52 protein-coding genes, 1 tRNA gene and 5 pseudogenes (1 of these 58 running past the window's edge) are annotated in these 57,671 nt (G+C 58.7%); 43 read left to right on the top strand and 15 right to left on the bottom strand.

Annotated elements, in window-relative coordinates; translation table 11 throughout:
- Positions 1-242, top strand: partial view of a permease gene (locus RBB32_RS18005; protein ID WP_306154714.1) — the final stretch only. Its footprint begins 811 nt before the window's first position; 242 of the gene's 1,053 nt are visible here — the last part of the coding sequence; its start codon lies beyond the left edge, outside the window; the stop codon is at positions 240-242.
- A 278-nt stretch (positions 243-520) separates the two neighbouring features.
- Here RBB32_RS18005 and doeA read toward each other — a convergent pair whose 3' ends face one another.
- Positions 521-1,705, bottom strand: a complete 1,185-nt coding sequence (gene doeA, locus RBB32_RS18000; RefSeq protein ID WP_306154712.1) for an ectoine hydrolase DoeA — start codon at positions 1,703-1,705, stop codon at positions 521-523.
- Positions 1,706-1,867: 162 nt separating this feature from the next.
- Between doeA and eutB the strand changes: the two genes are divergently transcribed.
- From eutB to RBB32_RS17950, 10 genes are all read left to right on the top strand, one after another.
- A complete protein-coding gene (eutB, locus tag RBB32_RS17995) occupies positions 1,868-2,869 on the top strand; it encodes a hydroxyectoine utilization dehydratase EutB (protein ID WP_306154710.1) in 1,002 nt (333 codons plus the stop codon).
- Positions 2,859-3,851 (top strand): cyclodeaminase, encoded by a 993-nt coding sequence (locus RBB32_RS17990; RefSeq protein ID WP_306154709.1) that lies wholly within the window; start codon positions 2,859-2,861, stop codon positions 3,849-3,851. Before eutB ends, RBB32_RS17990 begins: the two co-directional genes overlap by 11 nt.
- Positions 3,848-4,612 (top strand): nitrilase-related carbon-nitrogen hydrolase, encoded by a 765-nt coding sequence (locus RBB32_RS17985; RefSeq protein WP_306154708.1) that lies wholly within the window; start codon positions 3,848-3,850, stop codon positions 4,610-4,612. The genes RBB32_RS17990 and RBB32_RS17985 overlap by 4 nt, the downstream gene beginning before the upstream one ends.
- A gap of 13 nt (positions 4,613-4,625) precedes the next feature.
- Complete coding sequence (locus RBB32_RS17980) at positions 4,626-5,099, top strand: Lrp/AsnC family transcriptional regulator (protein WP_306154742.1); 474 nt, start codon at positions 4,626-4,628, stop codon at positions 5,097-5,099.
- A 109-nt stretch (positions 5,100-5,208) separates the two neighbouring features.
- Complete coding sequence (locus RBB32_RS17975) at positions 5,209-6,684, top strand: NAD-dependent succinate-semialdehyde dehydrogenase (RefSeq protein WP_306154706.1); 1,476 nt, start codon at positions 5,209-5,211, stop codon at positions 6,682-6,684.
- Between the two features lie 79 nt (positions 6,685-6,763).
- Complete coding sequence (locus RBB32_RS17970) at positions 6,764-8,134, top strand: aspartate aminotransferase family protein (protein ID WP_306154704.1); 1,371 nt, start codon at positions 6,764-6,766, stop codon at positions 8,132-8,134.
- Positions 8,135-8,361: 227 nt separating this feature from the next.
- Positions 8,362-9,465, top strand: coding sequence for an ABC transporter ATP-binding protein (locus RBB32_RS17965; protein ID WP_306154703.1), 1,104 nt, complete (start codon positions 8,362-8,364; stop codon positions 9,463-9,465).
- A 111-nt stretch (positions 9,466-9,576) separates the two neighbouring features.
- On the top strand, positions 9,577-10,689 hold the full coding sequence (locus tag RBB32_RS17960) for an extracellular solute-binding protein (RefSeq protein ID WP_306154702.1): 1,113 nt from the start codon (positions 9,577-9,579) through the stop codon (positions 10,687-10,689).
- Between the two features lie 83 nt (positions 10,690-10,772).
- On the top strand, positions 10,773-12,440 hold the full coding sequence (locus RBB32_RS17955) for an ABC transporter permease (RefSeq protein ID WP_306154700.1): 1,668 nt from the start codon (positions 10,773-10,775) through the stop codon (positions 12,438-12,440).
- Positions 12,441-12,445: 5 nt separating this feature from the next.
- Positions 12,446-13,621, top strand: coding sequence for an ABC transporter permease (locus RBB32_RS17950; RefSeq protein ID WP_306154698.1), 1,176 nt, complete (start codon positions 12,446-12,448; stop codon positions 13,619-13,621).
- A gap of 48 nt (positions 13,622-13,669) precedes the next feature.
- Here the strand turns inward: RBB32_RS17950 and RBB32_RS17945 are convergent, their stop codons facing one another.
- Positions 13,670-15,124 (bottom strand): citrate lyase subunit alpha, encoded by a 1,455-nt coding sequence (locus RBB32_RS17945; protein ID WP_306154741.1) that lies wholly within the window; start codon positions 15,122-15,124, stop codon positions 13,670-13,672.
- Between the two features lie 48 nt (positions 15,125-15,172).
- Complete coding sequence (locus RBB32_RS17940) at positions 15,173-16,039, bottom strand: branched-chain amino acid aminotransferase (protein ID WP_306154696.1); 867 nt, start codon at positions 16,037-16,039, stop codon at positions 15,173-15,175.
- Positions 16,040-16,206: 167 nt separating this feature from the next.
- Between RBB32_RS17940 and RBB32_RS17935 the strand changes: the two genes are divergently transcribed.
- The 9 genes and pseudogenes from RBB32_RS17935 to RBB32_RS17895 all read left to right on the top strand — a co-directional run.
- Positions 16,207-16,704 carry a MarR family winged helix-turn-helix transcriptional regulator gene (locus RBB32_RS17935; RefSeq protein ID WP_306154694.1) on the top strand — a complete coding sequence of 166 codons (498 nt, stop codon included), beginning with the start codon at positions 16,207-16,209 and terminating at the stop codon, positions 16,702-16,704.
- Positions 16,701-17,402 (top strand): response regulator, encoded by a 702-nt coding sequence (locus tag RBB32_RS17930; protein WP_306154692.1) that lies wholly within the window; start codon positions 16,701-16,703, stop codon positions 17,400-17,402. The genes RBB32_RS17935 and RBB32_RS17930 overlap by 4 nt, the downstream gene beginning before the upstream one ends.
- 321 nt (positions 17,403-17,723) lie before the next feature.
- Complete coding sequence (leuC, locus tag RBB32_RS17925) at positions 17,724-19,127, top strand: 3-isopropylmalate dehydratase large subunit (RefSeq protein ID WP_306154690.1); 1,404 nt, start codon at positions 17,724-17,726, stop codon at positions 19,125-19,127.
- Positions 19,127-19,732 carry a 3-isopropylmalate dehydratase small subunit gene (gene leuD / locus RBB32_RS17920; RefSeq protein ID WP_306154688.1) on the top strand — a complete coding sequence of 202 codons (606 nt, stop codon included), beginning with the start codon at positions 19,127-19,129 and terminating at the stop codon, positions 19,730-19,732. The genes leuC and leuD overlap by 1 nt, the downstream gene beginning before the upstream one ends.
- A 419-nt stretch (positions 19,733-20,151) precedes the next feature.
- Complete coding sequence (locus RBB32_RS17915) at positions 20,152-20,940, top strand: hypothetical protein (RefSeq protein ID WP_306154739.1); 789 nt, start codon at positions 20,152-20,154, stop codon at positions 20,938-20,940.
- Between the two features lie 68 nt (positions 20,941-21,008).
- Positions 21,009-22,013: an endonuclease/exonuclease/phosphatase family protein gene (locus RBB32_RS17910; protein WP_306154687.1), complete on the top strand. Its 1,005-nt coding sequence runs from the start codon at positions 21,009-21,011 to the stop codon at positions 22,011-22,013.
- Between the two features lie 77 nt (positions 22,014-22,090).
- Positions 22,091-23,194, top strand: a complete 1,104-nt coding sequence (leuB, locus tag RBB32_RS17905; protein WP_306154685.1) for a 3-isopropylmalate dehydrogenase — start codon at positions 22,091-22,093, stop codon at positions 23,192-23,194.
- 100 nt (positions 23,195-23,294) lie between these two features.
- Positions 23,295-23,371, top strand: a tRNA-Pro gene (locus RBB32_RS17900).
- A 405-nt stretch (positions 23,372-23,776) separates the two neighbouring features.
- Positions 23,777-24,136 (top strand): annotated as a pseudogene (locus tag RBB32_RS17895) (DDE-type integrase/transposase/recombinase); the annotation flags it as partial.
- Between the two features lie 6 nt (positions 24,137-24,142).
- Here the strand turns inward: RBB32_RS17895 and RBB32_RS17890 are convergent.
- The 3 genes from RBB32_RS17890 to RBB32_RS17880 all read right to left on the bottom strand — a co-directional run bounded on the left by RBB32_RS17890 (position 24,143) and on the right by RBB32_RS17880 (position 26,163).
- Positions 24,143-24,961 carry an alpha/beta fold hydrolase gene (locus RBB32_RS17890; RefSeq protein ID WP_306154682.1) on the bottom strand — a complete coding sequence of 273 codons (819 nt, stop codon included), beginning with the start codon at positions 24,959-24,961 and terminating at the stop codon, positions 24,143-24,145.
- 86 nt (positions 24,962-25,047) lie between these two features.
- A complete protein-coding gene (locus tag RBB32_RS17885) occupies positions 25,048-25,707 on the bottom strand; it encodes a glutathione S-transferase family protein (RefSeq protein ID WP_306154680.1) in 660 nt (219 codons plus the stop codon).
- Positions 25,708-25,710: 3 nt separating this feature from the next.
- Positions 25,711-26,163, bottom strand: a complete 453-nt coding sequence (locus RBB32_RS17880) for a DUF1428 domain-containing protein (protein ID WP_371931083.1) — start codon at positions 26,161-26,163, stop codon at positions 25,711-25,713.
- Between the two features lie 66 nt (positions 26,164-26,229).
- On the opposite strand from RBB32_RS17880, the gene RBB32_RS17875 reads away from it, so the two are divergent.
- Positions 26,230-26,916: a helix-turn-helix domain-containing protein gene (locus tag RBB32_RS17875; RefSeq protein WP_306154678.1), complete on the top strand. Its 687-nt coding sequence runs from the start codon at positions 26,230-26,232 to the stop codon at positions 26,914-26,916.
- 72 nt (positions 26,917-26,988) lie between these two features.
- Here the strand turns inward: RBB32_RS17875 and RBB32_RS17870 are convergent, their stop codons facing one another.
- Entirely contained in the window at positions 26,989-27,423 is a 435-nt protein-coding gene (locus RBB32_RS17870) for a hypothetical protein (RefSeq protein ID WP_306154676.1), read from the bottom strand.
- 100 nt (positions 27,424-27,523) lie between these two features.
- On the opposite strand from RBB32_RS17870, the gene RBB32_RS17865 reads away from it, so the two are divergent.
- From RBB32_RS17865 to RBB32_RS17855, 3 genes are all read left to right on the top strand, one after another.
- On the top strand, positions 27,524-28,567 hold the full coding sequence (locus tag RBB32_RS17865; protein ID WP_306154674.1) for a 2-hydroxyacid dehydrogenase: 1,044 nt from the start codon (positions 27,524-27,526) through the stop codon (positions 28,565-28,567).
- A 67-nt stretch (positions 28,568-28,634) separates the two neighbouring features.
- Positions 28,635-30,206 carry an FGGY family carbohydrate kinase gene (locus RBB32_RS17860; protein WP_306154673.1) on the top strand — a complete coding sequence of 524 codons (1,572 nt, stop codon included), beginning with the start codon at positions 28,635-28,637 and terminating at the stop codon, positions 30,204-30,206.
- 4 nt (positions 30,207-30,210) lie between these two features.
- Positions 30,211-31,485 carry a class II aldolase/adducin family protein gene (locus tag RBB32_RS17855; RefSeq protein ID WP_306154670.1) on the top strand — a complete coding sequence of 425 codons (1,275 nt, stop codon included), beginning with the start codon at positions 30,211-30,213 and terminating at the stop codon, positions 31,483-31,485.
- A gap of 2 nt (positions 31,486-31,487) precedes the next feature.
- Here the strand turns inward: RBB32_RS17855 and RBB32_RS17850 are convergent, their stop codons facing one another.
- Complete coding sequence (locus tag RBB32_RS17850; RefSeq protein WP_306154668.1) at positions 31,488-32,444, bottom strand: sugar-binding transcriptional regulator; 957 nt, start codon at positions 32,442-32,444, stop codon at positions 31,488-31,490.
- A 465-nt stretch (positions 32,445-32,909) separates the two neighbouring features.
- Between RBB32_RS17850 and RBB32_RS17840 the strand changes: the two genes are divergently transcribed.
- From RBB32_RS17840 to RBB32_RS17820, 5 genes are all read left to right on the top strand, one after another.
- Positions 32,910-33,059 (top strand): hypothetical protein, encoded by a 150-nt coding sequence (locus tag RBB32_RS17840; RefSeq protein ID WP_306154666.1) that lies wholly within the window; start codon positions 32,910-32,912, stop codon positions 33,057-33,059.
- A gap of 319 nt (positions 33,060-33,378) precedes the next feature.
- Positions 33,379-34,347, top strand: coding sequence for a substrate-binding domain-containing protein (locus RBB32_RS17835; RefSeq protein ID WP_306154664.1), 969 nt, complete (start codon positions 33,379-33,381; stop codon positions 34,345-34,347).
- Between the two features lie 82 nt (positions 34,348-34,429).
- Positions 34,430-35,938, top strand: coding sequence for a sugar ABC transporter ATP-binding protein (locus tag RBB32_RS17830; RefSeq protein ID WP_306154662.1), 1,509 nt, complete (start codon positions 34,430-34,432; stop codon positions 35,936-35,938).
- A complete protein-coding gene (locus tag RBB32_RS17825; protein ID WP_306154661.1) occupies positions 35,931-36,911 on the top strand; it encodes an ABC transporter permease in 981 nt (326 codons plus the stop codon). Before RBB32_RS17830 ends, RBB32_RS17825 begins: the two co-directional genes overlap by 8 nt.
- A 40-nt stretch (positions 36,912-36,951) precedes the next feature.
- Positions 36,952-37,443, top strand: coding sequence for a VOC family protein (locus RBB32_RS17820; RefSeq protein ID WP_306154659.1), 492 nt, complete (start codon positions 36,952-36,954; stop codon positions 37,441-37,443).
- Between the two features lie 57 nt (positions 37,444-37,500).
- Here the strand turns inward: RBB32_RS17820 and RBB32_RS17815 are convergent.
- A pseudogene (locus RBB32_RS17815) lies at positions 37,501-37,722 on the bottom strand (IS6 family transposase); the annotation flags it as partial.
- 99 nt (positions 37,723-37,821) lie between these two features.
- Between RBB32_RS17815 and RBB32_RS21395 the strand changes: the two are divergent.
- A pseudogene (locus RBB32_RS21395) lies at positions 37,822-38,544 on the top strand (IS3 family transposase); the annotation flags it as partial.
- Positions 38,545-38,624: 80 nt separating this feature from the next.
- Here the strand turns inward: RBB32_RS21395 and RBB32_RS21390 are convergent.
- The 3 genes and pseudogenes from RBB32_RS21390 to hisI all read right to left on the bottom strand — a co-directional run.
- Positions 38,625-38,834 (bottom strand): annotated as a pseudogene (locus RBB32_RS21390) (transposase); the annotation flags it as partial.
- Between the two features lie 969 nt (positions 38,835-39,803).
- Positions 39,804-40,502 (bottom strand): bifunctional diaminohydroxyphosphoribosylaminopyrimidine deaminase/5-amino-6-(5-phosphoribosylamino)uracil reductase RibD, encoded by a 699-nt coding sequence (gene ribD, locus RBB32_RS17800; protein ID WP_306154657.1) that lies wholly within the window; start codon positions 40,500-40,502, stop codon positions 39,804-39,806.
- A 10-nt stretch (positions 40,503-40,512) separates the two neighbouring features.
- Positions 40,513-40,986, bottom strand: a complete 474-nt coding sequence (gene hisI / locus RBB32_RS17795) for a phosphoribosyl-AMP cyclohydrolase (RefSeq protein ID WP_306154655.1) — start codon at positions 40,984-40,986, stop codon at positions 40,513-40,515.
- Positions 40,987-41,077: 91 nt separating this feature from the next.
- Between hisI and RBB32_RS17790 the strand changes: the two genes are divergently transcribed.
- From RBB32_RS17790 to RBB32_RS17775, 4 genes are read left to right on the top strand one after another with little or no spacing between them, the layout of a single operon-like run.
- On the top strand, positions 41,078-42,226 hold the full coding sequence (locus RBB32_RS17790; protein ID WP_306154653.1) for a GTP-binding protein: 1,149 nt from the start codon (positions 41,078-41,080) through the stop codon (positions 42,224-42,226).
- Positions 42,227-42,258: 32 nt separating this feature from the next.
- Entirely contained in the window at positions 42,259-44,202 is a 1,944-nt protein-coding gene (gene thrS, locus RBB32_RS17785) for a threonine--tRNA ligase (RefSeq protein ID WP_306154651.1), read from the top strand.
- 20 nt (positions 44,203-44,222) lie between these two features.
- Entirely contained in the window at positions 44,223-44,696 is a 474-nt protein-coding gene (locus tag RBB32_RS17780; protein WP_306154649.1) for a phosphoribosyl-AMP cyclohydrolase, read from the top strand.
- A 28-nt stretch (positions 44,697-44,724) separates the two neighbouring features.
- Positions 44,725-45,372, top strand: coding sequence for a DUF1826 domain-containing protein (locus tag RBB32_RS17775; RefSeq protein ID WP_306154647.1), 648 nt, complete (start codon positions 44,725-44,727; stop codon positions 45,370-45,372).
- A 33-nt stretch (positions 45,373-45,405) separates the two neighbouring features.
- Here the strand turns inward: RBB32_RS17775 and RBB32_RS17770 are convergent, their stop codons facing one another.
- Complete coding sequence (locus tag RBB32_RS17770; protein WP_306154646.1) at positions 45,406-46,428, bottom strand: GlxA family transcriptional regulator; 1,023 nt, start codon at positions 46,426-46,428, stop codon at positions 45,406-45,408.
- 121 nt (positions 46,429-46,549) lie between these two features.
- Between RBB32_RS17770 and RBB32_RS17765 the strand changes: the two genes are divergently transcribed.
- Positions 46,550-47,713: an S-(hydroxymethyl)glutathione dehydrogenase/class III alcohol dehydrogenase gene (locus RBB32_RS17765; protein WP_306154644.1), complete on the top strand. Its 1,164-nt coding sequence runs from the start codon at positions 46,550-46,552 to the stop codon at positions 47,711-47,713.
- A 399-nt stretch (positions 47,714-48,112) separates the two neighbouring features.
- Here RBB32_RS17765 and RBB32_RS17760 read toward each other — a convergent pair whose 3' ends face one another.
- The gene (locus RBB32_RS17760) at positions 48,113-49,018 is read right to left on the bottom strand and encodes a LysR family transcriptional regulator (protein ID WP_306154642.1); all 906 of its coding nucleotides are present in this window, start codon (positions 49,016-49,018) and stop codon (positions 48,113-48,115) included.
- Between the two features lie 88 nt (positions 49,019-49,106).
- Between RBB32_RS17760 and RBB32_RS17755 the strand changes: the two genes are divergently transcribed.
- The 7 genes and pseudogenes from RBB32_RS17755 to RBB32_RS17725 form a co-directional block, all read left to right on the top strand.
- Positions 49,107-50,249, top strand: coding sequence for an ABC transporter ATP-binding protein (locus tag RBB32_RS17755; RefSeq protein WP_306154640.1), 1,143 nt, complete (start codon positions 49,107-49,109; stop codon positions 50,247-50,249).
- A complete protein-coding gene (locus RBB32_RS17750) occupies positions 50,242-51,210 on the top strand; it encodes a carbohydrate ABC transporter permease (RefSeq protein ID WP_306154637.1) in 969 nt (322 codons plus the stop codon). Before RBB32_RS17755 ends, RBB32_RS17750 begins: the two co-directional genes overlap by 8 nt.
- Entirely contained in the window at positions 51,207-52,100 is an 894-nt protein-coding gene (locus tag RBB32_RS17745; RefSeq protein ID WP_306154635.1) for a carbohydrate ABC transporter permease, read from the top strand. Before RBB32_RS17750 ends, RBB32_RS17745 begins: the two co-directional genes overlap by 4 nt.
- 32 nt (positions 52,101-52,132) lie before the next feature.
- Positions 52,133-53,374, top strand: a complete 1,242-nt coding sequence (locus RBB32_RS17740; protein WP_306154632.1) for an ABC transporter substrate-binding protein — start codon at positions 52,133-52,135, stop codon at positions 53,372-53,374.
- A 56-nt stretch (positions 53,375-53,430) separates the two neighbouring features.
- Positions 53,431-54,282, top strand: coding sequence for a phosphodiesterase (locus RBB32_RS17735; protein WP_306154630.1), 852 nt, complete (start codon positions 53,431-53,433; stop codon positions 54,280-54,282).
- A complete protein-coding gene (locus RBB32_RS17730; protein WP_306154628.1) occupies positions 54,282-55,016 on the top strand; it encodes an HAD-IIA family hydrolase in 735 nt (244 codons plus the stop codon). The genes RBB32_RS17735 and RBB32_RS17730 overlap by 1 nt, the downstream gene beginning before the upstream one ends.
- 381 nt (positions 55,017-55,397) lie before the next feature.
- Positions 55,398-55,544: pseudogene (locus tag RBB32_RS17725) on the top strand (hypothetical protein); the annotation flags it as partial.
- Between the two features lie 541 nt (positions 55,545-56,085).
- Here the strand turns inward: RBB32_RS17725 and RBB32_RS17720 are convergent.
- Positions 56,086-56,811, bottom strand: coding sequence for a LuxR family transcriptional regulator (locus tag RBB32_RS17720; RefSeq protein WP_306154626.1), 726 nt, complete (start codon positions 56,809-56,811; stop codon positions 56,086-56,088).
- Between the two features lie 248 nt (positions 56,812-57,059).
- Here RBB32_RS17720 and RBB32_RS17715 point away from each other — a divergent pair.
- A partial coding sequence (locus tag RBB32_RS17715; protein ID WP_306154624.1) for a BapA prefix-like domain-containing protein occupies positions 57,060-57,671 on the top strand: 612 nt, incomplete at its 3' end.

The raw sequence follows: 57,671 nt of genomic DNA, 5'->3' as shown, positions 1-57,671 counted from the left end.
TTGGCGTCCCGGCCTACCTTAACGGCTATGCCGCCCTGCCGTTGGTCGGCGGGCTGATCGAACAGGGCATGGCCCCCGGTGCGGGCTTGGCCTTCCTCGTGGCCGGTGGCGTCACCTCGATCCCGGCGGCCATGGCCGTCTGGGCGTTGGCCCGCCCTCCGGTCTTTGCGCTTTACATTGCGCTGTCGCTCTCGGGGGCCTTCGTGGCGGGTCTGTTGTTCCAGTTCTGGCAAATGGTCTGAACGGTCCTCCTTTGCGTGCTGTTTGCGCCAGTACGCCACGAAAAGCTTTCCAAACCCTTAAAACTGCGTTCCTGGGTGGCGTGTTTCGTACGACTCGTACGATCCTTGAAACCGACGCCCCGATTTTCGTACGAAACCCGCCCCCTTGTCGTACGACTCGTACGAAACGCGCCGCAACCTGTACAAAATGTACATAACCAAACGAAAACCCCCCGCGTTCTGTACAAAACGCGGGGGGAATCTGTACAAACTGTACAAAACGCGAAAGGTTAACGAAATCAGTCCTTCACGAACATTTTTCGCGGCCTGTCACAGAAAGTTTCCGCCGGGCCGTCTTGCTTGATCAGGATGGATTCGGTGATCTCAAGCCCCCAATCCGACATCCAAAGCCCTGGCATGAAATGGAAAGTCATCCCCGGCTCCAGCACGGTTTCATCCTCGGCCCGCAGGCTGATGGTCCGCTCGCCCCAGTCCGGCGGATAACTGAGGCCGATGGGATAACCACAGCGCGCGCCGCGCTCGATCCCGGCCTTTTCAAGGGGTTGCGCCAAGGCATCGGCGATGTCGCAGGCCCGGTTACCGGCCCGTGCGGCCTCTAAACCTGCCTCTAACCCTTCAACCAGCGCCTTTTCCGCATCCAGCAGGAATTGCGGTGGCTTGCCAAGAAAAAGCGTCCGGCAGAAGGGGGCATGATAGCGACGGTAACATCCTGAAATCTCGAAGAAAGTCGCCTCTCCATCGGCAAAATCGCGGCCATCCCACGTCAGGTGCGGGGCTGCCGCATCCGACCCCGAAGGCAACAGCGGCACGATCGCGGGGTAATCGCCCCACGCGCCATCGACCCCGCGAATGCAATCACGGAAAATCTCGGCCACCACCTCGTTCTTCGGAACGCCCACTTCAACCCGCTCCAAAAGGCCATCCACGATCTTCTCACTGATCGCCGCCGCCTTGCGAATGAAGCTCAGTTCTTCGTCTGACTTCACTGCGCGTTGCCAGTTCACGAGTGCTGTGGCATCAACGAATGTGGCATCGGGAAGCTCGGCTTGCAGAACGGCGTAAGCCTTTGCCGAGAAATAATAATTATCCATCTCCACGCCGATGCGCTTGGTGTCCACACCCATGCCGCGCAGGCGCTCGGCAAGGTCCTGCATCGGGTGGCGCTCGGTCGATTGAACATAGTTGTCGGCGTATCCTATGACCCGGTCATCGGTCATCCACACGGTGCGCACACCGCCGTTGGCATCCTGGTTGCGGCCCCACCAGATCGGGTCGGCATCGGGCAGCACGATCACCCCTTGGTGCACGTAGAACGACCAGCCGTCATAGCCCGTCAGCCAATTCTGATTCGATGGATCCGTGACGAACATAACATCCACGCCCTTGGCCTCCATGGCCTTGCGTGTCTTGTCCAACCGGCGATCAAACTCATCTTGCGAAAAGGGTAGGTCCTTATGGATCATCTTGCATCCTCACTGTCGGGTTTGCCCCATACTCTGCGCCATGTGATTGATTGCCCCAAGGAAAACGGCACTTGGTGTCGCTTTTGGGAAATTTCCTGTCGTGCGCTTGACGCTACCTTGGACCGGCGCAAAGCTGCAACAAACACGAACAGGGAGACCCCAATGCAACCAACACTGGCCGATATCTATGCCGCGGCCAAGGTCATTCGCGGTGTGGCCGATGCTACCCCCTTGGTACCGTCCCCCTTCATGTCCGACAAGGCGGGCGCCGAATTCCTGCTGAAGCTTGAGAACATGCAACCCATCGGCGCCTTCAAGCTACGCGGCGCCTACAACGCTGTTGCCGGGGTGCAGGATGCCAAGGGCGTCACATGCTGCTCCACCGGCAACCACGGGCGCGGCGTGGCATTTGCGGCGCGCGAACGTGGCATACGCGCGGTGATCTGCATGTCGGAACTGGTGCCACGGGCCAAGGTCGACGGGATCAGGGCATTGGGCGCCGAGGTGGCCATCAAAGGCCAAAGCCAGGATGACGCGCTTGCCGAGTCGCACCGCTTGATGGTCGAGGAAGGCCTTGTTGAAGTTTCGCCTTTTGACGATCCGCTGGTGATCTCGGGGCAGGGGACCATTGGATTGGAAATTCTTCAATCCCGCCCGGATGTTACAACCCTTCTGGTGCCGCTTTCGGGGGGTGGCTTGGCGGCCGGTGTCGCGCGTGCCGCCAAGTCGATCAATCCCGATATTCGCGTTGTTGGCATCACGATGGATCGCGGCGCGGCGATGTATGAAAGCATCAAGGCCGGCCATCCTGTCGAGGTGCCCGAAGTGGCCAGCCTCGCGGATTCCCTCGGTGGCGGCATCGGCATGCAAAACAGGCTCAGTTTCCCGATGTGCCGTGACTTGCTGGATGAGGTCGTCCTGGTCTCGGAGCAGGAAATTTACCACGCGATGCAGGTGCTGTACTACGAGGATCGCATCGTTGCCGAAGGGGCCTGTGTCGTCGGCCTGGCGGCGGTGCTGACCGGCAAGGTTGCGGTCGATGGCCCCACGGCCACGATCATCACGGGCCGCAATCTGGATATGCCCACCTTCACCCGCATCATGACCGGCCAGGACGTACAGCTTGGCGATACCATCGTGAAAGGAAAAGCCTATGCCGCATGACATCCGTATCGTGACCGAAGCCGAGTTGCGCGCCGCCGTCGGGCTGGATATTGACACCGTCGACGTGGTCGAAAAGGCCTTTACCGCCCTTGCCGGGGGCGAGGTCGTGATGCCGCCGATCCTGTCGATGGACCTGCCCGCCGCCAATGGTGAGGTCGACGTGAAAACCGCCTATATTCCGGGGTTTGAAGGCTTTGCGATCAAGGTCAGCCCCGGGTTTTTCGACAACCCCAAGCTGGGCTTGCCGTCGCTGAATGGCCTCATGATCCTGTTCTCGGCGCAGACGGGTCTGGTGCAGGCGCTGTTCCTCGACAACGGCTATCTCACTGACATTCGCACCGCCGCCGCCGGGGCCGTGGCCGCGCGTCACCTTGCCCTGCAAACGGTGGACACTGCCGGGGTTTTCGGCACCGGGGTGCAGGCGCGCCTGCAAATGCAGGCGGCGCATCTGGTGCGCCCCTTCAAGCGCGTGCTGGTCTGGGGGCGCGACACGGCCAAGGCACAAACCTGCGCCGAGGATATGGCCGCCCGACTGGGGATCGAGGTGCAGGCCGTATCCGACCCCGCCGAGGTGGTTGCGCAAAGCCAAATGGTCGTCACCACGACCCCGGCGCGCGAACCGGTTCTGAAGGCCGAATGGTTGCACCCCGGCCTGCATATCACCGCCATGGGATCCGATCAGGACGGCAAGAACGAGATCGACGCCAAGGCCCTGATCGAGGCCGACCTTTATGTCGCCGACCGCGTCAGCCAAACCGAAAAACTGGGCGAACTGCGCAGCGCGCAAGAGGCCGGGATTTGGGATCGCGGGGTTCCCGCCGAACTGGGGCAGGTCATCACCGGACAAGCCCCGGGCAGGCGAAGCGAAGAGGACATCACGATCGCCGACCTCACCGGCACCGGCGCGCAGGACACCGCCATTGCCAGCCACGTTTACCAGATACTCAAGGATAGCCCCGCCGGTACGGTGATTTCTGCATGAAACTGGGCGTTTACCAGTGCAGGGATGCAGGACTGAGCACGGCGGAGCGTTTGGCGAAGGTTGAAAAACATATCACCGGGCAGGCGCTTGATCTGGTCCTGTGCCCCGAGCTTTTTCCAACAGGTTATAACCCGACGCTGGATTATGGCGCCCTGTCCGAGCCTTCAGACGGCCCCTTTGCACAGGCCATGGCAAGGCTTGCCCGTAACCAAGGTACGGCCATTGCATATGGCTACCCTGAGCGGGCAGGGGATACCCTGTACAACTCGGCGGCCCTGATCGGTGCCACGGGCACGCTTTTGGCCAATCACCGCAAGCGCCTTCCCTCGCCGCAAAGCTTCGAGGCGGTGACATTTGCCAAAGGCCCCTCGGTCACTTTCGCAGACCTGTGTGGCCTGCGTGTGGCGATCATCATCTGCTACGAGGTGGAATTCCCCGAAAGCCTGCGCCAAGCCGCGCAAGGCGGCGCGCATCTGGTTCTGGTACCAACAGCCCTTGGCGCGGACTGGGGCGTTGTGGCCGAAAAGATGGTGCCGACCCGCGCCTTTGAAAACGGTGTTTGGCTGGCCTATGCCGATCACGCGGGCGAAGAGGGCGGATTGGCCTTCTTCGGCGGTTCGCGTATCGTGGCCCCCGACGGGCAGGACGTGGCGGTTGTTGGGCCGGGCCGAGAAGGCCTGATCACATCCGACGTGGACGTGACCGGCGTCGTAGCGGCGCAGGCGCGATTGCCTTACTTGAAGAATTGTTTGGAGCTTTGATGGACAGGGCATGCTGAAACTCGACGATCGTGACCTTGCCATCCTGAGGGTACTTTCCACCGATGGCCGCATCACCAAGGCGCAACTGGCCGAACGTGTGGGCCTGTCGGCCAGCCCCTGTTGGGAGCGCCTGCGTAAACTTGAGGATGCCGGGATTATCGAAGGCTACAACGCGCGGCTGAACCTCAAGAAACTCGGGCCCCATGTCACGGTGTTCGTGGCCGCCGAACTGGCCGATCATACACCCGCCAGCTTCCGCGCCTTCGAGGAAAGCGTGCAGCACTTTCAAGAGGTCACCGCCTGCTGGGCGCTGGGCGGTGGATTCGATTACCTGATGCAGATCGTGACCACGGATATCGATAGCTATCAGCGGCTTATCGACGAGATGCTGGAGGCGCGCATCGGGCTTGCCCGGTACTTCACCTATATCGTGACCAAGCCGGTGAAATCCCCATCGGTACCACCTATTGCAGAGCTTTTAGAATAATTTACCTGCGCGGGCGCCACTTTGCAGAAGAATCATCTGCGGGCGGGGTAAAGTTCAGCCCCAATCATTGCCAACATGCAGATATTTCTTCCTTAAAAGGAGGAACCCCATGTCTGATTCCGCAATCTGGACCCGCAACGGTGTGACTGACACCCGACTTGTCCGTAATTTCTCCTATGTGAATGGGAAATGGACGGCGGGGGACGACAACGCCACGATCACCGTGACCAACCCCGCCGATGGCGCAGTGCTTGGAGATGTGGCCAGCCTGTCCGCCACTCAGGCGCAAACTGCGGTCGATGCCGCGCAAGACGCCTTCTCTGATTGGTCGATGACCCTGCCGCAGGATCGCTCGGCGCTGCTGCGGCGGTGGTTCGACCTGATGCTGGAGCACAAAGAAGATCTGGCGCGGATCATGGTGTTGGAGCAGGGCAAACCCCTGTCCGAAGCGCGTGGCGAAATCGACTATGCCGCCAGCTTTGTCGAGTATTACGCCGAAGAGGCCAAGCGCCCGAACATCGAAGGGGTCACGAGCCACCTGCCCGACGCCGAAGTCGAGCTTTGGCTGGAACCGGTGGGCGTTGCCGCACTGATTACGCCTTGGAACTTCCCGGCCGCGATGCTGACTCGCAAGGCGGCGGCGGCCATGGCGGCGGGCTGTACCATCGTGGCGCATCCCTCGGGCGAAACGCCCTATTCGGCGCTGGCCTTGGCCGAACTGGCCGAACGCGCGGGCATCCCCGCCGGCGTGTTCAATGTTTTGACCGGCAAGGCCGCGACCATCGTGGAGCCATGGACACAGGATAAACGCGTGCGCGCTCTGTCGTTCACCGGCTCAACCGAGATCGGCCGCCTTTTGTATCGTCAATCCGCCGATACGGTGAAGCGTCTGGTCATGGAACTGGGCGGCCATGCGCCGGTGATCGTGTTCAAGGGCAGCGATATGGATATCGCGATCGAGGAGACAATGGGCGCGAAATGGGCGACGACCGGGCAAGACTGCCTTGGCGCCAACCGCATCTACGTGGAGCGCGCGATTTATGACGAGTTTTGCGAGCGGTTCACCAAGGCCACCAAGGCCCTGACACTTGGCAAGGGCATGGATGATCCCGACCTTGGCCCGCTGATGAATGAAAAGGCCGTGCTCAAGCAAGAAGAGCATGTGGCCGATGCCCTTTCGAAAGGTGCGAAACTGGCCTGTGGTGGCAAGCGCGACGACCTTGGGCCGCTGTTCTATCAGCCCACGGTTCTGACAGACGTGCCCGAAGACGCCGCTATCATGCACGAGGAAACCTTCGGCCCCGTCGCCGCGATCACGCCTTTTGATACCGAGGAAGAGGTGGTGCGCCGCGCCAATGACACCGAATACGGCCTTGTTGCCTACCTTCACAGCCACGACCCCCGCCGCATCTATCGTGTGACGCGCGCGTTGCAATTCGGCATGGTGGCCGTGAACCGCACCAAGGTCACCGGCGCGCCGATCCCCTTTGGCGGGGTCAAGCAATCGGGTCTTGGCCGGGAAGGTGCCCGCAAGGGCATGGAGGAATTCATGGAGATCAAATACGTCTGCCGCGATTGGGCGTGAGCGGACGAAATCTTGCAAAGATTTCGGTCCGGAATTTTCGGAAAATTCCGGCACCGGGACGACACGAAAGGACTAAGACATGCTGAAGAACGACCAACTGGACCAATGGGACCGCGATAACTTTTTCCACCCCTCAACGCATCTGGCGCAATTCGCGCGTGGTGAAGCACCGAACCGCGTGATCACCGGCGGCACCAATTGCCACATCGAAGACCGCGACGGTAACAAACTGCTGGATGCCTTCGCGGGTCTGTACTGTGTCAACGTCGGCTATGGACGTCAGGACATCGCCGATGCGATTGCCGAGCAGGCCAAGGAACTGGCCTATTACCACGCCTATGTGGGCCACGGCACCGAAGCAAGCATCACGCTGTCCAAGATGATCATGGACCGCGCGCCCAAGAACATGAGCAAGGTCTATTTCGGCCTGTCGGGGTCGGACGCGAACGAAACCAACGTCAAGCTGATCTGGTATTACAACAACATCCTTGGCCGCCCCGAGAAGAAAAAGATCATCTCGCGTTGGCGAGGGTATCATGGCTCGGGTTTGATGACCGGGTCGCTGACCGGGCTGGAGCTGTTCCACAAGAAATTCGATCTGCCGCTGGCGCAGGTGATCCACACCGAGGCCCCTTATTACTTCCGCCGTGACAATGTCGATCAGACCGAAGAGCAATTCGTGCAGCATTGCGTGGATGAGCTTGAGGCGCTGATCGAGCGGGAAGGCGCGGACACCATTGCCGCCTTCATCGGCGAGCCTGTCCTGGGTACCGGCGGGATCGTTCCGCCGCCTGCCGGGTATTGGGCGGCTATTCAGGAGGTGCTGAAAAAGCATGACATCCTTCTGGTCGCCGACGAGGTCGTCACCGGCTTTGGCCGTTTGGGCACCATGTTCGGTTCGGATCACTATGGGCTTGAGCCTGACCTGATCACCATCGCCAAGGGCCTGACATCGGCTTATGCGCCGCTATCGGGTTCGATCGTCGGTGAAAAGATGTGGAAGGTTCTTGAACAAGGCACCGACGAAAATGGCCCCATCGGCCACGGCTGGACCTATTCGGCGCACCCCATCGGGGCGGCGGCCGGGGTGGCCAACCTCAAGCTGCTGGACGAGCTGGACCTGATTGCCAACAACCGCACCGTCGGCGGCTATCTCAACCAGACCATGACCGAGGCCTTGGGTGATCACGTCAATGTCGGCGAAGTGCGGGGCGAAGGCATGCTCTGCGCGGTCGAATTCGTGAAGGACAAGGACAGCCGCACCTTCTTTGACGCCGCTGACAAGATCGGCCCGCAGATCGCGGCGGCACTCGCCGCTGAAGGGGTCATTGCCCGAGCTATGCCGCAGGGTGATATCCTTGGCTTTGCGCCGCCTTTCTGCCTGACGCAGTCGGAGGCCGACGAGGTCGTCGCGAAAACGGTCAAGGCCGTGGCTTCGGTGCTGGGATAGGCCGAAGCGCCAAGATTGCGAATCAGTAAATGCCAACTGAAAACGCTCTGCCATGTTAGGATGGCAGGGCGTTTTTACTGTTGTGCTTAAAAAAAGAAGCCAAACGTCCCGCAGCGGTGTGAAACTGTTAGTTTCCAATGAAATGCACTTGCAAGCGATGAAAATTGCCGTTTTAGTTTTTCGCAAACGTGAAAAAATCACGAGTAACAAACGACAGGGAGCCGCAAGTGGCCGATAGTGCGAACCGCGATGCATTCGTGGAATTTGAACGTGTGCAAAAAAGCTATGACGGTGAAACACTCGTCGTCAAAGACCTGAACCTTTCCATGCCCAAGGGCGAATTCCTGACAATGCTTGGGCCTTCCGGATCGGGGAAAACCACGTGTTTGATGATGTTGGCGGGGTTCGAAACCGCTACCCACGGCAAAATCATGTTGGACGGGGTGTCGATCAACAACATTCCACCACATAAACGTGGCATCGGCATGGTGTTCCAAAACTATGCCCTGTTCCCGCATATGACGGTGGCAGAGAACCTCAGCTTTCCGCTCGAGGTGCGCAAAATCGGTAAGTCCGATCGCGAGGCCAAGGTTAAACGTGCACTCGACATGGTGCAAATGGGCGATTTTGGCGGTCGCCGCCCGGCGCAGCTTTCAGGCGGGCAGCAGCAGCGGATCGCACTTGCGCGCGCCTTGGTGTTCGAGCCTGAACTGGTTTTGATGGATGAGCCGCTTGGCGCGCTCGACAAGCAGCTGCGCGAACACATGCAGTTCGAGATTACCAATCTCGCGCATGAATTGGGTATTACGACGGTCTACGTGACGCACGATCAAACAGAGGCATTGACCATGTCGGATCGCGTTGCCGTGTTCGACGACGGCCGCATCCAGCAGTTGGCGCCGCCAGATGAGTTGTACGAAAGCCCCGACAACAGCTTCGTGGCGCAGTTCATCGGTGAGAACAACACGCTTGAAGGGACGATCAAGGAAATCAAGGGCGAGACCTGTATCGTCGAGTTGGACGATGGCGAAATCATCGACGCCAAGCCCGTCAACATCAGCAAGGTGGGCGAGCGCACCACGATTTCCATCCGCCCCGAGCGCGTCGAGGTGAATACCGCCAAGCTTGGTGAGGATGCCCATACCCTCAAAGCGGAGGTGGCCGAGTTCATCTACATGGGCGATGTTTTCCGTACGCGCCTCAAGGTGGCGGGCAAGGATGACTTCATCATCAAGACCCGAAATTCCGCGGATCAGGAGCGCCTGAAACCAGGCCAGCAAGTCGAAATCGGCTGGTTGCCGCAAGATTGCCGCGCGCTCGACGCGGTCTGAGTCAAGAGCATTCGTAGCCTTCCATAGGCTGCGATGAGCCTGAGGCCATGCCGTTTTCACCCGCGACGCTTGGCCCGAAATGTAAAGCGGGATGATACTTGGGAGTATGATATGAAACTCACAAAGACCCTTATGGCCACGACCGCTCTGACGGTTACTGCCGTGGCGGCCCATGCTCAAGACATGGCTGACTCGATGACGCTCGTCTCGTGGGGCGGCGCGTACCAGAAAAGTCAGGTGAACGCCTACGCAATACCTTACCAAGAGATGCACGAAGGCCTTGAAGTGGTCTGGGATGAAAGCTCGAACGAGGCCGTGGCCAAACTCCGCGCCATGGACGAAGCGGGCAACGTGACTTGGGATGTGGTCGACGTGGTTGCCTCCGACGCGATGCGCCTGTGCGACGAGGGCCTCGCCATGGAGATCGACCCTGACGAGCATCTCGCCCCGGCGCCCGACGGCACCTCGGCGGAGGATGATTTCGGTGACCTTCTGGTCAGCGACTGCTTCATTCCCCAGATCGTGTATTCGACCACCTTTGGGTATCGCACCGACATGGTGCCTGAGGGCGTCGACGCTCCGGACGATATCTGCGACGTTTGGGATACCGAGACCTATCCCGGCAAGCGCAGCCTTGAAAAGCGCCCGATCAACAACATGGAATGGGCCTTGCTTTGCGACGGTGTTGCCAAGGATGAAGTTTATGACGTTCTTGCCACCGAAGAAGGCCAACAACAGGCTCTCGATAAACTGGATGAGATCAAGGATGATGTCATCTGGTGGTCCGCTGGTGCCGACACGCCGCAGCTTCTGGCCGATGGCGAAGTCTTCATGGGCTCGACCTACAACGGCCGTCTGTTCAGCGTGATCGAAGAACAGGATCAACCCGTTGCCATGATGTGGGATGCTCAGGTGTTCGACCTTGACGGCTGGATCATTCCCGAGGGCCTTCCCGATGACCGTCTGGCCCGTGCGCTTGACTTCATCTATTTCGCGACCGACACGCAGCGTCTTGCGGATCAGGCCAAGTACATCTCGTACGGTCCTGCCCGTGCCTCCTCGGCACCGCTGGTCGGCCAGCACGCGGAACTGGGTATCGAAATGGCGCCGCACATGCCGACCGACCCGGAAAACGCCAAGAACACCTTCCTCTACAACTATGAGTTCTGGGCTGACTACCGCGACGACATCGACGCGAAATTCCAAGCGTGGCTGGCCCAATAATCCGGCCTTTCGCTTGATATGACGTCGGGAGGGCCGGTTGCGGCCCTCCCATGCCACAAAAAGAATTCATCAACGGGGACAAGATGAGCGATACAACCGATACCGGCCCGGTTCTGGCCGCTGACGGCAGACCGCTGAAGCGAAGCCTGAATCGCGCGCTCAGACGGCAGAAACTGCGGGCCCTCGGGCTGATCGCGCCGCTGCTGATCTTTGTTCTTGTCACCTTTATCGCACCGATCGCGGATATGCTGTTCCGCTCGGTCGAAAACCAGATCGTTTCGAACACGCTGCCCGGCACCGTACAGCAACTTGAAACTTGGGATGCGACGTCGGGCGAGGCACCCGGAGAGGCCGTGTACGAGGCCCTTTATTATGACTTGTTTCTCGCCTCCGAAGCCAAGGAGCATACCCGCCTTGGGACGCGCCTCAATTATGAGGAAACCGGAATTTCGTCGCTTTTCCGGTCGTCTGGCCGCAAGGTGGATGACGTCGGTGAGGATTACATCGACGCCCTTGAGGACCTGAACGAAGCTTGGGAAGACGAAGCTTTCTGGTATTCGCTCATGTCCGGCGGCGAAGACGCGGCGAAAAACTCCGGCCTTCTGGACGAGGAACGTGAAAGACTGTCTGGCCTGACAGGCGATGATTATAGCGCGGATATTGGATTTGTTCCCGGGCAGGATATCTCGCAACTCTTGCCAAATACCGCGCGTGCCTATTCGTCTTTTGCCCTCTTCACGGTGATCGAGGATGAAGACGTCGTTGCCGAGGAAGAACCTTGGGAAGCGGTGAAAATCGCGCTTGTCCAGGATATCAAGCGCGGCGCCGACATGTCGGGCTATGAGGGCTTTGGCGCGGAAGAACTGCGTGCGGCACAAGACATGCTGCAAGGCCAGCCTGATATTGCCTTCAAGGAGGCGTTCCTTGATATCGACGAAGATTGGGGCGCGACCGATAATTGGCGGACCATGCAGGTATACAGCCCGCCGTTCACAGCGGGCTATTTCCTCAATGCAATCGACATGCAAAACGGCCTTGATGGGCCCGAAGCGCGCCCGGAAAACCAACAGATTTACATAATGCTGTTCAAGCGCACCCTGTTCATGTCGCTGGTCATCATGGGAAGCTGTATCCTTCTGGCTTATCCGGTGTCTTACCTGCTGTCGAACCTGCCGATGCGCTCGGCGAACCTGTTGATGATCCTCGTGTTGTTGCCCTTCTGGACATCGCTTCTTGTGCGGACTTCGGCATGGAAGGTGATGCTGCAACAACAGGGGGTGATCAACGATACACTGGTCTGGTTGGGCCTTGTCGATGATGCCAGCCGATTGGTCATGATCAACAACCAATTCGGCACGATCGTTGCCATGACGCACATCCTGCTGCCCTTCATGATCCTGCCGATGTATTCGGTGATGTCGACGATTCCGCCGTCCTATGTTCGCGCGGCGCGTAGCCTTGGGGCGACCAACTGGACATCGTTCTGGCGGGTTTATTTCCCGCAGTCGGTGCCGGGTATCGGCGCGGGGTCGATCCTCGTGTTCATCCTTGCCATCGGCTATTACATCACGCCGGAAATCGTGGGCGGGACAACCGGTACCTTCATCTCGAACCGGATCGCCTATCACATCTCGAGTTCGCTGAACTGGGGCTTGGCGGCGGCCTTGGGGTCGATCCTGCTGGCGGCGGTTCTGATCCTCTACTGGGCCTACGACAAGATCGTCGGCATCGACAACGTGAAGCTGGGATAACGGATATGACAATCACTGTGATCGAACCCAAACCCGTTTCATTCGTTGCACCTGTCGTTGCTGCAGCCGGGGCTTTTGCTGGCCTCTTCGTCGGCACGGCCCAAGGCAGTGCCCTTCTTGGTGTCATTGGCGGTGCGATCATCGGTGCTGCCCTGACCTTTCTTTTCCTGACGATCTTTCGTCAGGAACGGGCCGCACGCTGGATCACTACGCTTGGCATGGCCGCTGCCGGCTTCGCTTTTGGCGGGGCCATGGGCGGGGTGATTGGCCTTGCCTTTGGCTGGTTCTTCGGCTGGTTCATCTTTTGGCTGGGCGAAGGCCGCTACCGTGCCAAACTGCCGCCCTATACCACCTCTTTGCAGGTCTTCTATCACTTCCTGTTCCGGGTGATCTGCGGGATGATCTTCTTCTTCTTGATCACGCCTATCGTGGTGGTCATGCCGCTTTCCTTCAATGCCGAGAATTTCTTTACCTTCACGCCGGAAATGCTGCGGCTTGACCCCGATGGGTATTCGCTCAAGCACTATCGTGATTTCTTCACGAACGACGACTGGCAACAGGCGATGTGGAACTCCATTTCCATTGCCCCGATCGCGACGCTTTTGTCGGTCAGTTTCGGGACTCTTGCCGCCATCGGCCTTAGTTCCGAGCATGTGCCGTTCCGCCGCCCGATCATGGCAATCCTGATTTCGCCAATGATCGTTCCGCTGATCATCTCGGCGGCGGGGATGTACTTCTTCTATTCGCGGCTTGGCCTGCAGGGTACCTTCTGGGGCGTTGTTCTGGCACATGCGGCGCTTGGGATTCCCTTTGTGATCATCACGGTTACGGCGACACTGGTGGGCTTCGACCGTTCACTGACCCGTGCGGCGGCCAACATGGGCGCAGATCCGGTGACCACCTTCTTTCGGGTGCAGATGCCGTTGATCTTGCCGGGCGTGATCTCGGGGGGGCTGTTTGCCTTCATCACTTCGTTTGACGAGGTGGTTGTCGTGCTCTTCGTTGGCTCTGCCGGACAGAAAACATTGCCTTGGCAGATGTTCACCGGCCTGCGCGAGCAAATCTCGCCCACGATCCTTGCCGTGGCGACGATCCTTGTGGCGATCTCGATCTGCTTGCTGACAACCGTCGAATTGCTCCGCCGCCGATCCGAACGCCTGCGCGGGATGAGCCCGGGCTAGAACCGGACGGTAAGCGATAGAAAAGGCCGGGCCACGTGCCCGGCCTTCTTAGTTTGCCCGGATCACATCAATCACCCGACCGTCAGGATACTCACTGATCGCCACGATCCGGCCTTCAGGCCATTCGCGTGGCGCGGTGTTGCCGTGACTGCCAAAGAGATTGTGCCGTGAAAGCATCGGGATGCCTGCGGCTTGCAGGTCTTTTGCGGCATGCAGCCATCTTTGGCTGCAAAGGGTCACGCCCGCCTCGGTCACGACTGCATCAATCGACGCACCCGGTGTTGTCCGATGCAGCACGTCGCGAAGAATTTTCGGCCCGGATTTACTGTGCAAGGAGGTTGTTACAATCGTCATCCTTGCGCCTCCGGCCACATCGCTATGGCCCCCAGAGCCGCCGATGATGCGCCCGTCGCTCGTGGTGGTCACGTTGACGTTCAGGTTACGGTCCACTTCCGTAGCGCCAAGAACAACAGCACCCAATTGATGCGCCACGGCATCGGCGCGGGCGGGGCTGGCATAATCCGAGGCGGATATTCCCAAATGAGTAGGATCAGCGGCATAAGAGCGTACGGCCGCCTGATCGAAGGCCTGAACATCCCGCAGTTCGCGGAAAAGCCCCGCCTCGTGCATCTCGACCAAGGGCGCTGTGATCCCGCCACAGGCGAAGTCACCGACAATGCCCCGTTCAGCCATGAGCGGGCCAAGCGCTTTGGCCACGGCGATCGACGTCGCCCCGGCCCCGGTTTGGAAGGAGAATCCGGGCGCGCGCATCTCGGTCAGCCCGATCAGGGCCGATGTCATGGCGGCGATCTTTTCACCTTCGGGGCCGGGTGCGCGGGCGGTGGTGCCCGAGGCAATTCTTGCGGCATCACCCAGGCTATCCACCTTCACGATCTGATCAACCTGGCCGCGTGGAATGCAGGTGCGTGGCAGCACCTGATCCGCCATATCCGTGACCGCGATCACATGTTTTGCATGGCCCGCATCCACCTTGGCATAGCCCAAGGGGCCGCAGGCCGACCGCCCGATTGAACCGCTTAGATTGCCTTGCGCGTCGACCCCGGGCGCGGCGATCACTGCCACGTCTATCGCAAGGCGCCCGGATTCAATCGCCGCTGCGCGCCCGCCATGGGTTTGCAGTATCGCCGGCGTCGCCAGCTTGCCCGCGCGTACCGCATCGGCCACGGGGCCGTTCATATAGCTTGTCGTGATCCGGGTGATGATGCTCCGCTCTATCAACGGAACCAATCCGGCATGGCACGGAAAGATCGACGAGGGCGCGATATGCAAATCCCGCAACCCCATCTTGGCGCATAGCTCCAGAGCCCGAACCATAAGGGCATCGCCATCCCGTAGGTGGTGATGGAAAGACAGGGTCGCACCGTCCCGCACGTCGGCCGTTTCAAGCGCGGCTTTAAGTGTAACGGTGCGGACGGGACTGCGCCCTGATCTGGGAGGGCTCGGAGGGGCCGTTTCAAAAGCCGCCCCATCCCAAGGCGTCACCGGGCCATAGCCCTCGATGAACGCCGGAAGGGAAGGGCGCCCCGACACTTAGCTACGAACCAGTTTCTCGTAGCCTTCGGCGATTTCGCGGGTCAATGCGCCCACCTCGAAGGTGTAGTCGCCGATCTGGCCCACCGGGGTCACCTCGGCGGCTGACCCGGTCAACCAGCATTGTTCGAACCCTTCCAGTTCCTCGGGCATGATGTGGCGCACATGAACCTTGATTCCGCGTTCTTCCAGCATCTTGATGACGGTTTGCCGCGTCAGGCCATCGAGGATCGAATCCGGGTCAGGTGTGTGAACCTCGCCGTCCTTGACGAAAAACACATTCGCCCCCGTCGCCTCGGCCACGTAGCCGCGATAATCCATGAACAGGGCGTCCGAACATCCCTTGGCTTCGGCGGCGTGTTTGGACATCGTGCAGATCATGTAAAGACCGGCGGCCTTGGCGGCGGTGGGGATGGTTTCCGGGCTGGGCCGCTTCCACTTGGCGATATCCAGTTTGGCGCCCTTCATCTTGGCATCGCCATAGTAATTGCCCCATTCCCATGCGGCCACGGCCATGCGTACCGGATTGCGGGCCGAGGCAACGCCCATATCCTCACCCGCCCCGCGGAAGGCGACAGCGCGAACATAGGCATTCTCAAGGCCATTGGCCTCCAGAACGGCGCGCTTGGCGGACTCGATTTCATCCACCGTGTAAGGGATGGGCATGTCCAGCAGATCGCCAGACCTCAAAAGCCGCTCCGAGTGCTTGCGCGACAGGAAAATCTTGCCGTCATAGCAGCGTTCGCCCTCGAATACGGAGCTGGCATAATGCAGCGCATGCGTCAGGATGTGAACATTCGCCCCACGCCAGTCGATCAGTTGCCCATCCATCCAGATCTTGCCGTCACGATCATCATAGCCAGTCATCGTATTTCTCCGCTCAAAGCATATCTTTGCATTTGTTGCGCCAAAAATGTCCGAACCGGACATAAAGTTGCGCCAAAACTGCGATTCGCTACCAGTTCGCTCTTGGAATGTCAATAAAGCTGACATAATATGACGATCAGATTTGAACTCGGCCCGGAGGATACGACATGCCGGAACGCCAAGGTGGTGAGACCCTCCTGTTTTTGACAGATGAACAGCTACGCCAGGGAATCGAGGCAATGTTTTTTGCCTACCAGGGGTTTACCGCGGATCCGGATCGAATCTTGGCTACAATGGCTTATGGCCGGGCGCATCACAGGGCGCTTCACTTCATCTCGCGTTGTCCCGGCACGACGGTGAATAACCTGTTGGGCATTCTTGGCGTCACCAAGCAATCCTTGAACCGTGTTCTGCGCACCCTCATCGAAGACGGCCTGGTCGAAAGCAGGGTGGGAACCTCTGACAAACGGGAGCGCAACCTGCACCTGACAGATGCGGGCAAAAGCCTTGAGCGCAAGTTGTCAGATGCGCAACGCAATCGCATGCGCGCGGCTTATCGCGAAGCAGGCCCCGAAGCCGTGGCCGGTTTTCGGCAGGTGCTCAAGGCGATGATGGATCCCGAAATGCGCCGGAAATACCATGCCATCCGGGAGAAGGACACATGACCGCACCGGAACCTCACCTCCTGATTGTGGATGACGACGAGCGTATTCGCAGCCTTTTGAGGAAATTCCTTGCAAGGCATGGATTTCTCGTTTCGGTCGCGCGTGATGCCGAGCATGCAAGGCGTATCCTGTCCGGGTTGGAGTTCGATATGCTGGTGATGGATGTCATGATGCCCGGTGAAGACGGCGTGGCACTGACAAAATCCCTGCGCGAAACTATCGCAACCCCGATCCTTTTGCTGACGGCGAAGGGCGAAACCGAAGATCGCATCAATGGGCTTGAGGCGGGCGCGGATGACTACCTTGCCAAGCCTTTCGAGCCCAAGGAGTTGTTGCTTCGCATCAATGCGATCCTGCGCCGAATGCCCGAACCCGACACCCAAGCCGCCGCCCCCAAGGTTTTGCAGATGGGGGGCGTGCGTTTCGATATCGAACGCGCGGAACTGATGCGCGGTGAAGAGTTGATCCGCCTGACGGCAACCGAAGTGCAGCTCATGCGGATATTCTCGGAAAACCTGCGCGAACCGGTCAGCCGTGCGAAACTGGTCGAGGACCTTGGCCGCGACAGGGGGCAGGCACAGGAGCGTGCGGTCGATGTGCAAATCACCCGGTTGCGCCGAAAGATCGAAGCCGACCCCAAACAACCGCGTTACCTGCAAACGGTGCGGGGCGAAGGATATATGCTGGCCCCCGATTGACCGGGCTTGATCGAAATGAGCGCCTTCGGCGCACAGGTTCATTTGTGCCAGGGGGCGTTGCCCCCTCTTGGCCTTTGGCCAATTCACCCTCAGGATATTTCTGGCCAGAAGAACGGGACTATCGGGTTTGGGCGCGCAATTCCCTTGATAGACTCGAGCTTCGACTGTATCTGACAGGGTATGACACGGATTTTCGACATGGATGATCGCGCGCGCCTGCCTTGGCGGTTTTTTGGCGCAACCATGACGGTGCTTGCGCGCCTATAGGGGGCGCGCGCCCCTGTTCAGCCTATTCTTGATCGCCAAAACGGGAGAGGACCAATGTCCCCCAAGACACTCTATGATAAAATCTGGGATGCGCATCTTGTGCACGAGGCCGAAGATGGCACTTCCCTTCTCTATATTGATCGCCACCTTGTGCATGAGGTGACCAGCCCGCAGGCCTTTGAGGGTCTGCGTATGGCGGGCCGTCAGGTGCGCAAGCCCAAGAACACAATTGCGGTTCCCGATCACAACGTGCCCACCACGCCGGATCGTGTGAACGGCATCGACAACGAGGAAAGCCGGATCCAGGTCGAGGCGCTTGATAAGAACGCCAAGGACTTTGGGATCAACTATTACCCGGTGAACGACGTTCGCCAAGGCATCGTCCATATCGTCGGCCCAGAGCAGGGCTGGACCCTGCCGGGGATGACCGTGGTTTGCGGCGACAGCCACACCGCCACGCACGGGGCCTTTGGGGCGCTGGCGCATGGGATTGGCACCTCTGAAGTGGAACACGTACTGGCCACCCAGACGCTGATTCAGTCCAAGTCGAAAAACATGAAGGTCGAGATTACCGGTCAGCTGCGCCCCGGCGTGACCGCCAAGGACATTACCCTGTCGGTGATCGGGGAAACCGGGACCGCAGGCGGTACTGGCTACGTGATCGAATATTGTGGCGAGGCGATCCGTTCGCTTTCCATGGAAGGGCGGATGACCGTCTGCAACATGGCGATTGAAGGCGGCGCACGTGCCGGTTTGATCGCACCGGATGAAACCACCTTCGAATATGTCAAAGGTCGCGCTCACGCGCCGAAAGGCGCGCAATGGGAGGCCGCGATGGCCTGGTGGAAGACGCTTTATTCCGATGACGATGCGCATTGGGACAAGGTGATCACCATCAAGGGTGAAGATATCGCCCCCGTGGTCACCTGGGGCACCTCGCCCGAGGATGTTTTGCCGATCACCGATACCGTCCCCAACCCCGGCGATTTTGAAGGCGGCAAAGTGGATGCGGCCAAGCGTGCGTTGGAGTATATGGGCCTCGAGGCCGGTCAGAAACTGAGCGATATCGAAATCGACACTGTCTTTATCGGGTCTTGCACCAACGGCCGGATCGAAGATTTGCGTGCTGCGGCCGAGATCCTGAAAGGCAAGAAGGTCAAGGAAGGCCTGCGCGCCATGATCGTTCCCGGCTCGGGCCTTGTGCGGGCACAGGCCGAGGAAGAGGGCCTTGCCGATATCTTCAAGGACGCGGGTTTCGAATGGCGGCTTGCAGGCTGCTCCATGTGCCTTGCCATGAACCCCGACCAACTCAGCCCGGGTGAGCGTTGTGCGGCCACGTCGAACCGCAATTTCGAAGGCCGTCAGGGCCGCGGCGGGCGTACCCATTTGATGAGCCCCGCCATGGCCGCCGCCGCCGCGGTAACCGGGAAGCTGACCGATGTTCGGGAGATGATGTAATGGAAAAGTTCGAAAAACTGACCGGCGTTGCGGCGCCCATGCCGCTGATCAATGTCGACACCGACATGATCATTCCCAAGCAGTTTCTCAAAACGATCAAACGTTCGGGGTTGGGCAAGAACCTGTTCGACGAAATGCGGTTCGATGACGATGGCAATGAAATCCCTGATTTCGTGCTGAACAAGCCGCAATATCGCGAGGCCGAGATACTTGTGGCTGGCGACAACTTCGGATGTGGGTCAAGCCGTGAACATGCGCCGTGGGCGATCAAGGATTTCGGTATTCGTTGCGTCATCGCGCCCAGCTTTGCCGATATCTTCTACAACAATTGCTTCAAGAACGGGATTTTGCCCATTGCCTTGCCGCAAGAGCAGGTCGATGTTCTGATGAAGGACGCCGAGAAAGGCTCGAATGCGCGGATGATCGTTGATCTAGAGGCGCAAACTGTCACCACTTCGGACGGGGAAGAGATCGCCTTTGAAATCGACTCCTTCAAAAAGCACTGCTTGCTGGAAGGTCTGGATGATATCGCTTTGACGCTTGAGAAGGCTTCGGCCATCGACAGCTTCGAACAACAGGCAACTAACGCGCGCCCTTGGGTTTAAGCGAAAAGTCGCTGCAATATGTGACCGTCGCCGAGTTTACCGGCGGCGGCCATGATTTTTTCAAATATGTAAACGGTTTCTTAGCGAATAGCCTGTAGTCTCTAGTAGCGGCAAGTCGGAGAACCGCTAGATTTTGTGCCCGCACACAAGGCTGCCAAATTTTCGAGCCTAAATTGATGCATTCGCGCACCACTTGATCCATCAAATCGCCGAAAAATCAATGTCTTGTAAACCAATCACTTGAGCCGGACAGCGAAAGTAGGCAAAAATTGGGCAAGAATGAGGCAAACCGCGTCAATAAGCGGACTCAAGTTGGAACAACGGCGCGGCATCGTATCGCGGCGGACCAGTTTGAAGGGAAACGGGCAGTGCTTTCGCAGCTGACAAGCGCGCTTTCGCGTGCCGTCTTGGTCGGATTGATGGTGGCAACACCGTCACTTATTTTGCCGTCTACAGCGGCAGATACGGCTCAGATCGTGGTTGTTTTGGCGATACTCGCATCCTGCATGACTTTCATCGAATACTACGGTCGTTATCCCAGTTTCATCGAATTCCGGTTCGCCCCTCCGTTTAACCGCACGCGGTTTGTCGGTCTGTTCGTCACGATTGTCCTTTTGTCCCTGATTTGCCGAGGCCAAACAGACCCGACAGGATGGACGCAAGCCACGACCCGTATGGGCGCGTCCTTGGGGGAACTGATCGACTTTCCATTCTCGCCTGTTCGGCTTGTCGTTTTGATGATGCCCAAAGATGCGGACCCCGGACTTGTCGATCTGGTTCGAATCTCTGCTGGCATCTCTTACACCGTATCTGTCGTGATGATGGCCGTGTTTGTGCTTCTCGTGCGCGGCTTTGGTTGGCCAGTGCGCAACGGTGCCTTCAATGTATGGGTCAACCTTCCGTTGTTTGACCCCACGGGTGGCGGTGATGTGTTGCAACGGCTTCGCCGGGATTCCGGTCTTAACATTGTGTTAGGATGTTTGCTGCCATTCTTGATCCCGGCAGCAATTAAGGCGGCGTCGGATTTCGTTGATCCGGGATTCATGTCCAGCCCGCAAACTCTTGTATGGACAACCACGGCATGGGCTTTTCTTCCTGCAAGTATGCTGATGCGCGGCATCGCGATGGGGCGGGTCGCACAGATGATCGAAGACAAGCGCCGCCGCGCTTATGCACAGGCCGAAATGGAAAGCATGCAGCGCGCGTAATTGCGTGGCTTTTCACTCTTTTATTGGCCGCTGCGCCACTTCGCGCTGAAACGCTTCGTCTTGCGACGATGAACGCCGCATTGGAACGGGGCGGCCCCGGGCTATTGCTCCGTGATATTTTGCGCGAGGATCGACAAGTGATGGCATTTGCCAATGTCGTGGCTCAAGTGTCGCCGGATATCCTTGTGTTGCAAGGCGTAGATTATGATCACGGGCGTGTCGCGCTAAAGGCCTTGCGCGACGTCATCGCCAAGGCCGAAGGGCCGCATTACCCGCATATCTTCGCCGTGCGCCCGAACACGGGGATGGCCACCGGTTTGGACATGGATGGCGATGGTCGATTGGGTCGCTCGCGTGACAAGCAAGGATTTGGGCGTTTTGCCGGACAGGCAGGCATGGCGATCCTGTCACGTTGGCCGTTCAATCGTCGCGGGTTTCAGGATTACAGCGATCTGAGGTGGGTGGATCTGCCCTCGGCCATTCTTCCCAAGGCCCTAGGCGCGCCCTTTCCGTCAGCCAAGGCGCTCAAGGCACAGCGCCTTTCATCGGTCGGGCATTGGGTCTTGCCGGTGGAACTGCCTGACAGCAAATCGCTGACGCTCATGACCTTCCATGCCACCCCGCCCGTGTTTGACGGCCCCGAAGACAGGAATGGCCGCCGCAACCATGATGAAATTCTGTTTTGGCTGCGGTTCCTTGATGGTGAATTCGGTCCGGTCCCGAACCGTCGCTTTGTCCTTTTGGGGGATGCCAATCTTGATCCGGTGGATGGTGATGGTCGCAAATCCGCAATTGCGCGCCTATTGTCCGATCACCGTTTGCAAGATCCACGTCCCAAACGCCCCGGCCCCGCCCGGCAGGGCCGGGGCAATTCGGGCGATCCGGCACTCGATACGGTTGCATGGCCCAAGGATGGCCCCGGCCACCTGCGCGTGCAGTATATTCTGCCATCCGAGGATATACAGGTGGAAGAGGCGGGTATTCATTGGCCGCTTGCAGGCGCCGCCGGCTTTCACGATGCCGAATTGGCCGGACCGCATCGCATGGTCTGGACCGATATCACCCTGCCCTGAACGCCCCGCTTTTCTTGACCATCCCCGGCTCTCGGGCTAGGCGGTATTCAACCTGTTTCAACCGAAGGACACCCGCCATGAGCAACCCCTCGCTTCTTATTCTGCCCGGTGATGGCATCGGCCCCGAAGTCATGGCCGAGGTCGCCAAGATCATCGACTGGTTCGGTGCCAAACGCGATATGCCTTTTGACGTAAGCGAGGATCTGGTGGGCGGAGCCGCCTATGACAAACACGGCACACCCCTGCACGACAACACCATGGCTAAGGCGCAAGAGGTCGACGCCGTCCTTCTGGGTGCGGTCGGTGGCCCGAAATACGATACGCTGGACTTCAGCGTGAAACCCGAACGCGGCCTGCTGCGCCTGCGCAAGGAAATGGACCTTTTCGCCAACCTGCGCCCGGCGCAATGCTTTGACGCGCTGGCCGATTTTTCGTCTTTGAAAAAGGACGTGGTCGCGGGCCTCGACATCATGATCGTCCGCGAACTCACCTCGGGCGTCTACTTCGGCGAACCCCGCGGTATCTTCGAGGAAGGCAACGAACGCGTGGGCATCAACACCCAACGCTATACCGAATCCGAAGTTGACCGCGTCGCCCGCAACGCCTTTGAACTGGCCATGCGGCGGAATAAAAAACTCTGCTCAATGGAGAAAGCCAACGTCATGGAATCCGGCATTCTCTGGCGTGAGGTCGTAACCGAAGTGGCCAAGGATTACCCCGAGGTCGAGCTGTCTCATATGTACGCCGACGCTGGCGCGATGCAGCTTTGCCGCTGGCCCAAACAGTTTGATGTCATCGTGACCGACAACCTGTTTGGCGATATTCTGTCCGATGCGGCTGCCATGCTGACCGGGTCGCTGGGTATGCTACCCTCGGCCTCGCTTGGCGCGCCGATGGCGAATGGCCGCCCCAAAGCGTTGTATGAGCCGGTACACGGCTCCGCCCCTGATATCGCGGGGGAAGGGAAGGCCAACCCCATTGCCTGCATCCTAAGCTTTGCCATGGCCCTGCGCTATAGCTTCGACAAAGGTGATGAGGCCACGCGCCTTGAACAGGCGGTTGAGAAGGTGCTGGCCGATGGTAAACGCACCGCCGACCTTTTGGGCGAAGAGGGCGTGCAACCCGTCTCGACCAGCGAAATGGGCGATGCGGTTATCGGCGCCCTGGACGCCAGCCTCTAAAGCTTTTGCGGGCGGCCTCGCCGCCCGCATTTCCAAACCCCGGCAACCGATTCCGCCCTTGCATTTCCCAAGACGCGGGTTTAATCGCCTGTCTCACGGTCGGAGTGTAGCTCAGCCTGGTAGAGCACTGTCTTCGGGAGGCAGGGGTCGGAGGTTCGAATCCTCTCACTCCGACCAATAAAAATATTTGTCGATTGCAGAGGTATTCTGCCTTTCGCGCACATAAACTTCCTTTAATGCAGCGATATTGACCTATCTTAGGTGGCTGACGAAGAGATTCCTCTCAAGGCCTTGTCCTCACAATCTACCGAGCGTGACCATTTTTGTGAGTGTAATAATGGCTTCTCGCGGAACAAGCAGTACGCCGGGCATTGCCAACCTGTTTACCGGTCAGCTTTCGCATAGGCAACCGGGATGAAAAGACCTTGCACGATGCCTGGCCTGAAAGGCTACCGATTTCCTCGCTAAAGCGTTTCGCGAAAAACCTGGATCACAGATTTTCGCGAAACGCAGTGCTCCGCTCAATCGTTGCACACGTCCCGCCATTCGCCGATGTCTCAGCTTAAAGGCGGAATGCTTTAGATTGTCGCCTATGCGGTCTGGGCATATCACCGATTTGCACTCAGCACGGCGGATGTCGAGGATCTGCTTGCCGAACGCGGCGTTATGGTCAGCTGGGAATCCGTCCGGAACTGGGTGAACCGGTTTGGCGTGCCGCGGGTTGTGATTACCGACAAGCTGCGATGCTACGTTAGGCCGGTCTGCAACCTTGCGGCGAATGCTGATCATCGGGCGCACAAGGGCTTAAACAACCGGATAGAAGGATCGCACAGGCCAACCCGAAAGCGAGAGAAACTCATGGGGCGGTTCAAGTCACCCGGACAAGCCCAGAGGTTTCTGGCCGCGCATGACCAGATCAACACCATCTTCCGTCCTCGCCGCTCGGCATCAGTCTTGCGCCGTTTCGATCCGGTTCGTGATCATGGGGCCCAGCCAATCGGGACGGGACATGATCGACATATGCGTCGTGTTGGGCAATACCCCAAGCTGCGCACCGATCTTCCCGGCCATCTTTGCGGCGTGGTCGACAGGCGTGAAATCGGTGTCGCCCAACAACAACAGCGTGGGCACGTCGATCGCCTCCAGTTCACCATCAGACCAGCCCCAATCGCTGACGATAAGCGTGTGAAGCTGTTGCATCGTGCGCTCAAATTGCCCCGGGCCATCCGGATTGTCAGCATATGCCGCCTGCATCCCGGCAAAGTCCTCTTGGGTCGGCATAAGTTCCAGCGCCTCGGGGGATGGGGTCGCGTCGGGATTGAGGTTCATTTCAACGATGGCGGGGTGCATGCTGTCATGGTTCTGGCTGACCGAAATCGCGGTTAGTGTTTCAAGCCGCTTCGGCGCAGTCACGCCGAGTTCCATCGCCAGCATGCCGCCCATGGAAAAGCCGACCACATGCACGCGCTCGACCTCAAGCGCATCAAGCACGGCCAGCGTGTCGTCCCGCATAACTTTCAGCGTCACCTGCGCATCGCGTCCGCCGGTATGGCCGTGGCCCTGCTGTTCAATCCCGATGACGGGGCGTTGCTCGACCAGAACGGGCAGTAAAGCGCCGAAGTCGCTGCTGATCGTCCCCATGCCACCATGCAAGACAAGAAAGGGCGTCACGCCCGAGCCGAGGTCGCCGTGAACCTCGTAATAGATACCCAGATCACCGGACATGACCCGCCCGGTGGTGTGTTCAGCGGCGGCAGGCAGTGCCATTGCAGAACAAAGCGCTACGGTGGGCAGTAGGGGATTGAAGGGTTTGCTAATGGTTTGGGTGTTCATAACAGGTCTTTCAAAAGATTCTAAGTTTCACCAGCGCGGGCCGCATCTGCTGCGGCGAAATGGGCCATCTGGTCGGCGTGAGCCTTTTCAAAGGCGGGTCGCGCGCAGATCCGTGCCACATAGGCATCTGTTGCCGGATAGCGGCCAAGCTCGCGGATCCAAGGCAGGCGCAGAACATCCGCCATGATCAGATCGGCGGCGGTGAAATGCCCGGCGGCTAGCCAATCGCGCTTCGCAAACACGCCCTCCAGCACCTCAAGGCGGGAAGCCAGCCAGCCTTCAAGCGGGTTCTCGGGCGGATTCGACAATCCCACGAACCACCAGGGCAGACTGACCATCTCGACCGAGTTCAATGCCGCGATGATCCAAGACAGCGTATCCGCTTTCTCCGTTGCATCCTGCGGCATCAGGACCTCGCTCTTCTCGGCAAGGTGCAGCAGGCACGCACCGCTTTCAAAAACCCGCAAGTCGCCTTCCGTCAGAAACGGTACCTGCCCGAACGGCTGCTGGACTAGGTGATCCTCGCCGCGATCGTCAAACGGAACCGAGCGCACCTGATAGTTCAAGCCCGCCTCTTCGCAGGCCCACCTCAACCGCAGATCTCGCACATAACCGCGCGGGCCATCGGGTACCCAGTCAAAGGTCCAGATGGTGAGTTCGGATTGATTACCGGACTCCATGGTTTAAGCCTTTTCCTCAACAATGGGGGTGAATCCACCCCACATCATCCGCTTGCCATCAAAGGGCATATCCATGTCCTGCCAGCGCGGGTCGGTCTGCATACTGGCACCGCATTTGTCGTGGGTTTCCTTGTCCGGCCAGATGATCCAGGAAAAACAGACGGTTTCGTCATCCTTCAGCGCCACGGCACTTTTGAAATCGGTATGTTCGCCTTCGGGGATATAATCACCCCAGGCTTCCACCATCTGCAAGGCACCATAGTCCTTGAAAAGAGGCCAAGCCTTGCGGACGCTTGTAATATAGGCCTCTTTGTTTTCATTCGGGACGGGGGTCAGGATCCCGGCAATATAGGTCATGATGTGTCTCCTCTTTACGTTATGACATGAGTCAATCATTGAGTACGGAGCCGAAACGGTGCCGCCTGTGAGCACGGGAACGAGCATGATGCTTGACATGCCAATCCCCCTGAGCCGCACGGCCGATATGGACAGGCTAAACCAGAGGGGTTATAAAATACAACTATGAAGTTACAAAAAGATACCCACAAGGCAGAATCTCCCCATGGGCGTTGGTATGCAGATGCCTGCGGCACTGCTTTCGGCCTTGAGTTGCTGGGCGAACGGTGGTCCATGTTGATCGTGCGCGAGTTGATGTTCGGGCCGCGCCGTTTCATCGACATTCGCTCCAGCCTTCCGGGGTTAAGCGCCAAGGTTCTGACCGAACGACTCACCGGGCTTGAGGCGCATGGCGTGATTGCGCGTTCCACCGCGCCAGACCCCGTGCCAGCCCAGCTTTACGGCCTGACGGACTGGGGCTATGCCGCCGAACCAATCATAAGCGAACTCGGTCGCTGGGCTGCCGCCTCGCCCTTGCACAACCCGACATTGCCCCTGTCGCCAGTGTCATTCATGCTCTCGCTGAGAACGATGCTCAAAATTGACGCCACGCAGGGAATGACCGCTGTGGTACAGTTTAACATCGCCACTGCGCAATTTACGGCCTGCCTTGAAGACGGTGCGATGCCTGTGACACGCGGGAAAGCCAATGCCCCCGACCTGCATTTTACAGCCCCCGCCGCCCCATCTCTTGCGGCAGTGTTTTACGGCGACGTGGCCCCCGATACGGTTGACGTCGAAATCACCGGCGATGCGGAGTTGTGCCGCAGGTTCATCGACCTATTCGAACTACCTGCACAATCTACCACGTAGCGCATCTCAATAATCAAAGCCCTCCTTCATAGGAAGTTGCAGGATTTTGAACCGCCCCGGGTTTGCCGGAGGCTACAACTCCTGAGTAGGATGGAGTATCATGAGCAAGACCATGAACAAATACTCCCCTGAAGTCCGCGAACGTGCGTGCGTTTGATTTTCGAGAATCCTGGTTTCGAATGGAGAGTCTTTCGAGATGTACCAGTAGTTGAAGGCGGCGAAGCGTTTCGCGCCCGATTGCAGATTGAGGGTCAGCTGTTGCTGAATCTGGCCAAGCGGAACGGGCGTGATCTCGACGTCGGTTTCGTCGGTGAAGGCCACAGCCACGATTTCAGCGCCCCCGACCCGCGGCTGCGATGTCAGAACGGTGATCGTCTGACCGGTCAGACCATAGGCGCGAATGGAGAGCCTCGCGCTGCCGAGCGAGGCACTGAAAGCGACGCTTATTGATCTGGCCATCAGCTCGCGACGCGTCACCCCCACCTTAGGTGTTGTTTTTAATGTCATTTCACTACTCCCTATTAGCCAATCCATTTGGTTTGGTGGAAAGCAGGTTGACATGAAAAGAATATCAGGCAAGTTATTTGTAACAAATAAGGAGAGAGGCATGGAAAATTTGAAGGTCGCGGCTATCGGAGATCAATTTATCACGTCGTCGATTTTCGAGGCGGCAATCAAAGCGCATATCAACCGCCCCGTAGAGGTCAAGACGCGCGATTTGGATTGGCCTGAGGTGCCTTTTTTCTCTCACGACGGCCCAGCCGGCACTGAGATCAAGGAATACAGTGGCAACCCTGCCGACGTCGCCGAAATACTAGCGGATGCGGATGCCCTCGTGACGCATCTGGCGCCGGTGACCGAGACCCTTCTGGCGGGGGCGCCGAAGCTTAAATTCGTTGGCGTCCCGCGTGGTGGTCCAGTGAACGTGAACATCGAAGCGGCCAAAAAGTACGGCGTCACCGTGTGCAACTTGCCGGGGCGCAACGCTTCGGCAGTGGCGGAGTTCACCATCGGCATGATTCTTGCCAATGTGCGCCGGATCGGGGCCGGACATGCTGGGCTGAAGCAGGGCGTTTGGCGTGGAGATTTGTATCGCTATGACCGCACCGGCGATGAATTGTCGGACCTGACCGTGGGCCTGATCGGGTATAGCCACATTGGGCAGCGCGTGGTGCGGCTGCTGAAACCCTTCGGCGCCAAAATCCTGATTTGCGATCCTTATGTGCAAGTGACCGTGCAGGATGCCTTGGATGGAGTCGAACAGGTGGATCTTAACGAGCTTCTCGTACGCACCGATATCCTCAGCCTGCATGCACGGCTCACGCCGGAAACCAAGAACATGATCGGCAAAGAGCAGATCGCGAAACTGCGCGAAGGCGCGGTCATCATTAATTCTGCCCGTGGCGAGTTGATCGACCAGGGTGCGCTGGTCGATGCATTGTCCAGCGGACATCTGGGTGGTGCTGCGCTAGACACCTTCGAAAGCGAGCCGCCTGCGCAGGACGACGAAATTCTTGCCCTCAATAACGTCACGTTGACACCGCATATTGCGGGCGCGTCTCGTAGAGTCGCGAACTATGCGGCCGAACAGATCGTTCTGGATTACGGCCGTTTTCTAAGGGGTGAGACACCGCATAACGAGTTCAAATAACCGAACGTGATTGGGAGCGGCGCAGGAGGAGCGGCGCAAGGGAGGAAAAATGCCAGAACGCCATGTCATGGCGATCGATGCCGGAACCGGCAGCGGGCGCGCCATCATTTACGATCTGACCGGTACCGTGATCGGGACGGCGCAAAAAGAATGGACGCATTCCGTCGTGGAGGGTGTGCCAGGTGCGCTCGATTTCGCCACGCAGGCGAACGGCGAACTGATCGATAGGGTTATCGCGGGCGCCATTGCGGATGCCAAGCTGACCGCCGAAGATATTGCGGCAGTCTCAACCACCTCCATGCGTGAAGGTTTCGTTTTGTATGACGAGGCGGGCGAGGTGCTCTGGGCGTGTCCGAACATCGACGGACGCGCACGAGAGCAGGCCGAAAAATTGACTGCGGCGGGCGTTTCGGATGAAGTGTTTCGCATCGGGGGGGATTGGGTGTCGCTGACGGCCCCCGCCCGGCTGCTTTGGATCAAAGAGCATTTGCCTGAGCTCTTCGCCAAGGCATGTCACATGGGGATGCTGTCGGACTGGATGGCGACACGGCTGACCGGAACCTATTGTACGGAGCCTTCTGCCGGGTCCTCGAGCGCTTTGTTCAATCTGGAGGCGCGGGATTGGTGCGACACATTGTTCGAAGCGACCGGCTTGGATCGTGCCATCGAACCGCCTGTCGTCGAATCTGGTGAAATCGTCGGGCGAGTGACTGAGGTCGCAGCCAAGCGCAGTGGCCTTGCCGCGGGTACGCCCGTGGTCGCCGGGGGCGCGGACACGCAGCTCGCGCTGCTCGGACTGGGTCGCACGGCGGGACAAGCGACCCTTGTCGGCGGCAGTTTTTGGCAGATGACGGTGTTGACCGAACGCCCGTTGATCGACCCTGATCGCGCGCCGCGCACCCTTTGCCATGCCCGTCCGGAGGAGTGGATGACTGAGGGGATTGGGTTTCTCACGGGTTTTGCGCTGCGTTGGGTGCGCGACGCCTATTTCGAGCCGATCCTGAAGGCGACCGGCAGTGATCTGGACGCCTTCGATCTGATCGAAAAGCTCGCCTCGGAGCAGCCACCGGGCGCAGGCGGCGTGGTTGCGACGACCGCAGCCCCGATGCAGTCGGACAACTGGCACCAGCCGCCCCTCAGCTTTTTGGGGTTCGACCTGAACTCCCCGGACCCCGCGCTTGGTCAGGTCGCACGCGCGGTGATGGAGGCCGGCGCTTTCTTGTCGCACGCGCATCTGCGCCGCCTCGAAGCCTTGTCGGGCAAAACCTACGACACGCTTCAGTTTACCGGCGGGTCGGCGCAAGGCACTATCTGGCCACAGATTGTCGCGGACGTCACCGGCCGTATCATCGAGATACCGGTCGTGAAGGAAACCACCGCGCTGGGTTGCGCCATGTTGGCGGCCGTCGGCGCGGGGCTGTTCGCCTCAACCGACGAGGCCTTTGGCGCGATGGCCAGTCCGATCGAACGAACGATTACGCCGAACCCGGAAAACACCGCTCGCTATCGCGACATCGAAAACCGTTGGGCCGAGGCGACAATGGGCACCTCAGCTATGGCGGAGTGCGGGTTGTTCGAACCGATCTGGCGTCCTGCGGGTGCCCGATCAAACACGATGACACCAATCCAAAAGGTATGAAGACATGAAATCTCTTTGGAACGATGACGAGGCGCAATGCTGGATCGACAGTGCGAATGGCGATCCTGCCGAGGTCGATCTGGCCCTCAGGGTCTACACCTCTCGCCTGATCGGGCAAGAGGCTGACCTCGTGCTGCATGGCGGAGGTAACACCTCGGTCAAAACCGAGAGGGCCAAAGAGGACGGGACATTGGCGGAAACGATCCACGTCAAAGGGTCTGGGTGGGATCTGGTGACTATCGAGGGGCCGGGGCTTCCGGCGATGTGGCTCGAACCACTGCTGACCGCGCGGGATGTGCCGAATATGACTGACGAGGAAATGGTCGTTTTCCTGCGCAACGAAATGTTGGATCAAAGCGGACCGAACCCCTCGGTGGAGGCGCTGTTGCATGCGTTCCTTCCGGCGAAGTTCGTGGACCACACCCATTCCTGCGCAGCCCTCGCCATCGCGGATCAGCCGAACGCGGCCGAGCTTTCGCAGGAGATTTTCGGGGATGAGCTTTGCGTCATTCCCTATGTTATGCCCGGCTTCAAACTGAGCCACGCGGCGGATGCGATCTTTCAGGAGAAAGGCGAAGGGGCGAATGGGCTGTTTCTCGTGAACCATGGCCTGTTCTCGCACGGCGACGATGCACGCACCTCCTACGAGCGGATCATCCGCTATACCGATATGTGCGAACAGTATCTGGCCGAGCACGGTGCGGCGCTGATGCCGGAAGAAGACGGGACGAAGGTCGATGACCCTTATGCTCATGCGCCCATCGTCTCCTTGAAAGAGGCGCTGTCGTCTTGGGATTTCTTCGGCGAAGACGGCCCGTTTTTGGATCTGCGGGTATCGAAGGCGAATAAGAAATATCTGGGCACCCCGGATCTTGAGGAGGTGTCCTCGCGAGGGACCGCGACGCCGGATCACGTCATTCGGATCAAGCCGCGCCCGATGATCGGTGAGGCCGGTTTCGAGGCAGAGGACTGGGCCAAGGCGGTGCGCGACTATGCCGATTGGTATGAAGCCTATTTCGAGCGCAACGCCGCGAAATCTGACGAAACCAAAACCATGCTCGACCTGCTTCCGCGTGTAGCCCTGATCCGGGGCTTGGGCATCGTCGGGATCGGACGGAACGCGAAAGAAGCAGGCGTCGCGGCAGATCTTGCGGAGCAAAACGCCCGTATCATTATGTCCGCCGAGGGGATCGGGCGGTTCACCCCTCTGAATGAGGCCGACCTCTTCGAGTTGGAATACTGGTCGCTGGAGCAGGCCAAGTTGAAGAAAGCGGCCTGAGGTTAGTCCTCTTGGAGAACCCGCTGCGCTACACTGCGCGACGAAATGAACCCATCGAGGCAGCCCGTGAGCAAAGCAGCGCGGGCCGCTTTCGATTTTTCGAGGCCTGCGCAGATCGCGATCACTTCGCGGGTGCGTAGAAGTTCCAGCTCCATCCCGAGCATGCGAAGCGCGATACCGGTGTGAACGAAATTGCCCTGTGCATCGACAAGGTTACCCGCGAGGTCGGCGACGACCCCGGTACGCCCAAGCTCGGCCTGTTCGGTGTCATTGAGCAGATTGAAGGCCTTAAAGAACGACCCGGGCCCGATGTGCCCGATCCCAATCATGATGAAGGAGGCGTCGTGCAGGTGGTCGAAAGAGCGGTGCACGCTTTTCTGGCGCAAGAACAGGTCGCGATCTTCCGCGTCGTCGACGATCAGCGGCGCGGTGAAGGCAAAGCCCTTGCCCTCGGTCTTGTCGATGAGCGTATGGATCACCTCGAAGGGGTTGGCCGCGCTCAGCGCAGCAAATTCGCCGGTCGCCGAAATGAACTCGGCGCGACGTCGTTTGATCTTCGGCAGTGCTTTGACCACCTCGGACATCGTGCGCCCCGACCCGATTCCCACGACCATCGGCTCGGTGCTTTCGAGCCGACCATGCAAAAACCGCGCCCCGGCACTGGCAACCGCCGGCATGGTGCCATCCATGGTCTGCGGCATCTCGGTATCCGGCACGATGGTACAGCTGGTCAGGCCAAAGCGCTCGATGAGTTTGGTTTCCAGCGTGACGCAATCGGAGGGGACGTTGTTGACGAAAATCTTGACGATCCCCGCCTCATGCGCCGCCTGAACCAAGCGATGCACCTTCATCTTGCTCAATCCCCGCCGCGTCGCGATCTGCGCCTGCGTTAGCCCACCGACATAGTGCATCCACGCCACTTCGCGCATCTGGTCATTGGTGTCGGTGTCAGGTTTCATACGAGTCTTACTCTGCGGTCTTTTGGGATTTTTTATTATTGCATAGGTCAAATAGGAAAGCGAGGAACTGCGATGCGTGGAGGCTCAAGGCTGATTGTGACAGCTCCGCTATCTCAGCTTCATCATTTCGTTCCTGAAAGGAGTTGTCACCAATGCCGAGGCATAGGACGAGCCCGGGTAAAAATGGATCGGCACTGGTCGGGAGTGGGGCTGAGGCTGTGCGCGATGCTATCGCCAAGTCCATTCAGAAGCTTCCGATTCATCTGCGCAAGTCTCTGATTTGGGATCAGGGACGAAAATGGCACAGCATGAAAAGCTGAGGCCTGACGCCGAGCTTACGTGACAACACCCCCGAGACAGTTAGTGTTGGCCGGTGGGGTGAGTATGGGGACGCGGCATACGTACGGATGATTAGCTCCCATCATTGGCATTGCCAACGCGGCCAAGATCAAAGGAGAGGAGACCATGTCAGATAATCCGATTCGTCTCGCCATCCTCGTCGGCAGCAATCGCGAAGGCCGTTTCGCGCCGGTCATAGCCCGGTGGTTCGCCGAACAGCTGCAATCGACGCCGATTCCTCGATGGACGTCATCGACTTGGCAGAAGTCACACTGACTGCTGCCTACCGACGCCGTGTCGAGGCCTTTCAGCTAGGCCAAGTTCCCTCGAGCAGATCTACTTTCAGCGCCGCTCAACGCATCAGATTTGCGGCTCCGGGTTTGAAATTCTTTCAAGACCCGTACTTTTCAGGTCGTTACGAGGTTTTTGTGTTAGCGCTTGACAGGTTGGGTAAAAAAATAACAATCTTGATATAAATCCCGATACGGCAAAGTGGACGGGTAACATGATCCGGTCCGACACCAAGTGTGCGACCCGGGCGGAGTGGAGGTTGTCCGTGTCGTATAAGGTGGAGACATTCAAAGAGGAGGAGACCATGAGGGAATTTTTGAAACATGTGACAGTCGCGGCTTGCGCTGTGGGCCTTCTGGCCGGTCCTGCCAAAGCGCAGGATGAGCCGGTTGAGATCAAGGACGAATATCGGTTCGTAATGATCCCGATTCTGGCGCAGGCGTGGTTCGACATCGTACACAACGCTGCCGTTGACGCCGCAGACCGGATGGGGGCCCAGTTGGGGACCAATATTACCATCGACTATCAAGCGCCGGCGACGGCCGACCTTGTTGAGCAGAACACGCTGCTGGAGCGAGCAATCGCGACCCAACCGGACGGTATCGCAATTGATGCGATCGACGTGGACGCCTCGATGCCGATCCTGAACGAAGCCCGGGACCGCGGGATTCCGGTCGTGCTTTACGTATCGAAAGCACCGCAGGGGTCGCAGTTCACCTATATCTCGAATGACTTCTACGATCAGGGTCGGATTCTGGGCGAAGAGCTGCTCGACCGAATCGATGAGAGCGGTAAAGTTGCCATTTTGCACGGTGTGCCGACGAACTCGGCCCACGCCGACCGCTATCAGGCACTTCAGGATCTGTTCGCCGAGTATTCTGACGTGGAGATTGTCGACGAAGGCTTTGACTACGACGACGTGCAAAACGCGCAAACTGAAGCATCCCGCATCCTGTCGGCCAACCCGGACCTCGACGCCATCGCGGTCGTCGATGCGGCAGGCCCTGTGGGTGTCGGCCTCGCACTTCAGGAAGCCGGGCGTGTGGGCGAAGTTCAGTACGTCGGCATCGATGACGTGCCGCAGCTTCAGGAACTGATGCGCCAAGGCGTTCTCGACCTGTCCATCGCGACCCGTCCGCGCATGATCGGCGAATGGTCGACCGTTACGCTGATGCTCCAGAACATGGGTTTCGAAACCCCATCCTGGATCGATACCGGCATCGGTTATCTGACCCCCGATCTTGTCGAAGACGGCAACATTGACGGCTTCTGAGCCAACCCGAGATCGCATCGCATCGAACCAAACGTCGGGGCTGTCTCAGCGGACCCGACTACACCTCAGGGGAGGGGATGGCATGAGCCTTTTGGAAGCCCGCAGCATTACCAAGACATTTCCGGGTGTCGTCGCGCTGGACGCGGTCGATCTGACCTTCGAGCGGGGCGAAGTTCACTGCATCGTCGGAGAAAATGGTGCCGGCAAATCGACGCTCGTGAAGACGCTCACAGGAATTTACAAACCTGATGGCGGAACACTTCACCATGATGGAAAGGAGCGGCCCGCGATCGGCTATGTGCCGCAAGAATTGAATCTGTTCGATCACATGACGGTGGCCGAGAATATGTTCTTGCCGCTGGGGCACAGCGGAAGCGATACGTTCTTGTTCCATAGGCGCGAGATCGAAAAATCAGCGGTCCCTTTCATGGAACGACTGAAGATGACCTGCGCACCAAACGATTGCGTTCGCGACATTTCGGTTGCGGAAAAACAGCTGTTGCAGATCGCCCGCGCGCTGGCGAGCAATAGTTCGGACATTATTATTCTGGATGAACCCACTGCCTCTCTCACCAAATCCGAGATCGAGCGCCTTTTCGTGATCATCGAGGAACTACAGGCCTCGGGCGTCGCGATCGTATTCATTACCCACCGTCTGGATGAGGTGATGCGGCTACATTCCGTGGTCTCGGTTCTGCGAAACGGCAAGGTCGTCGGCAATTCCGATGGTGAAAGGGTGTCGGAGGCCTGGATCGTCGAAAAGATGACAGGCAAGGACATGGACCTGTCCAACCTGTATCGCCCTCGCACGGAACGGGGCGCGCGGGTCGTTCGGGTCGAAGGCCTATCTGGCGACGGGTTCGAGGACATTTCCTTCGATCTGCACCAAGGCGAGGTTCTGGGTTTCGCCGGGTTGGTCGGGGCCGGGCGGTCGGAGATCCTGCAAACCCTGTTCGGGATACGCAAAAAAAGAACCGGATTGGCGTGGTTTAGAGACGAGAGATGGAACTTCGGCAAACCGCCGTGGTCAATTGCCCGCGGGATCATATATCTGCCGGAAGAACGTAAGTCACACGGCATCTTTCCCCATCTTTCCGTGCGCCAGAATATCGGGGTCGGGTTATTACGCGACATCGCGCAGGGCGGCATTGTCCGGGACGGGCGCGAGCGCGAATTGGCCAAAAGTATCATCGGCGACTACCAGGTCAAAACCGCCTCGGCCGAAACCAAGATCATGAACCTGTCTGGCGGTAATCAGCAAAAGGTCCTGATCGGACGCAGCCTGATGGCCCAACCTAACGTGATGATCTTCGACGAGCCGACCCGCGGCATCGACGTGAACGCCAAGGACGAAATCTATCAGTTGATGCAGAAAATCGCCGAGGAACAGGGCATCGCGATCGTCCTGGTTTCGTCAGAAATCGAAGAACTCATCAAATGCAGCAACCGCGTTCTGAGCATCTACGACGGGCGCATCAACGACGAAATCAGCGGCGACGATCTGACCGAAGAACGACTTTTGAGCTCGATCATCAACGCCCCGACGCAAACCGGCGCACAGGCGTCGATCAAGGAAGAGAACCATGTCTGACAGCGCATTGAATGCAATGAAATCCCGTAGACCCAATTTCGCCGGGGCCGGTCAGGTTTTTGGCGTGTTGGGCGTTCTGATCCTAATCTGTGTTGTCGCCTCCTTCGTCGCGCCGCAGTTCATGACCTCTTACAATATGACGATCATCTCGCGCGAGCTGGCGTTCATCGGCATGGTCGCGATCGGGCAGGGGATACTGTTGCTCCTTGGGGACATCGACGTGTCGATCGGGGCGATCGCGGGGCTGGCCGGGATCGTCTGCACGAAGTTGTTGGTCGATGTCGAAGTCGACCCGATCTTCGCGATCACCGCAGGGTTGATCGTCGGGGCTATGGCGGGGGCCGTGAACGGCACGATCATCACCTTCTTCAATCTTAATTCGCTAGTGGTGACCATCGGCATGCTCAGTGTCTATTCCGGCCTGAATCTGTGGATCACGAAGGGGCGGACCATCGTAGGGCTGTCGCCCGAGGTCACGTTTCTTGGGGGTGGGTCGTTTTTCGGATTACCGCTTCCGATGTATTTCATGCTCGCGGCTTTCGTGGTGATCTTGTTCGTGACCACCAAGACGATCTACGGGCGGCGCCTTTACGCGGTCGGGAATTCGCGCGAGGCGGCCAAGATCGTAGGCATCAACGAAAAACGCGTGCGCATCACGGCCTATGCCATCGCCGGGGCGCTGGCCGGGCTCGCGGGGATGCTTCTGTGCTTCCGCCTGGTGTCAGCGCAGGCCTCGATGGGGCAGTCGTGGCTTCTCCCCTCGATCGCGGCGCCGGTAATCGGCGGCATCGCGACCACCGGCGGGATTGGCACGATCTGGGGTGCGCTGATCGGCGCGGCCATCATCGCCGTGATCGGGAACGTCATCGTTCTGGGCGGGGTGAACGTTTACCTGCAACAGGTCGTGACCGGCCTGATCGTCGTGGTGGCGGTGGCCTTCGACGCGATCTCGAGAAGAATGCGCCAGGACTGAGCGCATGAAACTTTCACAAAATCAGAGAAGGAGAACTGAAATGACCGATACGACAATTTCCCAAATCGGCGTCGTGGTGCGCGATTTGGACAAAACCATGAAGCTATACACCGAGTTGCTCGGGTGGGGGCCTTGGAACGTCTACGAACACACCGCGCCGATCCTGCACGACACGCATTTGCACGGTAAACCCGCGACCTATTCGATGCTCTGCGCCGAAACGATGGTCGGAGACATGTGCTACGAGCTGATCCAGCCGCTCGAGGGGGACTCGATCTACAAGGAGTGGCTCGAGGAGCACGGAGAGGGGCTGCACCATGTGGCCGTGATGAAGCCGACGCAGGCGGATTCAGACGAATTCAAGAAGAAGATGGCCGAGAACGGGGCCGAGATGTTGATGGGGGGCCGGATCGGCGAAAACATCGAGTTCTTCTATCTCGACAGCGAGCCGAACCTGAAAGTGATCCTCGAAAGCGGCACCGGGCATGCCATCGACCTGAAACCCGTGCGCGTCTATCCCGAACCCGAATGAGTCTCCTCTGTCTTGCCAAGTTGTCTGTTTGAGGCTTAGCGGCCTGAGAGTAGTCGGTCATGCCTTCATGGCGCGGGCGTAGTCTGCCCATAGCTCGAATGCATCTGCCCGAGCGTGGCGATAGGACGGGGCGGTGAGGCTATAGCGGCGTGATTTGAAGGCAATGTTGATTTGGTCATGGGCGACAAGGAAACGCTGCGCCTGTCTCGGGGATTTGAATCGCCCCATGATTTTCTCACGTCTTCGGGTCGGCCTGTGACTGTTCTCGATCCGGTTGTCGTTGTACAGATCGGCGTTTGTTGGTTTGCAACTGGGTGGCATTGCCGAAGTAGCCAGCATGACCGGGGCAATCCTGATAAACCAGTTTCCCAGTTTGATCTCGAGCGTGAGGTCGCCAAGCTGCGAAAAGGGAACCGTATGCTCCGGGAGGAGAGGGACGTGCTAAATTGAAGCCGGATCTGAAAAGGCTCAAGTGGGGCGTTTTCCCGGCAGAACGCTACCCAGTTCTTTGCGGAGCGAAGCAAATGAGGTTCGCTTTCATCCATTGCCCGGCAGGCGATTTGCATGGCAAATCTGCCGAGAGGGGCAAAGAACGCCGAAATGTTGCCCGTCGAACGGCTGTGCCAGATCATGAATGTCAGCCGGGGGGTATCGGGCCTTCAGGAGCCGTCCCCTCAGCCAGAGCCAACGCAAGGGCATGGTTGTGCTGGCCCATATCCGTTAACAGTTTGCCCTGTCTCTCAGCAGCTATGGTCGGCCACGCATGACCGAAGAATTGAAAGAGTTGGGCCTGCCAGTCGGCCACCGCCGCATCGGACGCTTGATGCGTAATAACGGCATTGCATGCAGGAGAAACAGAAAGTTCAAGAGCGAGGGGGATCAATTCCCCGACGTAGCACGGACAGCACCCACAGCTTCAACATCGCGCCGAACCTGCTGAACCGGGACTTCTCGGCACTCCATCCGAACTGGAAATGGGCGGGTGACATCAGCTATGTCTGGAGCCAAGAGGGCTGGCTGCATTTGGCGCTTGCTGTTGTCCTCGGACCAATGGCGGACAACAGCTCGCTCCTCAATCTGCATTCCCGGCGGGTGGTCGGCTGAGTCCCCTCTCGTGACATTGTTTCACAATGCACTGCCGGGCCGTGGTGCAGCAATCGCATGAAGCGTGATCTGGGGATTCAATGGGTGGTCGCAACACACTGGGCAAACTTCTCTGCCGGGGTTTCGTATTGCAAGGTCTTTCTCGGGCCTTCGTTGAGCTGTCTGGCAACCGCACTGAGTTTCGCTTGGCTGTAGGTCGACATATCGAGGCCGCGCAGGAAGTACTGGCGTAGAAGCCGGTTGGTGTTTTCGTTGCTACCGCGTTGCTAGGGTGATTGTGGGTCGCAGCTTTCGGGCGATCAGCCAGCACAAAGTTTCTTTGAGGGAGAGCTTACAGACTTTGGGCCGTCTTGCGCAGTCCCAGGACCGCTGATCAGCTAGTGCGGCGCAATAGGCTTTGCGTCCGCCGTTTCGATGAACTTCGCGACTGATGGTTGACGGGGCGCGTTTGAGGTCACGCGCAATGGATCGCAACGAGGCCCCAATGGCCAGCCTTCGGGAAATTTCCTTACGGTCTTCCAAGCCCAATGCCAAACGAGATCAAAACACGCTCCGCAGGACGAATGCTGCCTGTCAGAGCCAAGTGCGGGGAGATCGACGAAGAGGCCCGGTTAACCCTGCGCCCGATGGAGCTCAATGACTCCCCGCGCGGCCCTCAATCCACATCTCCGACTTTTGATTGTCAGTGTAAAATATCCTTGTTCGGTATTCCATCTCTCAACACTCCAGCTTGCAGTAAAAGTCTAAAGTGTTGCGACCTCCCGTTTAATCCTAAGGAGGAAAGTGGACCTCAGCTTTTCCCAGAAACGCCCGTGGAAGAAAGTTAGATCTTGGTTTGCGTCCCCTAGCTCTCGTTATAGCTCATGATAGTCACGGCCTTAATTGCCAGCCTCCAAGAAACCGAATTACGAGCGCCCGTAATTTCAATCATCCGGCGGTTTTTTTTGAATGCTCTGGCGAACATTGGAGTAGAATATAGAGAATCGGTGACTAAGGCATACCTGTTTGAAACAACTTTACAATGTCTGAATGAGACACTGCGGAAGCTTGCTTGTGGATGGTGAAGCGTATTTCGCGGAAGCACAAGCTTGTTATGCGAACTTCAGTGGCCGGTCCTGCGCAGTCGGGGTCTGTACAAACCGTCTCTCTAACCGACACAAGGCAGGTGACACCGCCTCCCATGTGTTCCCTGATCATTCGCTTTATACGCTGCGCGTGCCATAAGGCTTTTGCGGTTTGAATTGCGCTGCGTTCTGTCATGCCGCGCCTCGGTCTGCCCTGATGTTCGTTATGGCCCCCAATTCTTTGGCGACCGGATCGTCTGCGCAGACCGCGACGGTCGTCAGGCCCATGTCGGCCAGTCCTGCGAGCAGGTCGGATGCTGTGCCTTGTGCGATCCGTGTCGTCTTCACGCCCTTTGGCGCCCTGCTGCACAACGAGAGGGCGCCGTCGGCCGTAAACAGCAAAGCGTCCACGCCATCGGGGATGGGCGTGGATTCGTGCTCCAGAATCAATAACTCAGCTCTGCCTGTTCGGACGCGATGGAAGAAGCCCGACATCACCCGAGTTGCCTGTGACGCGCAAAGCCCGACCGAAACCTCGATGCCGGCGTTTCGAAGCCGTTCGAAACCGCCGCCGTTCACCCGAGGATCGGGGTCCTGAATGGCGCAAACGACACGGCGCACACGTGACGCGATGATTGCATCCGTGCAGGGCGGGGTTTTGCCCCAATGACAGCAAGGTTCCAGCGTCACGTAAAGGGTGGCGCCTTCGGTGCTCATCCCACTCTTGGCTGCGGCCTGTTCTATCGCAGCGCGTTCTGCGTGGGGGCGGCCTCCAGGGTGGGTGGTTGCCTCTGCCAGGAAAACGCCCTTCTTGATTAGCACGCAGCCCACTGGCGGATTGGGCCAGACATGGCCGCGTGCAGCTTTGGCTAGTGCAAGCGCGTGCTGCATCCAGATGAGATCAGAGCTGGGTTGGATTGGGCGCATCGCCATAGACAGCTACCGGGTCAAATGTTTTGTGATCTTCGATGAAGGCCAGTGGAGCACCTGCTTGTGCGCCATGCGGCACTACCCGATAGAAGCAAGAACGATAGCCGACGTGACAGGACGCACCGGACCCGGTGACATCTACGCGCAGCCACAGTGCATCCTGATCATCGTCGATACGCACGTCGACCACTTTCTGGACCAATCCCGACGTCGCGCCTTTGTGCCACAACGCCTGCCGCGCGCGGCTAAAATAATGTGCTTCGCCGGTTTCGATACTCAGGCGAAAAGCCTCCGCGTTCATCCAGCCAAGCATCAAAACCTCGCCCGTGGCGGCATCGGTTGTGACGCAGGGCATGAGCCCATCATGGCCGAACTTGGGCGCGAGTTCCGTACCTTCTTCGACCTGCTCTACAGTTTGTCGGGTTTGAAACTTTAGGTGTGTCATCGTGGTTTCTTCGGCTTATTGCGTTGAGTTATGATATAACATATCTTATCGTGAATGACGCCAATAGAGTTGTAAAGAGGCAGACGCAAGGATGGTAGAGCAGGACAATCGAATTCCGGTCACTTTGATGACCGGCTTTCTTGGCGCAGGCAAAACGACGCTACTGAATCATCTGATCCGCGATCCGCAGGCAGGTCGCATTGTTGTTATCATGAATGAATTTGGTGATGTGGGGCTTGATCACGACCTAATCGAGGAGGCGACCGAGGAAACCGTATTGCTGCAATCAGGTTGCCTGTGCTGCGCGATACTGGGGGATTTGGCCAAGACTCTTAGCGGATTGATAGAAAGGCGCTGTGCTGGAACGATAGAGTTTGACAGGGTAGTGATCGAAACCAGCGGCATCGCTGATCCCGGTCCAATCGTCCATACGCTCGCCACCGACTACAAGATCGCGCAGGCGTTTCGGCTGGACGGTGTGGTGACGCTGGCGGATGCGGCGACGGGGATGAAAACGCTCGATCAGCAGTTTGAGGCGGTTCATCAGGTCGCCATGGCCGATGTGTTGATCCTGTCGAAAACCGATCTGGTCGAGCCTTTTGACCTGTCCCGATTTGAAAAGCGGCTGGAAGGGATCAATGCTTCGGCCCGGCGCATCCGTGCGGACCAAGGACGCGTTCCTGTTGGGACACTTTGGGGCCTCTCCGCGATGCGCGAAGGCGTGAGTTCTTCTGACGTGGACACTTGGTTGGGTATGGCGCCAGCGTTGGCCAAACCTGATCCGCTGGCGGGCCTTTCGGGCTTTGTTGCAAAACCCGCAGCGCCGATGACATTCACCCCATCTGCGCCTGCCGAACAGGCCCCCCATGATCACCGGATCAGCTCCGCCTCGATCGAGGTAAAAGAGCCAATTCCTGCGAATGTCTTCGACTTCTGGCTGGATACGCTGATCGCGTTAAAGGGTTCGAACATCCTGCGTATGAAGGGAATCCTGCATGTCGAAGGATTGCAATATCCTTTGGTTTTTCATGGTGTGCAGCACATCTTTGACTCGCCCGTCCCGTTAAAAAGCTGGTTTGGGCAAGACACGACCAGCCGCGTGGTCGTCATCGCCCGCGACATGTCAGAGGCCGATCTGAAGGCCAGCCTCGACATGCTCTTGATGCGCCCCGCAGAGGGCACGGCATCAGCAGATATTTCCGGCGGCATGATGGTTGATACCATCGAAATGCCATTCTGACCCATCCTGCCTTGCCAAAGAAAGACCCCCGAATGATCCAAGTTCACCTGCCCGATGGCGCGACCCGTGCGCTTGAACCATTCAGTAGCGCCGCTGATCTTGCGGCATCCATCAGCCCCAGCCTTGCCAAGCGCACGGTGGCCGCAGTTGTCGATGGCACGGTTGTTGATCTATCGGCGCCCTTGCCCGATGGGGCGAAGGTGGAATTGCTGTCGCGCGACGATCCGCGTGCGCTGGACCTGATCCGGCATGACCTTGCCCATATCCTGGCCGAAGCCGTGCAGGCACTTTGGCCCGGCACCAGGACTGCCATCGGTCCCGCCATTGAACATGGCTTTTACTATGATTTTGAGCGCGACACGCCGTTCACGCCCGAAGATCTGCCCGTCATCGAAAAGAAAATGCGCCAGATCATTGCTGCCAAGACGCCCTTTACCTGCGAGGAATGGACCCGCGAACAGGCGCAGCAGCATTTTGAAGCCGCAGGCGAACCCTACAAACTGGCGCTGCTCGACGCGATCCCCGAGGGCGAGGCGGTCAAGATCTATCGTCAGGGCGACTGGCTGGATCTGTGTCGCGGGCCGCATATGCGCACGACGGGGGATGTCGGCGCAGCGTTCAAGCTGACACGCGTTGCGGGGGCCTATTGGCGCGGTGACAGCGACAACCAGATGCTCAGCCGTATCTACGGAGTCGCATTTGCTGACAAAGCCGCGCTGGATGCGCATATGATGATGATGGCCGAGGCCGAAAAGCGCGATCACCGCAAGCTGGGCCGCGAGATGAACCTGTTTCATTTCGAAGAGGTGGCACCCGGTTCAGTGTTCTGGCACCCGAAGGGCTGGCGCCTGTTCCAGACGTTGATCGGCTACATGCGCGACCGACAAGAGGACGCGGGCTATGTCGAGGTGAACTCGCCCGACATTATGGACCGCGCGCTTTGGGAAACCTCGGGCCATTGGCAGAACTATCGCCAGAACATGTTTCTCGCCAAGACCGAGGATGACCGCGATTATGCCCTGAAACCGATGAACTGCCCTGGCCACATGCTGATCTATGAGCAAGGTACCAAAAGCTACCGGGACCTGCCGCTAAAGATCGCCGAGTTTGGCAAGGTGCATCGCTATGAACCCTCGGGCGCGCTGCATGGGCTGTTGCGGGTGCGCAGTTTCACCCAGGATGACGCACATATCTATTGCACGCCCGAACAGCTGACCGAAGAATGCCTGAAGGTCAATGATCTGGTCCTGTCGATCTACCGAGATTTCGGGTTTGACAACGTGCGCATCAAGCTCTCGACCCGCCCGGAAAACCGCATCGGCAGCGATGAAAGCTGGGACCGCTCCGAAGGTGCGCTGCGAACGGCGCTGGATCAGGCAGGCCACCCCTATACGATTTTTGAGGGTGAAGGCGCGTTTTACGGGCCAAAGCTGGAATATGTGTTGCGCGACGCCATCGGGCGGGATTGGCAATGCGGCACACTTCAGGTTGATTTCAATCTGCCTGAACGCTTTGGCACGACCTATGTGGCCCCATCAGGCGACAAGCTGGCACCGGTCATGCTGCACCGCGCGCTTTTTGGGTCGCTGGAACGATTCACCGGCATTCTGATCGAACACCACGCAGGCCACCTGCCGCTGTGGTTGGCGCCGGTACAGGTGGTGGTGGCCACGGTCACGGGGGCTGCGGATGAATGGGCGACCGAGGTCGCCGCTGCGTTCAAGGCCGCCGGACTGAGGGTGGAAGTCGATCTGCGCAACGAAAAGATCGGCTACAAGGTGCGCGAACATGCGTTGCAAAAAATCCCCGTTCAGATCGCGCTTGGCGGGAGGGAGGCCGAAGAGCGCAGCGTCACCATACGCCGTCACGGCGACGACAAAACCCGAACCATGCCATTGGATGAGGCTATGCAGGCGCTCATCGCCAAGACGCAGCCCCCGGCGGGCCGCGTTAACGGCGGAGCGGCCTTCCTGTGACACCAAAAGAGGATCACCCGTTGCAGATTACCCAAGACGACATCAAAAAAGCCCTGACCACCTGGGGCAACGGCAAGATTGCCATCTCAAAGGCCTTTGATGATGGCGGCATCGAAGCCGCCCGCAAGGTCGCCTCGGCCAACATCGACAGTTACTATGGCTACAATCTGGGGCCGGTGCTGTTCAAACCCACCATGGCCAGCGGTGCGCAAACATTCCGACCGACCAAGGCGGGCGCGTTGGCCTATTTCTGCGGCCATTCCGAGGAATATCCGCACGACAACGGCTTTGCGATCATGGGCTGGCGAGCGTCCGAAAGCATCACCTCTACGACGTTCATTCAAGGCGATGTCGCAATGTGGATGGGCTGGATCAAGCTAACCAACAAGGACGGCTCCGTCACCACGGTGGACAAGAGCTTTGGCTACAAAAAGGACGAAACAGGCACCTTGCGCATCGTCCTTCACCATTCGTCACTGCCGTTCCAGCCCTGAAAACAACACCTGAAAAAGGACACAGCCGATGATACTCGACAAGCTCCCCGCGCACGATGACTGCACGGCTTTGGCCGCCGATCCGAACGGCCTGACCGCCATTAAAAATCCAGCCTGCGCCGCCACGGTCTGGCAGCGCGCGCCGCTTGCGCGATTCCAGCGTTGGATTGATGCACTGCCGCCGGAACAATTGCCAAGAGCGAGGATGATCCTGCGGCCAGAGGCAGTCTGTGATGCGTTGATTAATATTGCCCGCCAGTGCGGGACACCGGAGTCTTCGGAATGTAACCTGCTAATCGAGGATGCCTCCGCACTGGCGTCGATCTTCGCAAACCTTATGAACACGACTTATCTTCGGCTTCGGTTTGACGTGATTAACACCAATGCCTGTCGCAAGTTCCATATCGATGCCGTGACCGCCCGACTGGTTTGCACATATCGCGGGACAGGCACGCAATATGGTCTTTCAGAAGGTGGACAGGAACCCGAGCAGATCATGACCGTGCCGACAGGATCGCCGATCATCCTGCGCGGCACCCGCTGGCCTGAAACCCCGGTCTCGGGATTGTTGCACCGCTCGCCCCCCATTGTGGGCACGGGAGAAACACGACTCTTGCTGGTGCTTGATCCTGTCGAGGAGCCTGAAAAAGAGGCCGAAACCGCATATATACACTGACTTGGGCGCCCCAGGGACTGTTGCCTTAGGGCGCTATCCTTGCTTCGTGCCGGAGGTAGAAAACCGTGCGCGATAGTCGCGCGGTGAAAGCGCGAAGCGGCGGCGAAAGGCCTTGCGCATTTGCTCGTCCGAGCGAAATCCAGCGCGATAGGCCACGGTTTTTAGCGGCAAATCCGTGTCCAGCAGCAGTGCCTTGGCCCGATCACACCTCAGCACCTCCAACATGGCCATGGGCGCGGCCCCGAACTGCTCCGTGAACGCGCGCGTCAGGCTGCGCACACTCATGCCTTGTTCGGTCGCAATGTCGTTCAGGGTCAGCGGTTGATCCAACCGTTCGCTCATCCAGGTCAGAACCTCGTTCATACTGGTCGCGCCCGCCATCTGCCCTGTTAACAATGCGCTGAATTGCGACTGTCCACCGGGACGTTTTAGGTACATCACCATATCCCGCGCGACGCTTAGCGCGATATCGCGGCCGTAGTCCTGTTCGACAAAGGCCAGAGTCAGGTCAATCGCCGCCGTCACTCCCGCAGAGGTCCAGAAATGCCCCGCCTGTAAAAAGATCGCATCGGCATCTACCTCGACCTGAGGAAAGCGCTGGCGCAACCGTTCTGCATAATTCCAATGAGTGGCGGCGCGCTGCCCGTCCAGCAGACCGGCCTCGGCCAGAAAGAAAGACCCGGTACAAAGTGCGGCGCAACGTCGAAAACGTGGCCCGTTCTCGCGGCACCAGTCCACCAGCACCTGCTGCCCGCACAGAACCTCTTCGATCCGGGCGGCTCCGGCGATCAAGACAGTATCGGGAACGGCAAGCTCTTCAAGTGCGACCGTCGCCTCAAGGGACATCGCCGTATCTGACGGGATCTTGCCGGAATCGGGTGCTGCGATGGTGACATCATATCCTCCGGCAAACCCCGCGTCGGCCAAATGCCGCGAGGCATAACCCAAAACGCTAAGCGGCCCCGTTGCTTCCAATGTCTTGAAACCCTGATAGACAACCAGCGCCACTTGCCGCCGCTGGTCCATCCTGGATGCAAGTTTCTGATCTGCTGACATGCCTGCCCCCTATGTGGCCAATACAGCCCGTTGATTGGCCAGATGCGAGGGATAGAACGCCTCGACATCAAGCCGTGATATTATAACGTCAGGCGATAGCACTTTAACAGAGAGTAACGCCATGAAAACCCGTGCCGCCATCGCTTGGGAACCGAACCGCCCGCTGGAAATCGAAGAGATCGATCTTGACGGACCCAAAGAGGGTGAAGTCCTCATCCGCATCGTCACGACCAGCCTGTGCCACACCGACATGTTCACCCTGTCGGGCGCCGACCCCGAGGGGCTGTTCCCCGCTGTTCTCGGTCATGAGGCCGTCGGCATCGTCGAGGAACTGGGCAAGGGCGTGACCTCGCTGAAGCCCGGCGATCATGTCATCCCGCTCTACACGCCCGAGGATCCGAATTGCCCGTATATCAAATCCGGCAAGACCAACCTCTGCCAGACCATTCGTAAGACCCAAGGCCAAGGCGTGATGCCCGACGGCACCTCGCGGTTCAGCTACAAGGGCAAGATGATCCATCATTATATGGGCACCTCAACCTTTAGCGAATACACTGTTCTGCCCGAGATCGCGGTGGCGAAAATCTCTAAGGAAGCGCCACTGGCGAAGGCTTCGGTCATGGGCTGCGCCATTCCCACCGGCATGGGCGCAGTTCGAAACACGGCCAAGGTTGAACCGGGGGCGACGGTTGCGGTCTTCGGGCTGGGCGCTGTGGGCATGGCCGTTATTCAAGGCGCCAAGATGCAGGGCGCGTCCCGCATCATTGGCATCGACACCAACCCGAACAAGTTTGCACTGGCCAAGTCACTTGGCGCACATGAGTGCATCAACCCGGCGGGCTTTTCACAGCCCATTCAGGACGTGATCGTCGAAATGACCGACGGCGGAGTCGATTATTCCTTTGAATGCATTGGCAACGTCAACGTGATGCGTTCGGCCTTGGAATGCTGCCACAAAGGCTGGGGTGAATGCACCGTGATCGGCGTGGCCGGTGCTGGTGAAGAGATTGCCACGCGCCCCTTCCAGCTGGTCACTGGCCGGGTCTGGCGCGGTTCGGCCTTTGGCGGTGTGCTGGGACGCAGCCAGTTGCCCGGTATGGTGGATGAATGGCTGCGTGGCGATTTCGATGTCGATCCCTACATCACCCACAACATGACCCATGACCAGATTAATACCGCGTTCGACCTGCTGCACGCTGGCAAGTCCATCCGGTCTGTCATCCACTTCCAGCCATCTGATACCATGCTGGTGAACGACCTGCCCGGCGTCATTGTACCCACTTAAGCGGGACACACTATACCCGAAAAGGCCCGCTATGACGGTGGGCCTTTTCAGGTCAATTGCAGCAGCTACAGCTGCTGACCTTTGGCAGCGCAGCCAAGTCTAATTCAGAAAGAGGCGGATCGCAAAGTGGGCTTTCAGTTTGTACCCGCAAAGCGGCGGCAATGCACAAGACCACGTTGGTGGTCAGCTCACCCTTTCATCGCAGGGCACCTTACATGTGGGCGATTTGCCGTTCGGTCAATTTTGAAAGTTTGATCAGTTTTGTTCGCCCGCCCTTCGGCCGCGCCAGTGTCTTTCACACGAAAGTTCCAGAAATATAAATTTGTACAAATGTTCAGTCGGTAAGAAGACTCGAAGCAGCCGTTCGTCCTGGCGAGTGTGACAGGCAGCTTCGGGCCATTAAGAACTGTCTTGGGGCGAAACGTCTAAGGCCATAAAAGCCGTCGTCAGAGGGGCCGGAGTTCCGCTCAGGCAAAAGACATAATCGTCCCGCTCTCGATGCATTTCACGACAGGGAATCTGAACGAGATCGGCGGGACGACTGGCGCCTTTGCTCCACATGAAACCGACACCGAGCTCCTGAGTGACGGCATCAAGGACGCCGTCACGAGTGTCCATGACGATGGATGGGCGCGGGAGTATGCCCGCGCTGCGAAAGGCGTTGTCCACCACGCGTTGGGTCGAAGATCCCAGCGTGCGGAATATGAGACGCTCGCTGGCAAGCTCGAAGCAGGAGATCACTGAGTGTGAGGCAAGAGGGTGTGACGGGGGAACGATGACGACGACAGATTGGCTTTGAATCTTTCTGCGTTGAAATCGGGCTTGTTCGGGGGACTCGGGCAAAACGCCGACATCGACCCGCCCTTCTCCGACGGCTTCAACGATCCGTCCCCAACTACCCATTTCTATTTTAACCTCGACACCGGGGAAACGGTCCCGAAATTTCCGGATCAGCGCCATGCCGGGAAGCGGGTTGCCCAGCCCGATACGCAGTTCGCCAGAGTCCATGCTTTGATGCTGGCTCAGGAGTTCGGCGATCTTTGATCCTCCACCCTCTATCTCGCGCGACAATGGGTAAATCTGTTGGCACAGTCGGGTTGGCACCATGTCATTTGCGGCGCGTTTGAACATGTCTGCGCCGAGCGCGCGTTCCAGATCGCGGATCTGTTGGCTGACGGTGGCCTGTGACACGCCCATTCGGCGGGCGGCGGCGGAGAAACTGCCGGTCTCCATCACGGCATTGAGCGCGCGCAGGCGCGATAACGTCAGTACGGAGAGGATGTCTTTCGGCGACAAGGTTTTCATGCGGTACCTATAGGGGATGCCTGTAACTGTAACATGACTGTCGCAGAAACTTCCTATGACGCCCTCGAACGATGTTTGAGAGGCCCCTATGGCAACCGTCCAATTGCACAAGATCAAAAAGTCCTTCGGCGGCACCGATGTGCTTAAGGGGGTGAGCCTCGACATTGCCGATGGTGAATTCCTGTCGCTGGTCGGGCCGTCGGGCTGTGGCAAATCCACTCTTCTGCGCATCCTCGCGGGGCTCGAGACGCAGAGTTCCGGCACGGTGTCTATCGGCGGGCGCCCGGTTGATCGGCTGCGCGCGGCGGATCGCGATCTGGCGATGGTATTTCAAAGCTACGCGCTTTATCCGCATTTGACCGTGGCCGAAAACATCGCCGTGCCGCTCACTATGCGGCGGCTTTCGGTGGCGCAGCGTTTGCCCGGGATCGGACCGTTCCTGCCAGGCAGCCGGGCTCTGCGTCAGGAGGTCGCCACAACCGTGCGCGAGGCCACCGAGATGCTCGACATCGCGCATCTTCTCGACCGCAAACCCGGGCAACTGTCGGGTGGGCAACGTCAACGCGTCGCCGTCGGGCGGGCCTTGGTGCGCGAATCTTCGGCCTTTCTACTCGATGAGCCCTTGTCCAACCTCGATGCGAAAATGCGGGTACATATGCGCGCGGAGATTGCCCAGCTCAACCGCTGCCTTGGCGCGACCTTCGTCTATGTCACCCACGATCAGGCTGAGGCCATGACCATGTCCGACCGGATCGCGGTGATGATGGAGGGCGAGCTATTGCAGGTCGGCACGCCGGATGCGCTTTACGACCATCCCGCCGACATTCGCGTCGCGCAATTCATCGGTTCTCCCGCGATCAACATCCTGCCTGTCGAGACAGACGACACCGGTAGCGTCCGGCTCTATGGTGTGCAGACAGGGTTTCGGGCTGAACGTTCTCAGATCGAACATCTCGGCGTGCGGCCCGAGGCCTTGATACCCTGCGATGACAATGAACTTTTGTCGGGGCGTGTGCGGCTGATCGAGAACCTCGGCTCCGATTTGTTCGTTCACCTGGATGTGCCCGGTGTGCCGTGCCCGGTGGCGCTGCGTCTGCCGCCGTCCGAGCGGGGCAGGTTGCGCGCTGACGATCTCATGCACCTGCGCGCCGACAGTGATCGGGTCGTGGGATTTGATGCGGGCGGCAAGGCGGCGCCGCTTTTGCGGGCGGAGGCGTCCGTCCATGTCTGATGTAGTCGTTTCCTTGATAAACCGCTCGCGCAGCGCCCGCCCGGAAGACCAACAGGCCTGTGCCGGGACGCTATTGGTCTCGCCCGCGGTGATCCTTTTGGTTGCCATCCTGATCCTGCCGGTGGCGGTCGCTTTTGTGCTGTCCTTTTCCGATTACACGTTGGGGCGGGATAAGTTGAACTGGATAGGGGGCGAGAATTACGCCGATATTTTCACTCGTTCGAGTTACCGCAAGATGATCGTCGCCACGGTGCTTTACGTCGTCATTGTCGTGCCGGTCTCTGTCGGGCTTGGCCTTGGCGCGGCACTTCTAATCCGCTCACTTAAAGTTGGACAAAACCTTTACAAGACGATCTATTTTCTGCCCGTCATGGCCTCTTTGCTCGCGATGGCCATCGTCTGGGAATTCGCGCTGCACCCGACGCTCGGCATCGTCAATCGCACCTTGGCGCTTGGCTGTGACTCCCCGCTGGAGCTTTGGCCTTGGTATGCGCGCAGTTGTGCCGACGGCTTCCCGCTTTGGCTCGGGGATCGCGATTATGCGCTCTGGACGCTGGCCTTCATCGGTATCTGGCAGAGCTTCGGGTTCAACATGGTGCTCTATCTAGCGGGGCTGACCTCCGTGCCGCGCGACCTTTACGGGGCGGCGGAGATGGACGGGGTGCGCGCGCCGTGGGAACGGTTTCGCCTGATCACATGGCCGATGCTGGGGCCGACGACGGTTTTTGTCGTGACCATCACCACGATCCGCTCGTTTCAGGTCTTCGACACGGTCGAGGCGCTGACCCACGGTGGTCCGGCCAAGTCCACCTACGTGATGATCTACGCCATCTATGAGAAGGGCATTGCCCAGAACCTAGTGGGCCTCGGCGCGGCGATCACCATGCTTTTCCTCGGTTTCGTGATGCTGATCTCTGTCGCCCAACGCCGCTTTGTCGAACGCAAGGTGCATTACCAATGACGTATCGTTTCTCTTCCCGCCAGACGCTGGCCCATCTCGTGCTGATCTTCGGGGCTGTGATCGTGCTGCTGCCGTTTTATGTCATGCTCACCACCTCGTTCAAATCCTCCACCGAGATTGCCTCCGGCACCGGCGGTCTGTTTGGGGCGCAAGAACTGGTGCTGGACCAAAGCTGCGTGAACCTCGGCGGTTCTGAACAAGACTGCCTCACCCGGCCTTTGGTCGACAATTACCATCAGGCGTTTACCGCCGCCCCACTCTGGCGTTACCTGCTTAACGGCGTGATCGTCACCGCCTCGATTTTTGTGCTGCAAACGTTGATCGCGGTGCCTGCCGCCTATGCACTGGCGAAGCTCAGGTTTTGGGGGCGCGACGCGGCCTTTGGTCTTGTGCTCTTCTGTCTGTTGATCCCGGTGCATGCGATTGCCCTGCCGCTCTATCTCATGCTCGCCAAACTCGGCCTGACCAACAGCTATGCCGCGCTCATCCTGCCGTGGACCGTCTCGGCCTTTGGTATCTTCCTGATGCGGCAATTCTTCATGACCGTGCCTGACGACCTGATTGATGCGGCGCGCATGGACGGTATGGGCGAGTTTGCGATCATCTGGCGGGTCATGTTGCCAACCGCGATCCCGGCGCTTTTAGCCTTCGCGATCTGCTCGGTCGTGGCGCATTGGAACGACTATTTCTGGCCGCGCATCGTGTTGACCGGGGATCGCAACCTGTTCACCCCGCCTTTGGGTCTGCGCGAGTTCAAGGGCGATCTTGATGGCGATTTCTACGGGCCGATGATGGCCACCGCTACGGTGATCGTCACGCCGCTCGTCGTGGCCTTCCTCCTTGCCCAGCGTCGCTTCATCGACGGCATCACGCTGACCGGCATGAAATAACCTCCCTTCCTCTCCTCAAAAGGACTGAACCAATGAAATACCTTCTGCCACTGGTGGCCTCCGCCACGCTCCTTGCCCCGGCTGCTTATGCTGTCGATATCGAGGTGGCCTATGCCTATTCCTCCGTCTTCGACCCGACCTTCGAGCGGATCATGGAAGCCTTCGAGACCGCGCATCCTGACATTCATGTCACCTTCCGCGCCACCTACGAAGATTACGAAGACGCCACCAACACCATCCTGCGCGAGGCCGTTGCCGATACGCTGCCCGATGTGTCGTTTCAGGCCCTGAACCGTCAGGCTCTGCTGGTTGAACGCGGGATCGCTAAGCCGCTCGATCCTTACATTGCCGAGGAAAACAGGTTCGAAACCGCAGGTTATCACAAGGCGATGCTCGACCTTTCCACTTTCGACGGGCAGATCTACGGCTTGCCGTTTTCGGTCTCCACGCCGATCGGATTCTACAACATGGACATCCTGCGCGCCGCTGGTGTCGAGACCATCCCGACCACATGGGACGAGGTTGTCGAGACCTGCCGGGCGATCAATGCCAAAGGCGAACACGACGCGATCTTCTGGCATTGGGACATTTCCGGTAACTGGCTGTTGCAGGCGGCGATGTGGTCGCAGGGCGTGCCGATGATCGATGATGGCAAGCTCAACATGGACAACCCGGAGGGCGTTCGCGCGCTTGAAGCCGCCAAGGCGATTTTCCACGATTGCGCGATGAAACCGGTCTCCGGTGGCGATGCCTCGAAACAATTCGCGGCGGGCGATCTGGGCATGTTCTTCAGCTCCACCGCCTATGTCGGCTTTGTCGACCGCTCGAAATTGGGCGACTGGGACTTTGTCACCGCGGCCTATCCGGGCATTGATGACGCACCCAAGGCGCTGCCTGCGGGCGGCAATTCCGCCATGTTGACCTCGGGCTCGGACGACCCGGAGGTGCTTGAGGCTGCCTGGCAGTTCATCAAGTTCACCACCTCTGGCGAAGGCGCCGCAGCCGTGGCGCTGACCACAGGCTACGTGCCGCCGAACAAGGTGGCGAACGATCTGCTGATGGACAATTTCTATGCCGAGAACCCGAACAAGTTGACCGCCGTGAACCAGCTTTCGCTGCTGTCCGAATGGTTCGCCTATCCGGGCGACAACGGGCTGGCGGTGACGCAGGTGATCGAGGATAGCCTCGAGTCCATCCTCGTGGGCGATGCCGACGATATGGAAGAGCTGCGTGACGAGATGATCGACGAGGTCAACGCGCTTTTGCCGCGCTGATCTTAGTTGACCTTCCGGCGCAGCGCCGACTGCGCCGGTTTTCCAAAGGATTTTCCATGATAACTCCCCTCCGCTTCGCCGTCCTGACGGATTTGCATTTCGTGCCTGCCGGCCAGACGATCTACGGGTTCGATCCGCGCGAAAGCCTGCGCCGGGCGCTCACTTTTCTCGACACCCTGCCGCAGGTTGATTTCCTGTTGATCTGCGGCGATCTCACAGACCGCGCCGAACAGGCCGCCTATGAGAGCCTGCGCGAGGAACTGGCCGTGTTGTCCATTCCGGTGATCCTAATGCTCGGCAACCACGACGCCCGCGCGCCATTTCGTGCCACTTTCCCGGAGGCGGATAACGTCGATGGGTTCGTGCAGGGGCTGCATATCTTCGATCAGGCCAGCCTGATCACCCTCGACACGCTCACCGAAGACGAACCGGGCCATCACGGACGGCTTTGTGAGAAACGCCTCGCGTTTCTGGAAGATGCGCTGAGCGAGGCCCCGACTGACCGTCCGGTCCTCCTGTTCCAACACCATCCGCCGATGGAGCTGTTGATCCCGCCGATGGATGCGATCCGGTTGCGCGATGCAAAGGCCGAACTGGCCGTGTTCGAACGCGCGGGCCGCAAGCCCGACTATCTTTTCATGGGCCATGTGCATCGTCCGATCACCGGGCTCTGGCAGGCCATTCCCTATCATATCCAGCGCGCCTTGATGCATCAGGTGCATCATGAATTCGATCAGCCGGGGCGGATCATGGGGACGATCGAGGCCCCCGATCTGGCCTATGTCTCGGTGTCGGACGGCAATGTCCTGATCCACGACTGTTCCTTTGGCTATGACGGGCCGGTGTTCGATCTCGAAAGCCCCGAGGCCGCCGCCGTGGCCCGCCCGCAGGATCTGGAGCGCTATTGATGCGGCTCGACGACTATGATGCGATCCTCTGCGATCTCGACGGCTGCCTGATCTCTGGCGCGACCGTTTTGCCCGGCGCGAAAGACGTACTCGTTGCGGCGGGGGAACGGCTGGTCATCCTGAGCAACAATTCCACCGATACGCCAGAAACGCTGTCGAAGCGGTTGCAGGCGATGGAGCTACACGTGCCTCCTGAACGGATCGTGCTTGCAGGAACCGCAGCGCTCGATCATCTGGTCGGGTTTCCAGATGCACGGATTTGCCTTTATGGTTCTCAGGTCCTGCGAGAGTATGCGAAAGAGCTTGGACTGTCCCTGACGCGCGAAGCGTCGACCCATGTAGTGCTGACTCGGGACGAAAATTATGGCTATGCGCAGCTCCGGGAAACTCTGGCTTTGATCGCTATGGGCGCGCAACTCGTGGTTGCCAATCCCGACATCAGCCATCCGGGCCCCGACGGGACGCTCGTGCCGGAAACCGGAAGCCTGCTGTCCGCGATCCTGAGTGTCTATCCCGGCTTTCCGCATGTTATTATCGGCAAGCCGGAACCGAACCTGTATCACGATGCACTGAGGCGCTTCAAAAAGGATGTTCGCACTGTGCTTGCCATCGGAGACAATCCCAGCACCGATGCGAAAGGCGCTGCGCGCCTTGGGTATGATTTTGTTCTGATCAGTCCTCACATCGGTGTAGGGATTGGGTTACAGCGGCTTCTCAGTCATCGGGCCAACTAAGAGGCTTGGCCTCTCAATGTCAGAGGCACACTTTTGGGGGAGGCGAATGGCTGGTTTGGTGACGCCATGCTGCAGCGACGCCAAGCAACCGTGAATGCCGGGGGATGTACCGGTTGCTTCACCCGGCAGGCTAGGCTGAGCATGCCGCGTAGATCCACGTTCAAGCACCACCGTTTTCCACGTAACGTCATTCTTTGCGCGGTACGGTGGTACCTACGGTATCCGCTATCCGATCAGGATGTTGTCGATCTACTAGCGGGGCGTGGGATCGATGTTGATCGGTCAACCGTGTTTCGATGGGTGATCAAGTTTGGCCCCGAGATCACCAAACGAACGGAGAAACATCTGCGCCGGGCCAGCGTGGACTGACACGGCGATGAAACCTATATTCGTGTCGGCGGCAAATGGCGTTATCTGTGGCGCGCGATCGAGACGATCAGAACAATCAAACGCGACCACATAAATCGCAAACAACCGGGCGTTCAGGGCGAAATCAAGTTCATCAAAAAGGTGTTCGCCGACGAATGACCCAGAAAACTTACAGTGCCCGAAGCCGGCTCACTCAATTAATGCAACAGTGCCACCCTGGCATCTTCGGCATCGGCCAGCGCATCGCGCAACTCAAAAGAGCGTGATATCCGGATCATAGGCTACCAGCCCTTGAAACAACCCCACGTATGCGGCCAATTTACCTGTTCCCGCAAGACGCCCGATTGGCGCAACCTTGGTTCCCCCTTGCTCTGGATTTGGCGTGCCCGCCGTCCGCCAGTCGCAGCGGAAACCTGAAGATGCGAGCTACTTCCCTGCTCATCATACCATCACATATCAATCGCGCGAAGCGATCTCGCAGTTTCTTTGGTAACGGTGTTGGCATGATCCGATACTCCCAAACATGGTGAAACACAAATCATGCGGCAGGGGAATCCATACGATCCGAACTTTTCTCGAAACGCCCAAAAGGCAAAATGTTGCCAAACGCGCAGTGCCTCAGGTTTAAGGGCAACGCGACATTCTTCGATCCGGGCGCAGTATAGATCACCTTCCGGCACCACATCTCAACAGTTCGGGCTTACCTCCTTGGCGCACCAAAGCCTTTATAGAGCGCTGCTGCACTGGTGCGGTTGGGCACGCCAAGTTTGTGCCGAATCTGCTCGAGGTGGTAATTGATCGTGCTGAGCGTGCTTTCCATGATCACGGCGATTTCCCGGTTAGTTTTGCCTTCCGCAACCCAGTGCAGAATTTCGACCTGGCGCGTGGAAAGCGCATGAAGCGGGTCGGGATCGCGGTTCCGAAGGTCCGTTCCCTCGCTCAGAACCTGCACACGCGCCAGCGAGAAACGCGCCAGGACGTTCACTGCATGCAGGGTATTGGCGGTCAGGGGATTGGCCGAGGCGGACAGAAGCGTCATGGCACCAAGTTGGCCGGGCTTGTTCCCAAGCGGGATCGTTGCCCCGCCCCGGATACCGTTGAGCCTAAGATACTCGAAATAATCGGAATAGCCCTTTTCGCGCCACTCATCGGCCGACCAGAGGAAGGGCGACTCCGCTTCGACCGCACGCCGCAAGAGCGGGTCTCCTTCGGCCCACCCGTCGCGAGTGTAGGCAATCAGATCATCCCGCGACCAATTGGTTAACAGCGGGTCTTCCATGAACTCGGCCGCGTACCGCTTGTTGACGGTGATGTTGAAGGAAATGAACCCCGCGTCGCATGCTGCAGAGGCGATCGCAGCGTTCAGGTCCGACAGGCTTTCGGCAGCCGAAAGACCGGTGATTGATTTCGACAAGGTTTGCAACATTTAACCAACGTCCCGAACAAGTAGGACCCTCAGAGGCAACAGCCGCTGGGTCTCAAACACAAAATAGCGCCAGCTTACCCGGCGACTGGTAGAACTACCAGTTGAGAGTTGGGAAAGCAAATGCTCAACACTAGGTTGATGCGTCCATAACGATGGCGTGAAACCCGAACGAGCGTTCTGCGCAAAAGGCCACCTGTCGGCAGGACCTTCAATGCGCCGGCCGGACACTTTCAGAGGTGGCAGAGATCATGAAAGCGACAGTATTCCCGAAAGCGCAGGACGGCGCCTCCAAGACTTTCGATGGCGCCCGAATCACGCTCGAAAAGCCAAGCGTTGTCCGATTGGCGATCGGGCCGGAACAGGTTGCACGCTTTGATCGGGACGGGGGCGACCTGATCCTGATCCTCAAGGACGGCACGCGGCTGGTAATCGAGGATTTCTTTGTCCAGGATGCCGATGGGCGCCACGATCTGGTGTTCGAGGACGGCAATGGCGTCACTTGGTGGGCGCAATACGGTGAGGAATGGACGGGCTTTGACATTGCCGAGATCAATGATCCGTTCATCGCACCTCCAATTCCGGCCGGTGTTCTGGCCGGGCTTGGTGTCCTTGCGGGTGGTTCTGCCCTTGTGGGCCTCGGCGGTGGGAATTCCGAGGCGTCATCACCCAATAATCCCCCCGCAGGCGAGGACGCGGCGGTCACCACGCCGGAGGACACGGCGGTCAGCGGGACCGTGACGGCGACGGACGTGGATGGCGACGACCTGACCTACACGCTGGACAGCGGCCCGTCGAACGGCACCGTCACGGTGGACCCGGACGGTGGCTATGAATACAGGCCGAATGCGGATTACAACGGC

Source organism: Roseovarius sp. MMSF_3281 (assembly GCF_030733685.1).
Classification (GTDB): domain Bacteria; phylum Pseudomonadota; class Alphaproteobacteria; order Rhodobacterales; family Rhodobacteraceae; genus Roseovarius.
The sequence above is the reverse complement of the archived record's forward strand: the minus strand, read 5'-3'. Positions and strand labels throughout refer to the sequence as shown.

Coding starts and splice junctions, on each gene's coding strand:
- doeA (WP_306154712.1), bottom strand. CDS start 1,705: ATGATCCATAAGGACCTACCCTTTTCGCAAGATGAGTTTGATCGCCGG.
- eutB (WP_306154710.1), top strand. CDS start 1,868: ATGCAACCAACACTGGCCGATATCTATGCCGCGGCCAAGGTCATTCGC.
- RBB32_RS17990 (WP_306154709.1), top strand. CDS start 2,859: ATGCCGCATGACATCCGTATCGTGACCGAAGCCGAGTTGCGCGCCGCC.
- RBB32_RS17985 (WP_306154708.1), top strand. CDS start 3,848: ATGAAACTGGGCGTTTACCAGTGCAGGGATGCAGGACTGAGCACGGCG.
- RBB32_RS17975 (WP_306154706.1), top strand. CDS start 5,209: ATGTCTGATTCCGCAATCTGGACCCGCAACGGTGTGACTGACACCCGA.
- RBB32_RS17970 (WP_306154704.1), top strand. CDS start 6,764: ATGCTGAAGAACGACCAACTGGACCAATGGGACCGCGATAACTTTTTC.
- RBB32_RS17960 (WP_306154702.1), top strand. CDS start 9,577: ATGAAACTCACAAAGACCCTTATGGCCACGACCGCTCTGACGGTTACT.
- RBB32_RS17955 (WP_306154700.1), top strand. CDS start 10,773: ATGAGCGATACAACCGATACCGGCCCGGTTCTGGCCGCTGACGGCAGA.
- RBB32_RS17950 (WP_306154698.1), top strand. CDS start 12,446: ATGACAATCACTGTGATCGAACCCAAACCCGTTTCATTCGTTGCACCT.
- RBB32_RS17940 (WP_306154696.1), bottom strand. CDS start 16,039: ATGACTGGCTATGATGATCGTGACGGCAAGATCTGGATGGATGGGCAA.
- RBB32_RS17935 (WP_306154694.1), top strand. CDS start 16,207: ATGCCGGAACGCCAAGGTGGTGAGACCCTCCTGTTTTTGACAGATGAA.
- RBB32_RS17930 (WP_306154692.1), top strand. CDS start 16,701: ATGACCGCACCGGAACCTCACCTCCTGATTGTGGATGACGACGAGCGT.
- leuC (WP_306154690.1), top strand. CDS start 17,724: ATGTCCCCCAAGACACTCTATGATAAAATCTGGGATGCGCATCTTGTG.
- leuD (WP_306154688.1), top strand. CDS start 19,127: ATGGAAAAGTTCGAAAAACTGACCGGCGTTGCGGCGCCCATGCCGCTG.
- RBB32_RS17915 (WP_306154739.1), top strand. CDS start 20,152: ATGGTGGCAACACCGTCACTTATTTTGCCGTCTACAGCGGCAGATACG.
- RBB32_RS17910 (WP_306154687.1), top strand. CDS start 21,009: ATGAACGCCGCATTGGAACGGGGCGGCCCCGGGCTATTGCTCCGTGAT.
- leuB (WP_306154685.1), top strand. CDS start 22,091: ATGAGCAACCCCTCGCTTCTTATTCTGCCCGGTGATGGCATCGGCCCC.
- RBB32_RS17890 (WP_306154682.1), bottom strand. CDS start 24,961: ATGGCACTGCCTGCCGCCGCTGAACACACCACCGGGCGGGTCATGTCC.
- RBB32_RS17885 (WP_306154680.1), bottom strand. CDS start 25,707: ATGGAGTCCGGTAATCAATCCGAACTCACCATCTGGACCTTTGACTGG.
- RBB32_RS17880 (WP_371931083.1), bottom strand. CDS start 26,163: ATGTCAAGCATCATGCTCGTTCCCGTGCTCACAGGCGGCACCGTTTCG.
- RBB32_RS17875 (WP_306154678.1), top strand. CDS start 26,230: ATGAAGTTACAAAAAGATACCCACAAGGCAGAATCTCCCCATGGGCGT.
- RBB32_RS17870 (WP_306154676.1), bottom strand. CDS start 27,423: ATGACATTAAAAACAACACCTAAGGTGGGGGTGACGCGTCGCGAGCTG.
- RBB32_RS17865 (WP_306154674.1), top strand. CDS start 27,524: ATGGAAAATTTGAAGGTCGCGGCTATCGGAGATCAATTTATCACGTCG.
- RBB32_RS17860 (WP_306154673.1), top strand. CDS start 28,635: ATGGCGATCGATGCCGGAACCGGCAGCGGGCGCGCCATCATTTACGAT.
- RBB32_RS17855 (WP_306154670.1), top strand. CDS start 30,211: ATGAAATCTCTTTGGAACGATGACGAGGCGCAATGCTGGATCGACAGT.
- RBB32_RS17850 (WP_306154668.1), bottom strand. CDS start 32,444: ATGAAACCTGACACCGACACCAATGACCAGATGCGCGAAGTGGCGTGG.
- RBB32_RS17840 (WP_306154666.1), top strand. CDS start 32,910: ATGTCAGATAATCCGATTCGTCTCGCCATCCTCGTCGGCAGCAATCGC.
- RBB32_RS17835 (WP_306154664.1), top strand. CDS start 33,379: ATGAGGGAATTTTTGAAACATGTGACAGTCGCGGCTTGCGCTGTGGGC.
- RBB32_RS17830 (WP_306154662.1), top strand. CDS start 34,430: ATGAGCCTTTTGGAAGCCCGCAGCATTACCAAGACATTTCCGGGTGTC.
- RBB32_RS17825 (WP_306154661.1), top strand. CDS start 35,931: ATGTCTGACAGCGCATTGAATGCAATGAAATCCCGTAGACCCAATTTC.
- RBB32_RS17820 (WP_306154659.1), top strand. CDS start 36,952: ATGACCGATACGACAATTTCCCAAATCGGCGTCGTGGTGCGCGATTTG.
- ribD (WP_306154657.1), bottom strand. CDS start 40,502: ATGCAGCACGCGCTTGCACTAGCCAAAGCTGCACGCGGCCATGTCTGG.
- hisI (WP_306154655.1), bottom strand. CDS start 40,986: ATGACACACCTAAAGTTTCAAACCCGACAAACTGTAGAGCAGGTCGAA.
- RBB32_RS17790 (WP_306154653.1), top strand. CDS start 41,078: ATGGTAGAGCAGGACAATCGAATTCCGGTCACTTTGATGACCGGCTTT.
- thrS (WP_306154651.1), top strand. CDS start 42,259: ATGATCCAAGTTCACCTGCCCGATGGCGCGACCCGTGCGCTTGAACCA.
- RBB32_RS17775 (WP_306154647.1), top strand. CDS start 44,725: ATGATACTCGACAAGCTCCCCGCGCACGATGACTGCACGGCTTTGGCC.
- RBB32_RS17770 (WP_306154646.1), bottom strand. CDS start 46,428: ATGTCAGCAGATCAGAAACTTGCATCCAGGATGGACCAGCGGCGGCAA.
- RBB32_RS17765 (WP_306154644.1), top strand. CDS start 46,550: ATGAAAACCCGTGCCGCCATCGCTTGGGAACCGAACCGCCCGCTGGAA.
- RBB32_RS17760 (WP_306154642.1), bottom strand. CDS start 49,018: ATGAAAACCTTGTCGCCGAAAGACATCCTCTCCGTACTGACGTTATCG.
- RBB32_RS17755 (WP_306154640.1), top strand. CDS start 49,107: ATGGCAACCGTCCAATTGCACAAGATCAAAAAGTCCTTCGGCGGCACC.
- RBB32_RS17750 (WP_306154637.1), top strand. CDS start 50,242: ATGTCTGATGTAGTCGTTTCCTTGATAAACCGCTCGCGCAGCGCCCGC.
- RBB32_RS17745 (WP_306154635.1), top strand. CDS start 51,207: ATGACGTATCGTTTCTCTTCCCGCCAGACGCTGGCCCATCTCGTGCTG.
- RBB32_RS17740 (WP_306154632.1), top strand. CDS start 52,133: ATGAAATACCTTCTGCCACTGGTGGCCTCCGCCACGCTCCTTGCCCCG.
- RBB32_RS17735 (WP_306154630.1), top strand. CDS start 53,431: ATGATAACTCCCCTCCGCTTCGCCGTCCTGACGGATTTGCATTTCGTG.
- RBB32_RS17730 (WP_306154628.1), top strand. CDS start 54,282: ATGCGGCTCGACGACTATGATGCGATCCTCTGCGATCTCGACGGCTGC.
- RBB32_RS17720 (WP_306154626.1), bottom strand. CDS start 56,811: ATGTTGCAAACCTTGTCGAAATCAATCACCGGTCTTTCGGCTGCCGAA.